Raw genomic sequence first — 45,831 nt, 5'->3', positions numbered from 1 at the left:
CAAGGGGCGGCATAAATTCCGCCCTACACAATACGTCCTCCCCCCTCCCCCCTCGTGGGGGAGGGGCTGGGGGTGGGGGTATCCCCCCGTATCCGTAGCCCTCCCCCCGTATCCTTCGCCGTAGCCCTCCCCCCTCGTGGGGGAGTAGCCCTCCCCCCTTGTGGGGGAGTAGCCCTCCCCCCTTGTGGGGGAGGGTAGGAGACCTACCAATAAGAGACACCGGCAACGCAAGAAAGCATCCCGCCTCTAGCGAGAAAGGAGAAGGGTGAGACACAAAACACACGGCTATGCGCCTCGATGGTATTTGCCGCTCAACTATGCCCATCAACGCGCCGTTGCCTGATCAAGCCATGGTACGATAGAGAAGTATGTTATTGAGCAAGGGAGCACATCTATGACCAACGTTACGTCTCATCGTTACCTTGGCAAAGGGCGTAAATCAGTTGATGGGATAGAGAAGGTGACCGGGCGTGCCCGCTACGCTGGCGACGTGCATCTGCCCGGTCTGTTGCACGGCAAACTGGCGTTAAGCATGTACGCCCATGCCCGCATTGTCAGCATTGATGCCAGCGCAGCCCGCGCTGTGCCGGGTGTGGTGGCGGTGCTGACCGCGGCGGACTTGCCCACTCGTGGCCGCCAGCCTTCGTCACGCCAGACGACAACGCTGGCCGATGGCGTGGTGCGTTACCGTGGCGAGCCGGTGGCGCTGGTGTTGGCGACGAGTCTAGCTGCTGCCGAAGACGGTGTGGCCGCGTTACAGATCGACTACGAACCACTGCCCGGCCCGGTCACACCGACAGCGGCGCTCGATCCGGCGGCGCCGGTGATCTGGCCGCAGGGCGCGCCGAAGGGTGAGGCCGACCTGACTGCCGCTCACGCTGCGGTGGCTCGCGGTGACGATCAGGCTGAGCACAAGGCGTCAAACCTTCACGAGCACAAACAGTTTAGCCGGGGTGACGCACTGGCGGCCTTGGCCACCGCCGACGTAGTGGTGGAGGGAACCTACCGCACGTCAATCGTGCATCAAGGCTACCTCGAACCGCACGCAGTCGTGGCCGACATTGATCCGGTGCGCAAGCAACTTACGCTCTACACCAGCACGCAAGGCCAGTTTGGCGTGCGCGATGAAGTAGCGCGACTGCTAGGCCTCCGCGCAAGCCAAGTAACGGTTGTCCCAATGACAGTCGGCGGCGGGTTTGGAGCAAAGTACGGTATTCTCGAACCGCTGGCAGCAGCGGCGGCGCTCGCCGTGGGTCGGCCCGTGCGGATCACCCTTGACCGCACAGAAGACTTTCTTACTACCACCCCCTCGCCGGCCAGCACGATCACGCTCAAGCTCGGCGCGACCCGCGATGGCACGCTGACCGCGCTCGTAGCCGAGATCGTGAATGATAATGGCGTCTACCCATTTACGCTCGGCGGGATTATGAGCACGCTGCTCGGCGGCTACTACCGCTGTCCTAACGTGCAGATCGATGTGATCGAAGTGCTGACCCACAAGCCGCAAGCCGGCGCCTACCGCGCTCCCGGTGCACCACAGGTAACCTTCGCCATCGAGTCGGCGATGGATGAATTAGCCCACAAGCTGGGCCTCGACCCGCTGGAGCTACGGTTGCGCAATGCGGCCACTACTGGCGATCCAATGGGCAATAACGATCCGTGGCCGTCGATAGGCTTGACCAAGGTGCTCGAAGTCGCCGCTCACCACCCGCTCTGGCGCGAACGCCAACCGGGTAGCGGGATTGGACTGGCAATCGGCGGCTGGCCGTGCGGCATGTCGCCGGCTGCGGCGATTTGCCGCGTCGATACCGACGGGGTTGTCCGCGTGCATGTCGGATCGGTTGATATTTCCGGCGTCAACAGCAGCTTTGTGCTGGTTGCCGCAGAGATTCTGGGGGTGCCGCCAGAGCAGGTTGAGATTGTGGCTGGTGATACGCGCAGCGGGCCGTTTGCCGGGCCGAGCGGCGGTAGCCAGATTACCTACAGCGTGGCCAGCGCAGTGGCCGCCGCCGCACGTGAGGCGCGCCGGCAGTTGTTGGAAATAGCCGCTGATATGCTCGAAGCGCGGGTTGATGACCTCGATATTCGCGAAGGAATGGTGCAGATTCGCGGCGTTCCCGGACGCGAGTTGCCGATCGGTGAGGTGGCAAAGCGAGCCGAGGAGCAGGCTGGTGGGCCGGGGCCGATTGTGGGTGATGGAAAAGCCGCCCCCGCCGAGAATGCGCCCGGCTTTGTCGCTCATATCGTGCAGGTTGAGGTCGATCGCGAGACAGGCAGAGTGAAACCGCTGCGTTACGTTGCAATCCAAGATGTCGGCTTCCCGCTCAACCCGCTGATGGTCGAGGGCCAAATCCACGGCGGCGCGGCGCAAGGGGTGGGTTGGGGTCTCTACGAGGCGCTGCGCTACGATGAGCGCGGCGAGTTGCTGACCGCTAGCTTGATGGACTACACCCTGCCCCGCGCTGCCGACCTCCCCTCGTTCGAGGCGGTGCTGGTAGAGAACCCGGCTCCCAATGGCCCCTTCGGCGCACGCGGCGTTGGCGAACCGCCGATCACCGCTGGGGCGGCGGCGATTGCTAATGCCATCCGCGATGCGACCGGCGTCCGTATCTATGAGCTGCCGATGCGTGATGAGGTGGTATGGCGGGCGTTGCAGCAGGGTTGATCACGAGTCGCAGATGGCATCGAGCAACCGAGAGGAAATTAGGATTAGGGCGGGTTTGTAACCCGCCCCTCACGTCTCGTGCCCTGTCTTACCGGCTCAGCCTCGGCGCATTTTATCCCAACCTGTCCTCACCCCCGCGCAGCGCGGGCTTGACGGACAATCTCTTCGATCTGGCCGAGGTGATCGTAGGCGTGGGCAAGGCCGAGCGCATAGCGACCACGGGCATCAACCGGCGGCGCACCGGGCCATGGTTCGACCAGATAATCGAGGTGGGGCTGATCTGGCCACATCTGCAACGATGCGTGCAGCATACGCCGACTCTCGGCTAGGCGCTGACGTACCTGCGCCATCGTTGTCACCGTCTCCCACGGCACTTCGTAGCGCGAGCGGCCATGAAAGTGGACACCGCGCGCCATTTCGGCAGCTAGAAAGGCCGACTCTTCACATGACGCGGTGAGATGAACGATCACATGGCCGAGTGTCCATGCTTGGTTGACGGCGCTCGGATCGCTGGCGAAGGGATCGTTGGCGTTGGGATCAACCGGCTGGAAGGTAACGTCGGCATCAACGCAATCGGCGATTAGCCGTTCGATGGTATCGTACATCTCGTCGGTTTCGGCATGCAAATCGGTGACAGTCATATCGCCGACAATTTCTTGCATGGTGCGTTCGCGACGGTAGAGCGCGGCATAGTCGAGCATAGCAACACCTCTGAGTGTAAGCAGATATAACGACGAACGATAGAGCGTTCAGCCTCCCAACCGTTCGAGCAATTTACAGTAGGCGATCTGGCCCTTGCGGAAGCTGCTGAGACGGAAGAATTCATCAGGTGAATGCACCCGCTCGTCGTCAAGACCAAAAGCAAAGCTGCTCGTATAAGCGCCGAGCTGACGCTGGAAGAGCGTACAGACTGGAATCGAGCCGCCACTGCGCACATAGTACGGTTCACGCCCGTACATCTCGACCAGCACCTCGCGCACAGCTACATTACCCGGATCGTCTTCGGGAATGAGGTAGGGATAGGCTTGGAAAGCGAGCGGTGTTACCGTCACCGTGACGCCGGGAGGAGTGTGGCGCTTAATGTGGGCTTGGAGCAGATCAAGAATGACCTGCGGGTCTTGATCGGGCACAAGGCGACAGGTAATCTTGGCGTGGGCTTCGGCGGGCAGCACTGTCTTAATCCCCTCTTGCTGAAAACCACCCCAGATACCGTTCACCTCCAGCGTCGGGCGCACCCATTCCCGCTCGCGGGGAGTGAAGCCGGCCTCACCAAACAATGCCGGTACGCCAAGCGTCTCTTTCAATTTCTCTTCGTCGAAGGGAATGGCAGCGATCCGTTCGCGGTCAGCAGGGGTGAGTGGCCGCACCTGATCGTAGAAGCCGGGGATCGTGATCATGCCATCTGCTGAACGCATCGAGGCGAGTATCTGCACCAGCGCGTGGATCGGATTCTGTACCACGCCGCCGTACATCCCCGAATGCAAATCCATCTTAGCCGCGCGGACATCAATCTGAACGCCGCAACCGCCGCGCAACCCGACTAAAATCAGTGGCTGCTCTTCACTCCACTGACCACCGTCAGCGCTGAGCACCATATCGCAGGCAAAGCGCTCGCGTTCGTGTTGGAGGAAAGCGGGAATCTGGGGGCTGCCGATCTCCTCTTGGCCCTCAAAGAAGAACTTGACGTTCACCGGCAGCGCACCACTGCTTTGCAAGAGCGCCTCAACCGCCAAGATCGGGATCAGCATATTGCCTTTGTCATCGCTCGCACCACGAGCATAGATGCGGTCATGCTCGATATGCGGCTCGAAGGGCGGGTGCGTCCACAAGTGGAGCGGGTCAACCGGCTGTACGTCGAAGTGGCCATAGATCAAGACGGTCGGCTTGCCGGGGGCATGCAGCCAATCGGCGTAAACTACCGGGTGACCGCCCGTGGGCAGGATGGCAACGTGCTCCATCCCGGCTGCGCTCAGCCGGTTGGCAACCCACTCGGCAGCGCGTAAGACATCGTCGGCATGGGCCGAGATGGCAGAAACACTGGGAATTCGCAGAAAATCGATCAACTCGTTGAGAAAACGGTCTTGCTGCTCGGTGAGATAGCCTTTCCAGTCTAGCATAATGGTCAACTCTCCTCTACAATAGAGATAGGCGGACGCACAGCTTTCGCCCCGATACCGACATTATACCGGAGAATACTATGGCGACATTGCTTGCGCGTCCAATATTTCAATTGCAACAGATCGGCGTTATCGTAGCCTTAGCGGCGACAGTAGCGATCAATGCGCTGGCCAATACTTTGCCGCTCAACGGACAGACCACAGCCGCTATCTCGGATCAGTACCCGCTCTTGATCACGCCGCCGGGGTATGTGTTTGCCATCTGGGGGCTGATTTACACCGGCTTGATCGGCTACGCCATCTATCAGGCGCTGCCGGGGCAGGCGAGCAATCCCCGTCTGCGTGCGGCTGCACCGTGGTTTTGGCTAAGTTGCGCCGGTAACATTATCTGGCTTTTGGTGTGGCACTACAACTTACCACTGTTCTCGTTACCGGCAATGGTGAGCGTACTGATCGGCCTCATTGGGGTCTACCTCGCGTTACGCAGCCACGGAACGCCTACCGCTGGCGAACGCTGGCTGGTGCGACCAACGTTCAGTATCTATCTAGGGTGGATCTGCGTGGCCACGCTGGTCAATGGCAGCGTCTTTTTGTACGAACTGGGCTGGCGCGATACTGGAACCGGCGGCATTGCCAGCACCATCGTCTTGCTAGCGCTGGCTGCTGGTTTGAGCTGGTGGTTTGCCCGTCGCTGGGGTGATGGTGTGTTGCCATTGGTTATCGCATGGGCCGCCAGCGGGATTGCGCTGAAACAATCTGCGATCGCGCCGCTGGCAGTGGTCGCGTGGGGAGTGGCGGCAATAGCATTGGTTGCAGCGACGGCAGCGTATGTTTCGCAGAACGTACAGACGCAAGGGGTGCAAAGACACCGAGACGGGTAACACAAAGGCGCGAAGGGCGCAGCGGGCACAGGGAGGGGAGATAGACACCGCCCCAGCCCTACCCTAGCAGCAGCGCACCGCCCGCGACGCGGGCTATTGGCCCTCGCCCTCGCCCCCGCTGGGTGAGAGATTAGGGATAGGGATCATAGCTCCAACCCAATCTCGTCAGCTTCCCGTAATCTATCGGTTGGCAAGCAACTAGCGCAATCATCGTTCGTAAGCGTGGAAACGTTGATTTTTCGTCAAAACGGAGGCGCTTATGCCGATGATCAACCGCTCGTTGCTCACTCCCTTCACCCTTGTCTTTGCCGGCGCGCTGGCGCTGATCATTGGAATCTGGAGCTGGCCAGCCGGCGCACAAACAGCGACCCTCACCGTCTCACCCACCGTTGCTCACCAAAACAGCATTGTCACCCTTAGCGGCAGCGGCTTTTTACCCGACGAAACGGTCAGTATCTGGATTACCTATCCAGATTACACCGTCTACGGCGTTACTACTGTGACTATTGACAAACAAGGACGCTTCAACCATCCTTACGTACCCGATTTTCTCGGTGCCACCTTCACTCCCACCGGTCGTTACACCTACACAGCGCACGGTTGGCAGAGCGGGCGAGAAGCGTATGCGAGCCTTGAGGTCGAGATTGCGCCGGCCCCCGGCGTAACGGCTGGCGTACAGTTAACAGTTGATAAGCCAGCGCAAGCGCAGGGGGCAACCTTTACCTTCAGCGGCAGCGGCTATCGAGCAGGAGAGCAAGTTGCCCTCTGGCTGCGCTACCCGAACAATGGTGTTGCCGATCTCGGCACTCAGACCGCCGATCAACAAGGACGGATCGGACTCACAATCGCTAGCAATGGCATCCCGGTAGGGCGCTACGCGTTGACCGCACGCGGCTTGCAGAGCGGCGGCAACGGCATTGCCGATTTCGAGGTTTTGGTTGGCGATACACTCCGCCCGCGCGGCAACGCCACGCTCACGGTCGGGCCGGGCAGCAGCCAGCAACGTAGCGCGGTGAGCTTGAAAGGCAGCGGTTTTCTGCCCGGTGAAGTGGTCACTATCTGGGCCACCTTGCCCGATTACTCGACCGAATGGCTCGGTGATGTGACAGCGACTGGTGATGGTAGTTTCGCTGCTGAACTGTATCTGAGCGAGCAAGACCCGACTGGCCGGTACGCGATCAGCGCCTACGGTAATCGTAGCGAACGACGCGCGGTAGCAGAGTATACGTTGCTACCGGGACGGTAGAGCCGTTGTAGTGCAGAGCGTAGAGCCGGTGCAGGGCACCGGCTCTACCGTTTAACTGCTCTTCATCTGTGCTTGACCTCGTCATCACAACGGCTTCATCAAGGTAGACTACACTCACCACGGGAACTACACAATGGGGAAGGAGTATAACCCGTGACATCGCTCTACAACGCTGCTGATCTGCATATCCATACTACGGCTAGCGACGGCGCCGCCTCACCAGAGGCGGTGTTGTCGTATGTAGCGGAGGAAACTGACTTACGTGTGATCGCAATTACCGACCATAACACGCTCGAAGGCGCATTCGCGGCGCGCCGGTTAGCGCTGCGGTATGGAATAGACGTGATCGTAGGATGTGAAATCTCGACCGCGATCGGGCACGTGTTGGCACTGTTCATCGAGCAACCGATCCCTGCCGGGCTCGATCTGGCTACAACGGTCAGGTTCGTGCATGAACAGGGCGGGCTGGCGTTTGCCGCCCACCCCTTCGGCGCGCTGGTCGCATCGGTGGGGCGGCAACACCTGCTCGGCCCCGAACGCACCGATCTTAACTGGCACCTCCTCGATGGTGTCGAGGTATTCAATGCTAGTCTGTGGAACCCGGCCAACAACCGGCGCGCAGCACAGAAAGCGCAAGCGCTGGGATTAACCGCCATTGGCGGCAGCGACGCTCACGATCTGGCGATGATCGGCTACGGGCGCACCCTGTTTGCTGGGACGAGCGCCGCCGATCTGCGGCGGGCATTGCAGCGTGGCGAGACGCAGGTGATCGGGCATTATTGGGGATGGCGAGGGGTGGCCGGCGTGGTGCGGGAACGGGCGCTACGATCGCGCCCATTCGCCGAGAGCTGGGCCGGTTTCAAAAAAGATGGTCGGCAACAGGTCTAACCGTCGGCTGAGCCATGGCAGGGCGGTTTGCAATAGTCGCCGGCGCAACCGGGTGGGAAACAGGAAGCTGAGCACAGCCCGCGCGCGGGTCGAGCGCGGCGGTTGACGGCGGGCTAACGCCACCAGCCGGGCCGCCAGCCGGGCCCGCTGCCAGACTACACCCGGTGAGCGTTCCCAGCGCGCCAAGAATGAGGCTAACTCATCAAGCTCAAGCGGCGGGAAATCGGTGCGGCCAGCCCAGCGCATACGATGTTGTTGCATCGCCGCGCGCAGCATCGTTGCTGCCTCACCGAGATCGCAACGCTGATGACCGCGCGCCTGCGCCGCCAGCGGCAGCAAGAGCGCGCGCACCCGCCACGCAATGGTCAATGCATCAACCAAATAGTCGAGACTCGTGACGAGTTGTTGCACTAGCGGATCACCCTCTGGCGCCGCCGCTGCCACAGCAGCGCGCAGTTGCTGCGCACGCTGCACCGCCCACTCTGCCTGCGCAATCACCGGCTCAACGTCACCCACCAATTCGGCCAAATAGACCCAGACCGGCAAGGCAGCGGTGGGGCGCATCCACCAGACCCACAACAACGAAGGCACGACCATCCCGCCAATCCGTTGCATCCCCGGCGCGTGGCCCAGATACCATCCCTGCTCGATCAACCGCTCTGACTCCACATAGGCAGCCGTCACGGCGCGCACGAAAGCGGAATCGTAGCCGGCTAACCGTTGCTGAAACCACTCGCTCACAAACTGCTCGGCGTCACGTTCGGGATGTATCGCGAGGGCCGCCGTCAACGCACTGCTAGCCTCTGTCCACAGGTTCCAGCCATTTGGCCCCACCGATGCACCGCCGCCGCCCCAACCGCCGGTGCTGTTCCAAGCCCACACCCCCACACACTGCGGATCGCGAGCCGCGCGCCGGATAGCGGCGCTGTGCAAGCCAACCAACCCCGCCGGAACCAAGCCAAATAGCTCATACTCACGCCGGTTTTGCAGCTCGACGATCTGGCGCGGGCCGGGCAGGCCCAAGGTCGGATTGGGCGGTAACAGCCGGAAGAAATCGGCCGGCGTATGCTTGATCGAGACCAACAGATGCGGATCGCGCTGATCGGAAAAAACGGCGGCGTAGCGTTCCGGCGAACAGATCAGATCACCCGCCTCACCGATACCGAGCGTCCATGTGCGCATGATCAAGTGACGGTCAAACTGAGTACACACCGGCAACAAGGTTGCGATCAGATGACGAATCGCGGCCACCTCGTGGTAGATCAGATGGCCGGTATAGCCAGCCACATCGTGCGCACCGCCCGTCTCGCCGATCCGCACAATCACACCGTTCACCATCGGCAACGCGGTAAACAGATCGATCAACGCTGCCCGGTTGAGCGCCGCTACCTGCGGGTTATCAGTCGCGATTGGCCCAACAACACGGCGCAAATCATTGGTCATCCATTGCATATCGCAGGTTACGTAGACCTGCATCCCGCGCGCAGCGGCATCGTGCAGCAGTGGCAACAAGGCTTGCCGGTAGGCAAGTGCGCGCAAGCGAAAAGGACTATTGGGCGCATAGTATTGCTGGGGTGCCTGATCAAATGTGACCAAGTGGGCCAGATTATCGATGACGATGCCGGTATACCCCTGTGCCTGCACCGCCGCTAGATAGGTACGCGCCCGCTGGACGCCACGCTGCAAGCGCACTTGATCAACATACGGCAGTACTGGCAGATCGATCTGGCAAAAGGGAAACGACGACCAATTCCGCACCGGGGCCGATTGATCGATAAACGGGCCATTGATATCGACGAGACGAAGTGAGAGCGTCATGGTTGAAACCTGTTTATACAGACAGCGCAGCACCTAGCTTGCAAGGGCAGCAAGGGCAGAGCGTGGCTCTGCCCGTACTAGCTGGCATCAAGATTTTGTTAAGTAATGATTATATCTGGTTGAAGAGAAAGCTCAAGGGGAAAACAGGCAACGGCGGGGAGAGGAATTATCTAGTGATCGGCGCGAGCGAACCTTACCCGCTGTCGCACCAACATAGCGCGCGGCAGTTTACCTGCCGCACGTCATACCAACGTATCGTTCGCGGCCATCCGAATACTGGCGCATCAATCGATAGGCGCGCGGCAGTTTACCTGCCGCACGTCATACCAACGCATCTTCCCACGCTACGACACATCAAACTGACGCGAACGCGGCGCGGGGATATACTCAACCGAAGGGCGGCGCTGGGCAGTTTGCGGATACAGCGCCATAATCTGGTAAATCTCATCGGGCATCTCGGTGCTGATCGGCAAACCCAATTCACGCGCCTCATCAACCGTAATCGGATAATCGTGCGTCCACACGCCGCTGGCCAGCGTATGGGCCACTTCTTCCGCCTGCTCAACCGTCATCTTATCACGCAGCAGCTCGCAAACCGTGCGCTTCACCTGCCGGATCGCCTTCTCGGCGATGTCAGCCATCATCAGCGTCTCATCATCAACTTCGCTGAGCGGCTTGCGTTCAAGCACGCGCAAGATCGATGCCGCCGGATGCTGGCCCAATTGGGGGTCAACCGGCCCCAACACCGCGTTCTCGTCCATCACAATCTCATCGGCGGCGAGTGCAATCAGGGTACCACCCGACATTGCGTAATGCGGTACAAACACCGTCACCTTAGCCGGATGCTTCTGGAGCGCGCGAGCGATCTGCTCGGAAGCCAGCACCAAGCCGCCGGGGGTATGCAGGATCAGATCAATCGGAATATCGCGATCAGTCATCTTGATCGCCCGCAGCACCGCCTCTGAGTCTTCGATGCTAATGTAGCGCACCAGCGGAAAACCGAGCAGGCTCATCGTCTCTTGGCGATGGATCAGTGCAATCACCCGACTCTTGCGCTTCCGCTCCAACTGTTCAAGCAAACGCTGGCGGGCGGCATCGAGCATGCGCTGCTTAATCACCGGCTGTAAGGATGTGATAATGAAAAAGAGCCACAACAGCGAAAAAAAGTCCATAGCTCACCTCTGCACAAGCCATCACCATGGATAATACTGGTCACGATAGTAACGCCGCACGTAACGCCGTTGCCGGAAGAGCGGAGCCAGCGCCAAACCGGCGACAAAGCCACCGATGTGTGCCCACCACGCCACGCCACCCATCGCCTGCACGTCGATCAGGATGGAAAAGACGCCATTCGCCAGTTGGGAAATAAACCACAAACCGAGATACACTACCGCCGGAATCTCGATCAACCATGGTAAGAAAAAGATGGGCACCAGCGTGATCACGCGGGCCGAGGGGTAGAAGAGCAAGTAAGCAGCCAACACGCCACTCAGTGCGCCGCTAGCACCAACTGTTGGAATTGGTGAAGCTGGGTTGAAAAAGACGTGGGTCAACGCCGCTGCCACCCCACAGAGCAGATAGAAGATCAGATAACGCTGGCTACCCATGCTGTCTTCAACGTTATCGCCAAAAATGTAGAGCGCCAGCATATTGCTGAACAGGTGAAACCAGCCACCATGCATAAACATCGAGGTAAAGACGGTGATCAGCTCAGTCGGGTCGAGCGGGTTAGCCAAAAAGCGGGCCGGCACCAACGCCAACGCAGCAATCCAAGCCTCAGCAAGGCGAGCATCGCGCGCCATGAAGAAAAAGACCACAACATTCGCGACCAGCAAGGCCCAATTGACTGCCGGAAACGAGCGTGAGGGAATCGTGTCTTTCAATGGCAACATAGTGGCTCCGTTGATTGCGCAGCGATAGCGCTTCGAGGGCGGTATTGCATCATCCAATTGGTGGGCAAACCCTCTGTCTGCAGGATTTCACTCCGGCCTCAGCTAGGAGTGAATGCTTCATCAGAGTAACACATCTTGCGGGTGGTATGTACAACACCTTAGACCCGGATTGGCACAGGTGGGAACGGATTGACACGGTTAGACAAGCTTAGCGAATCCGTGTCAATCCGTCGTATCTGTGCGTATCCGTGTTCCATTCACACTACCCCCGCTCACACACAACCTTCAACCGCTGCATCTGCGCTTTAGCGTCAAGTTGCATCAGCGGCGCGATGGTCAGCGGCCAGATCAGATCGAGACCGGGCACCTTGAGGCGATATTCGATCCGGTTTTGGATGAGGGTCTGATCAGTGCGGCCCTGCCATGGCAGCCAATGCCATGCATCGAACCCCTCCCAGAAGCCATCGAAGGCCCACAACACTAGACCGGGCCGCCGTTCGGCCACCACATAGCCGGCTTCGAGCAACGGGCCAACCCCGGTGAGGCGTAACCGCCACGGCGCACCAACATCAAATCGCCAACCATCGAGTGGCGTAAACTGCACCGCCGGCGACATCCAACGCTCCATAAGGGTTTGGTCGGTCATCACCTGCTCGACCCGATCCATTGGCGTATTGACCATCACAAATTCCTCGAGGAGGTAGGGAAAGGGAGAGGACATAGCGTTCGTTCCTTGTCTTGTGGAGACGCACGGTTGTGCGTCTTTACGTCTAAACGTCTGGTAATGACCAGATGCCGAAATTATCGAAATGCACCTCGACTCCGCCCTCTTCACGGTAGCACGTTGTCGAGACGCCAATCCGGCCAGAGGCGAAGGTGGCGTCACGGAGATCACCAACTAAGACGCCGTTGATGAACAAGCGGATGCGATCGCCTTGCTTGATCACGCGCAAGCGGTTGACACCGCCAATCGTTGTAAACAGACGAGGATCGCCCTCGGCCAGCGTTACCAGTTCGCCTTCAGCCGGCACGGTAAAGAGCCGATAATAATCGATAAAGAATTCAAACTTGTACATGCCAACGTCACGGCGTTGACTAAAGACCAGACTGCAACTCCCGTCACCACCGCCACGCGCGATATGACAATCGACTTCGGCAATGAAGTTGGTGAACGCGCTAAGTTCATACAACTCATACGAGGTGCCGCGTCCCGTCCAAAGCACCTTAAAGACACCATCTTCGATCAGGTCGAGTTCGATCTCTTGGAAAACGCCGGTAAACCATGCGTTTCGATTGTCAACAAATTCATCGTAAAACACCCGCCGCGAATTAGCAAACAACGCACTCACTTCAGCCTCGATTGCCTGCGCGGTCTGGGTAGGGGCCAGTAACACCTGCGCTTGTGCAGTCTGGGTAGGGGCCAACAGCGCTTGCGCCTGCACGGTCTGGGCTTGGGAAGTACGAGCCAGTACCGCTGCGCCGAGCGGAGTGGGCTGGCCAGCGACGCCAGCTACCGGTGTAGCGGTTGGCAACGGGGTAGCAGTAGCCGCTTGGCGAGGGGTAGCAGTGACGGTGGCGGTTGTGGCAGTGGTGGTTGGTCGATTCATCAAGACCAACCAAATCCCCCCACCCACAACCAGCAATCCGATTAGACCAATGACAACGAAGAGCACGATCTTGCCCATTGCGCGCGATGACGCAGCGAGCGGCGGGGATGGTACGGGTGTGAAAGGGGGTGGTGGAGCCGGTACTACCGGCGACGACTGTTCCGACATTCGCGCGCCGCAATTGGCGCAAAACCGTTCGCCTGCCGGCACCGGTAATCCGCATTGCGGGCAATAGCGTGATTGAGACATGGAGGTTACTCCGTAAGTAGGGTTTGCGGCCACTTTTTGGGTCTATCCTACAGCGTATGCGTTTGGCAATTGTCGTTACACGCTCAGAATAGCATAAAGGGACACTCAACCTCACAGGAAGCTGAAGGGCTGGGATCACCCGTACCCCTCGCTCCTCCTCCGCTGAGAAAGAGGACTGGGGGATTAACGCAAAGGGTGCAAAGCTAGGGTAGTGATTATCCTCCGCCTCCTTTGCACTCTCTGTGGTAAAAATGCCCTCGTTCCTACCACGGGAGCGAGAGAGGGTCGCTGCTTGCTTGCGCTCAAGCAGTGCCACACTCCCCCTCACACCCGCGCCACCCGCACCACTACACCGACTCGTTCCTGATACGCTGCGGCAACGCGCCGCACCTCAGCTTCGGCGTCGCTGGGGCCAAAGACGAGTACCGTGGCGTGGGTGGTCGCAACCGGCTGGCGGGCGCCGAAGATGGCCGGCGTGGTGAGCTGTTCGATAATGGTATCGGCGTGCGGATCGGTCAAGCCGAGCGCCGCCTGTTCCCAGTGGCTTTGGGTGAGGAGTTCGCCCACCAGCCGTAGATCGTCGTCGCGTTGGGCACGGCTGGCAGCAGCGCGCAGCAACGCTAGCGCGAGGCGGGCCCGTTGTTGCTCGGCGAGAGCGAAGGCGGCCAACGCTGCTGGCGGCGAATGATGGGGATACGTACTGGGGGGAGGAGTCGTCGGCAAGCGGGACCGTTGATGGCGAATGAAGTCGCTTATTGAAAGGCTGGCCAACGCTGGTTCACCATCGCGCGCGCCGAGCAGACGCTCGATGTGCGTGAGGGCCGCGCGCACCCGCGCCAGATGCTGGCGCGGCTCATCACCCACTTGCATAGCCCAAAACGCACAACCGGCGGGGAGATGGGCACTTCCACTGATATGCGCCATCAGTGGATTGACGATGACCAGCTCATTGACCGGCGCACAGATAGTCGTGAGCGTACCGATCAGCTCAGCACCGGTACTACGCCGATCGAGGCGGGCCAGCCCCTCGGCGCAGGTAATGGCCAATTCGCGTGGGGCAAGGTGAATGCTGTACGCCTGCACCAACGCCTTGGCGACAGCGGCGATCACACTGGCAGCCGGCATAAACGCATCCACCGGTTGCAGCATTACCCGCGCGCCGCCGCCAAAACGGGCGAATTCTTCGCGCATCAACGACACCCACGCCATCAGCGCCGGCCCCCACCATGGGCTGCGCGGCGGTTGGTGCAGGTCGATCTCAATGACAGCATCAGCGTATTCGCGTGGCCCGCTCGGCAGAAACAGCGCAGTGCAAGGGATTGAGTCGGTACGCTGGCCGCTGCGAAACCGGATGATCGGTTCGGGATCGGGCTGGAGCGCAACCATAACACTACTACTGCCCGGCCACAGCAACGACAAGATGCCCGCTTCGGCAACAACGCCGCTAAACAGATCCACCCACCCCGGCGCTTGCGTTACCGTAATCGAGCGGTCACGGTCGAAAAATCCGCCCCGCTCGGCATAGGCTTGGTGAGTGAAGCGGTCAAGATGATTGGACATGCCATGCTATCCGTACACTACAATGTAAAACCGCACGGCTGTGCAGCCACACGACCATGAAGCGCTATAACGCATGGCCGTGCGTCGCTACGATCTACCGTGCAGCCATAATCGTCGCCCCCAACGACGCAGCAAGGTCGGGAAAGTGTAATCCTCGCAAGGTGATGGCACAAATCCCTTCGCCGCGCCGGGTGAGACGATCGATCACGTGCGGATCACCCGAATCGGGCCCACGCAACACGATCTCACTCTCACCAAGCGGAATTCGCACTTCCGCAGGAGCAGCTTGGGGGTTCATACCGAGCAACGCAGCGTAACGACCGGCGCTAGCAACCAAATCGGTCACCGCGACAACCACCTCGGCAATCCCACGCGCACCGTTGCTGTGGCCCCAAAAATCGGCATCAGGCACACGATACGCCCGATCGGTGACATCACCACAGAGAAACGGTAAATCAGGACTAGGCGGCCACGCCGTCTCCCACGCGAGGCTGATGCCATCGGGCCGGATGCGCCCGCCGGGAACCGGGCCGTTCATCATCAGGCCGCGATCAGCAGCAGCAGCCACCGCAATCGTGGTGTTATTTGTCAAGAGAGCAAAATCGATCAACCCCGGCCCGGCTGCCACATGCCGCCACCAGCGATGTTCGGGGGCAGGGCGGCGAAAGGCGAGCAGTTCGAGATAGGTGCCATCGGGGAAGCTGATCAGCGCATTGTGGGTCGCGCCATCGGCATGTTCGCCGCCGGGAGCAACCACAAAACCGGCCGCAGTATATGCCGCCACAGCCGACGGCAACTGCTCTACCAAAATAACCACGTGATCGAGGGAATGGATCATAGCAACTCCGTAGCGATCGGCAGCGGCCCATTGTTGCAAAGGTATCTTGCTTCATTATAATCGACACTACAGCAAGCACGTACTACCAAAGCAAGGGGGCACACGATGAGCGACGAACGTTTTACTGCGCTGGTGGTAGAAGAAGGGGCCGATGGCCGGCGGGTCGAGTTTCGTGAATTGCCGTTGAGCGCACTCCCGCCCGGTGAGGTATTAGTCAGAGTAGCCTATTCAACCCTCAACTACAAAGATGGCTTGGCTATCACCGGCAAAGGTAAAATCTTGCGCAGCAGCCCATTAGCGCCGGGGATTGATTTTGCCGGCACCGTTGTGGAATCAGCCGATCCGCGCTACCAACCCGGCGACCAAGTGGTATTGACCGGCTGGGGGGTCGGTGAGCGGCATTGGGGTGGTTATAGCCAATATACGCGGGTGAAGGGTGAATGGCTGGTGCCGCTGCCCACCGGTATGAGCTTGCTGCATGCCATGACGCTGGGCACTGCTGGATTTACCGCTATGCTGTGCGTACTGGCCCTCGAACGGCACGGCTTTGTCGCCGGTCGTGAAGTACTCGTCACTGGTGCAGCCGGCGGTGTAGGGAGCGTAGCAGTGGCGTTGCTGGCCAAAGCTGGGCACACGGTGATCGCCGCCACCGGCAGACCCCACGAAGAATCGTACTTGCGCGAACTTGGCGCGAGCGGCATCCTTGACCGCAATACCCTCAGTGCGCCCGGTCGTCCGCTCGAAAGCGAACGCTGGGGCGGCGCAGTTGATACGGTTGGCGGCGCAGTGTTGTCTGGTGTGTTACGTTCGATGGCGATGCGCAGTGCGGTTGCAATTTGCGGCAATGCCGGTGGTGCCGAATTTACTACCTCTGTCTATCCCTTCATTCTGCGCGGCGTCACGATGATCGGTATCGAGTCGGTGATGGTGCCACGCGAGGAACGTCTCGCCGCATGGGAGCGTATGGCCCGCGATCTGTCGCCGGAACTGCTCGATCGAATGACCACCGTCATTCCATTTGCCGAGCTGCCGGCTTATGCTGAACAGATCACTAATGCCCAGACCCGCGGGCGAGTGGTGGTAGATGTCAATCGATGAAGCGCGCGCGGTGCGCTTGCACCTGCCTCAGACGAGGGCAAACGAAGGATAGGTTTGCCACTCTGCTATCCTTCACCCCTGCTCCACTGGCTGGAGCAGGGGTGAGACGTGTTACTGCTCAATTGCGATTAATGGGTCTACTAGCTTCCCGTTCACGCATCCGCTTGCCCAACTGCTGTACCGCTTTGATACAACCTTAGCCAAGAAATAATCTGTTTATAATACTTTCATAACCCTAGCCGTTTAGACTGCCTACAACGATGCAACAGCATCGCTAGTTCTCCCTACATAGGAGGATGTTTTGTATGCGGTCGCTCAAGCTTTTGTTCATCACGACGATTGCGGCATTGGTTTTAGTGGCTTGTGGTGCTAGTGGAAACACGGGTGGAAACACTACCTCGAATACAAACACACCAGTCACCATTGTATGGTTACCAAATGAATCGGGCGCTGAATTAAAAGATGCACGTGAGGCAATCGGTGCAGTCATCAGCGAAACACTTGGTCGCCCCGTCGAACATCGCACTACAACCGATTACTTGATTGCAGTTGAAGCCATCGCAAATAACACGGCTCACCTCGGCTTTTTCGGCGCTGAAGCCTACGTTCAGGCGCACGACAAGAATCCAAAAGTTATCCCATTGGTCATTCCTAGCGGTACTGATGGCCGGCTCGAAACTGCGGTCTACTATAGCTGGCTAGCAGTTGCTCGTGGTCAAGAGGGTAACTATCAAGAGAATGGCGTCTACAAAATCGACAATATTCAGGGCAAGCGCTTTGCCTTCGTCTCGAGCAGCTCAGCCTCCGGCTTCCGCGTACCAGCGGCGACGATTGTCAAATACTTCAGTCAGAAGGAAAAGTGGAAAAATCTGACCCCCGACGATCTCATCGAAGGTGGGCAGAATAAGTTCTTCAGCGACGTGCAGTTCGGCGGTTCGCATCAGGGTGCGGCAGTTGCCTTGCTGTCTGGCGCCGTCGAAGTAGCTTCGTTCTGTGACGTTTGTGTTCAGAACTACGTCGAGCTGGTATCGGGCGTAGAGAATCAACCCGGCGCCGTGTATCGCGTGCTCAATAATGCTAGTGAGCCGTTTGATAAGTTTCCCGGCGCTGAGTTTGTTATTATCGCTTCAGTGCCGGTAATCAGTGCGCCCTTTGTGGCCAATAGCAGCCTGCTAACCGCCGATGAGATTAAGCGTCTGCAAGACAAGCTGACCTCAGATGAGGTGACCAATAACCCCCGCATCTTTGCTACGAAGGCCGAGATTGATGCCGGCTTCCGCCCGCTCTTGCGCAAGACGAAGGACGAGCGCTTCTTGGTCGTTGATGACTCCTTCTTCAACCCAATTCGAGAGATGCGCTAAACAGCATTCGTCACTATACGCAACAATGATGTTGGAGCTGAACGACATGTTTCAGCTCCAACGTTATACTCAATACGCACGAAAAGGGGTTCTATGAGCTTGCTTGAAGTCGATGCCGTCACTAAGCGTTATGGGCCAGAGACATTAGCGCTCGATTCGGTCACTTTCTCAGTCCAACCCGGCGAATTTGTCGCGATTATTGGCCCTTCGGGGGCAGGGAAATCGACATTACTACGGTGTATCAACCGGCTGATCGATATTACCGCTGGTGATATTCGGTTCGCCGGCGTTAGTGTACCAACACTGCGCGGTTCGGCCCTCCGCCGCCATCGCATCCAGATTGGGATGATCTTTCAACACTATAACCTTGTTAATCGCCTCAGCGTGCTCGAGAATGTGTTGCACGGACGACTCGGCTACAAGAATACGCTGCAAGGCATCCTCGGACTGTACAGCGAGGAAGAGAAGCGTGAGGCAGTGCGCATTCTCGAAACACTCGGTTTGAGCGAGCAGATGTATAAACGTTGCGACCAGCTTAGCGGCGGTCAGAAGCAGCGGGTTGGCATTGCTCGCGCGTTAGTGCAGCAACCGAAAATGCTGCTCTGCGATGAGCCGATCGCTTCGCTTGACCCTAGTTCGGCGAAGGTGATCATGGATACCTTGCAAGAGATTAACCGCTCTACTGGGATTACGGTGCTGGTCAACTTACATCAAGTCGATGTCGCGTTGCACTATGCCAAACGGATCATCGGCATGAATCGAGGCCGCATTGTGTACGATGGCGCACCACACAATCTCAGTAGCGATCAGATCTACCACATCTACGGTTCAGAAGCTGGCGAGTTGATCCTTGATCTGAAGGAACGGTATGCAGCCTAACACCTTTCTGCGCCGCCGTCGTCTGCAATCAATCTTCTTCTTGGCTGTGATTGCCGCTATTACCTACGGCAGTATGGTACTGACCCAATTTGATCTCGTGCAAGGCTTAGGCGTGATTCCACGTGCTTTTGTATGGGCAATTACCAATTTCGTGCCCGACGAACGCGCTTGGTCGCGCTTGCCGCGCATTTTAGAGAAGTTGCAAGAGACAGTGTTGGTTGCGGTGGCTTCCTCAACCATTGCCTCAATCTTTGGCTTAGGGCTAGCTCTGCTCGGCGCCAATACCACCCGCCCGCATCCGTGGTTTAGCTTGCCGGCCCGCGCCATTGCCAGCATTTTCCGCAATATTGATGTGTCGGTATGGGCGCTGATCTTGCTCTTTTCGTTCGGCCAAAGCGGCTTTACCGGCTTTTTTGCCCTCTCTTTTGTCACCTTCGGCTTTATCACCCGCGTGATGATCGAGACGATTGATGAAGTGGGCATTGAACCGGTCGAAGCGTTACGCGCTACCGGGGCTAGCTATGCGGCAATCATTAGCCAGAGCGTCATTCCAGCTTGTTTGCCGCAGTTGATCAGTTGGGTGCTGTACATGATCGAAACGAACATCCGCAGTGCCACCCTAGTCGGTATCCTTACTGGCACCGGTATTGGTTTTCTCTTCGATCTCTACTTCAAGAGTTTTAGTTACGGCTCGGCTAGTCTCGTCGTGCTAGCAACCGTGGTGGCCGTGTTGCTGATTGAAGCGGTATCGAACTATATCCGAAGGACGATCCTCTGATGGAGACGACCTTGACCTCTGGTCGCATTCGCGTGCGACCGCGTACCCGCGCTAACATTGTGCTGCACGTAACGCTCATCGTGTTGGTGTTGCTGACCATCTACGGCTTGGCGACCCTCGATACGCGCAATATCAACATCTTTACTGCCTTTGGCGACATGCTCAATAATTTTCGGATCGTGCTGTTCGAGGCACGGTTGAAAAATTTGAGCTGGTTGGAGCTGTTCCGCGAATTGATGATCACCGTCGCGTTGGGGCTGATCACCACTGTTCTAGGCGCAATCATAGCCTTCTTTGTAGCACTGTTCGCCGCCCAAAATCTGGCTCCGCGCCGGGTCACCGATGCGGTTAAGGCAGTGATGGCCTTCATCCGCGCGGTGCCGACCGTGCTCTGGGTACTGTTTTTTGCAGTCACAGCCGGTCTGGGCAGTATAGCTGCCGTAGTCGGGATGACGTTTCACTCGATCAGCTATTTGGTGAAGGCCTACGCCGAGACCTTCGAGGAGCTAGATGAGGGGGTGCTAGAGGCGTTGCGCGCGAGTGGAGCCAATTGGTGGCAGACGATTTTTCAAGCGGTCGTGCCTTCGTCGGCATCGGCCCTGCTTTCGTGGACGTTCGTGCGGTTTGAGATTAACTTTTCGGTGGCGATTGCGATGGGTGCGACTGCCGGCGCTGGCGGGATCGGGTTCGATATGTTTATGGCTAGCGCCTTCTACCTCGATCTGCGCGAGTTGGGTATCTTTACGTATGCAGTGCTTATTTTCGCCATTCTGTTAGAATGGGGCGCAACCCGGTTGAAAGAGACAGTTGGCGTGAAGCGGCAGGCGTAACGTTTGCAAACCCGCGCAGCAGCCGCGGAAGGAGATTTCTATGCTCACCCCCTCGCATATTTTGAGTTGCAGCCCACCCCACCTCGTTTGCGCATTAGCCGAGCAGGTGCTAGAGCGGTATGACCGCAATGCAGTGACGTTCATTAGCGGCCCGCGCTGCGTGCTGGTGCAGTTGCGCATGATCGAGGGCGTTGGCGAGTCGGTCTTCAACGCGGGTGAGATCCTCGTCACCGAGACACGACTAGAGCTGGCTGGCCAGTTTGGGTTTGGCATGGTGATCGGGCGTGACCCCGATCACGCCACGGCGCTAGCCGTGCTCGACGCGGCGCTGCGCATGCCGGGTGATCCGCATGCCGATTTACGCCTGCGCATCGCCGAGCTGGAGCAGGCACTGAGAACCGCTTACGAACGCCGTTTCGCCGCTGCCGCGGCGACGCGGGTTGAGTTTGAGACGTTTTGATCGACGCAATTACTATTGCGCCGCGCTGATGAACGGGAGCCAAATAGCCACGCAAAGACATAAAAGGCACAAGTCGCTTGCTCCATCCTAGTCCCTCCCTCTGTGAGAGAGGCCGGGAGTGGGGGCCAGATCGGGTTTACTGTCGAGCGCGTAGAGGATGATGTTCAAATCTAACTCTTTGTGATCTTCGCGTACTGTTGCGCCTTTGCGTTAACAACTCTGCGTCTTTATTCGCGTTGTGGCTTTCGCATGGCCCTCATCCCCCGGCCCCCTCCCACCTGACGGCGGGAGAGGGGGAGTCGTGAGGCAGGTAAGTATGGCATTGCTGGCGCGGCATGCAGTAACACTCCCCGTTGGATGAGAAGTCGGGGGTGAGGGCCGGCCCCGGTTCAACCCGTAATTCAGATGATGTATAACCTACTGAGACCCGCCTATGACCATCGTTGCCACGCCGCCTACACCGCTCGAACGCTTCAACAGCCTCGCCTTCCGCGTGCTGCTCGATTGCTTAGCCCGCCCCGGCAAGGTTGGCCGCTTGCCGCCGCCGCCCTTCGCCGATCTGCCGCCGCTGCCGGACGGCACCCTGCCCAACACCGTCGCTGTTGCCGCATGGCTCAGCCTGCTCGACCAGACCGTGAGCTTTGCCCATGCCGTCGGTGCGGAATGGTTGCCGGTTGATTATCCACTAACACGTTGGCTTGCCCTGCGCACGAACGCGCGCCCGGCAGATCCTTCTGCCACCGATTTCGCCCTCTTGCATGATCCGTCTGGGACAACGCTGTTTGGTGACCTCAACATTGGATCACTACTCGAACCCGAACGCAGTTGCACCGTCTTTCTCAGCCTACCAGAGATTGTGCCCAATGGCGCGGCGCTGCGCCTACGCGGGCCGGGGATTGCTACCACCGCTACAGTCGGGTTGCGCGGCGTCGCCCCGACCGAGCTAGCCGCTATTGCGGCCCGGCCAAGCCAGTTTCCGTTGGGGATCGATCTCTTTCTGATTGATCAGCAGGGGCGATGCTTGGGGTTGCCGCGCACGACGCAGATTGAGGTCATCTAAGGAATGAGGGAGTTTTACCGCAGAGAATGCGACGGACGAGGATAAGGAGTAGGGGTGAGGGTGTCCGACCCGCCATACAACTGCTAAGGCGATAAAGGAGCTGGTATGGGATACGTTGCGGTGCGCGGGGGCAGTGAAGCCGTTGCCCGCGCCGAAGAGTTAGTCGCGTGTTTGCGCTTGCTTGGCGGCAGCACACCGCTGCAATTGCCGCAGATCCGCGACCAACTGCGCCACGCCGTCAGCCGGGCTATGCATGAGGGCGCGCTCTACGCGCCGTTGCTGGCAGCGCTGGCGGTTAAGCAGGCCGAAGGCGATAGCATCGAAGCGGCGTTTTTGTTGCGCGCTTACCGCACCACCTTGCCGCGGGCGATGGCTTCGTTGCCGGTATCGGGACGCGAGATGTTCTGTTTGCGCCGGATTTCGGCTTCGTTCAAAGACATTCCCGGCGGCCAGATGCTGGGGCCGGCCACCGATTACCTGATCCGTTTGTTGCAGCCGGCGCTAGCCCACGAAGATGTGCGGGCAGTGATTGCCGCCGCCGAACGCTACACAGCGCTGGTTGAGGCCGGCAGCCCCCAACCCGGCGCGTGGGGCCGCTTCCCCAAGGTGACCGAGTATATGCGGCAAGAGCAGATGATTGTCAATGTTCCTGCCGAACCTGTGCGTGAAGAGCCGTTTGACATCACCCGCGAACCACTCACCTTCCCCTGCCCGCGCAGCGCCCGTCTGCAAGCCATGACCCAAGCCGATACCGGCAGCCTCATGAGTCTGGCCTACAGCAGTACCCGTGGCTACGGCGATGCCCACCCGACACTGGTGGAACTGCGCTATGGCTACCTGCCGGTGCAAGTCGCGCACCCGCTCACCGGCGAACCGATCACTATTGGCGAGATTGAAGCGACCGAGGCCGAAATCGCCTCGAAGGCGCATAGCGTGACGAATCACGCCGAACCGCCGCGCTTCAACGTTGGCTATGGCTTCGCCTTCGGCCAGAGCGAGCTGAAGGTGATGAGCATGGCCATTCTCGATAGCGTGTTGACCCAAGCCCGTGCCGGCAGTCTCGCTGGCGAGTCGGGGCCGGCGGCCAACGAGGAGTTTGTCTTGCTGCATACCGATGGAATCGAAGCCAGCGGCTTCGTCACCCATTACAAGTTGCCGCATTACGTCACCTTTGCCGCCGACCTGAGCGTGCTAGATCGGGCGCGTGAGCATCACACCCAGCGCCAGAGCCGGCTCGGCCAGTTGGTTGATCAGGCGATCACAAGCGATTCGTTCTAATACGGGGGACACAGACACACACGGGCAGCAAACGTCCGTATCCCACGCCAACCAAGGACAACGCATACTATGAGCGAAGCTTCCGATCAGCTCTACAACTTCGCCCTGCTCGATGAAGACGCCAAACGCGAGATCCGGCGCAAGCTGTTGAAAGCAGTCGCCCTCCCCGGCCACCTCGTGCCGTTTGCCAGCCGTGATCTGCCGATTGCCCGCGGCTGGGGCACCGGCGGGTTGCAAATTACCCTGTCAATTGTCACCCCAGCGGACACGCTCAAGGTGATTGATCAAGGCGACGACGAGAGCGTCAATGCAGTCAATTTGCGCCGGCTGATCAATCGCACCACCGGCGTCACTACCACCACCGACACCGCTGCGGCCACCATCATCCAAACCCGCCACCGCATCCCCGAAGAGCCGATGCGGGCCGATCAAATTCTTGTCTTGCAGGTGCCGATGGCCGATCCGCTACGCTGGGTGGAACCAAACCTCGAACGGGCCACGATGATGCACAGCGAAGCCGATTACGGCAAGATGTGGGTTTATATGTACGAGAGTGTGGTGCGGGCCGGCGATCTGCGCATCGCCAGCCAGTATCCGGTAATCGTCAACCGGCGCTACCTGATGGACACCACACCCATCCCGCGCTGGGATGTGCCGAAGCTGCATATGGCCGACACCCTCTACCTGTTTGGGGCCGGACGCGAGAAGCGCATCTATGCGGTGCCGCCCTACACGATCGTCGAACCGCTCCAATTTGAGGATTACCCCTTCCGTACCGAATACCGGCCCGGCCAGCGCTGCGCTCGCTGTGGCGCTGAACACACCTTTCTCACTGAGCATTTTGTCAGCGATAGCAACGGCGGACGGTGGGAAACTACCTGTTCTGACGCAGCGTACTGTGCGAAGCGCGTGGCACAGATGGAGGCGACGGCATGACTGGCGATTGGATTCTGCGGGTTGAGCAGCTCTCGAAGCACTTTGGGCCAACGTGCCCCGACTGCCGCCGCCTGACCGGCCCCGATCTTGGCCGCTCACAGTGCCCGCGTTGTGGGACGGTCTGGGCCTGTGTTGAGGCGAACTTGCAATTGAGCGCAGGCGAAGTGTTGGGCATCGTCGGTGAGAGCGGCAGCGGCAAGAGCACCCTGTTACAGATGATCTATCTAGCCCTGCACCCCGACAGCGGTCACATCTGGTACCGCGACAATGGTGGACCGCCGCGCGACCTCACCACTCTCAACCGCTATGAAGCACGGTTATTCCGCAACACCAAACTCGGTATTGTCTACCAGCGTCCCGAACTGGGCTTAAACATGCGCTTCTCGGTCGGCGGCAACGTAGCCGAAAAGCTATTACTGGCAGAATGGCGGCACTTTGGCCGCATCCGCGCCCGCACCGCCGAATTGATGGTCAAAACCGAACTGCCACCAGAACGGATTGACGACGAACCACCTACCTTCAGCGGCGGCATGCTACAACGTGTGCAGATTGCTAAGGCGCTAGCCAGCCGCCCCAGCCTCTTGCTACTCGACGAAATCACCAGCGGGCTGGATGTTTCGGTGCAGGCCCGCGTGCTCGACCTGCTGCGCCGGATTCAGTGGGAAGACCGGATCACGATGCTGTTGGTGTCGCACGATCTCGGTGTCGTGCGCCAACTCGCCCGCCGCACGATTGTGATGAAGAATGGCCACATTGTCGAAGCGGGGTTGACCGACCACATCCTCGAAGACCCGCAGCACCCATACACCCAACTGCTGGTCTCGTCGGCGTTGTAACAAAGGCTGCGCGCTATGAGCCACCCACTGCTTGAAATCCGTAACCTATCCAAATCCTTTACCCTGCACCTGATCGACGGGCGCGAAATTACGCCGGTGCGCGACGTAAATCTGAGCGTCGCCGCCGGCGAACACCTGCTGATCCACGGTCGCAGCGGGATCGGCAAGACTAGCATCCTCAAGTGCATCTACCGCACCTACTTACCGACTTCCGGCCAGATCTGGTTTGACTCGCACCAATTTGGTCGGATCGACCTCAGCCGCGCCGCCGAGAGCGTCATCCTCAACCTGCGCGAGCACGAGATCGGCTTCTGCTCACAATTCTTGCGCGTGCTGCCACGCGTTTCGGCGCTCGACACGCTCTGCGAGCCGCTCTACCGGCAGGGGATGGATCGGGCGACGGCGCAAGCGATCGGACGCGAATGGCTGCAACGACTCGGTATCTCACCGGCGCTCTGGCAAGCCAGCCCGCTCACCTTCAGCGGCGGCGAACAACAACGGATCAACCTAGGCCGGGCCTTCATTGCCCGTCCGCGCCTCTTGTTGCTTGATGAGCCAACGGCCAGTCTTGATGAAGCAACAAAGCAAGTAGTAATTGAGATGATCCGGGTAGCGCAGAGTGAAGGCACCGCGATCATCAGCGTCTCGCACGACTTGGCCGGGCTAGGGGCGCATGCCAACCGGCAATGGACGTTCCAGTAAGGGCGTGGTATTGTCGTAAGAATAGGCAACTTAGTGCGCGCAAGAGGGGATATTCATTGCTCAAATCGAACCTTGAACAGGCATGACTCTCAAATGTGCGCTTTGGTTGAACGCAGGCCACTCCCGCCCATCCCATAGATCCAGACCGCTGACCTGCATATCAGCCCGCCCCAGACCAAACGAGACATCCTTAGCTTTACGCATGCATCAATCGAGGCAACTTATGCAATTTCTCTTCACCAACGCTACTGTTGTCTTACCCGATCGGGTCGTCGAAGAGGGTTGGGTGACGATCGAACGGGACCGGATCGGGGCGATTGGCCGCGGCGCACCCCCGTATGCGGCAACGATGCCACAGTTTGATCTCGACGGAGCGTACTTGTTGCCCGGCCTGATCGACTTGCACTGTGACGCGATTGAGAAACTGGTGCAACCGCGCCCCGGCGTTGAGATCGAAGCTGGGATCGCGCTCCACGCCGCCGACCGGCTCTTGCTGGGGTGTGGCGTCACCTGCCAATTCCACGCCCTATCACTCGATGACGCTGAATTCGGCGTGCGCAGCGATCGCTTCGTCAGAGACTTCCTCCACCGACTCACCGCCGAACGGCATTGCGGTGCGCGCCATCTCGTGCATGCCCGCGTCGAAGTTAGCAGCGAACGCGGCCTTGAGGCGCTGAAGACGATGTTTGGCCATCCCTTGTTGCGGCTAGTCTCGATTATGGATCACAGTCCGGGACAGGGGCAGTACACCACTGAAGCCGCGTTTCGCGATTATGTCGCTAAAACCACTGGGCGTAGCGATGCTGAAATTGACGAACTACTGACCCGCAAGCGGGCAGCGCAGAGCGATGTGCCTCACCGGATTCGGCAGGTGATTGCGTGGGCGACGAAGTATGGCTTGCCAGTCGCCAGCCATGACGACGACACTCCCGAACGGGTGGCGCAGTGGGTAGAGCTAGGGGTGAAGATTGCTGAATTCCCCACCACTTTAGCCGCCGCCCAAGCGGCCCATACCGCCGGGATGGCGGTGGGCATGGGCGCACCAAATGTGCTGCGCGGCAAGTCGAGCGGTGGCAACCTGAGCGCGCTAGCCGCGATCGAAGCCGGTGTGGTGGATTGGCTATGCGCCGACTACTACCCAGCCTCGTTGTTACCAGTGATCTTCCGCCTCGCCGACCGCGGCACCCTCAGCCTGCCTGATGCAGTAGCGCTGGTCAGCCACCACCCGGCCCGCGCCGTCGGCATCGACCATTTGATCGGCAGCATCCAACCGGGGCTAATCGCCGACCTGATCGTCGTCCGCCGGATGCCCGATCCGGTAGTGCAACAGGTCTTTGTCAGCGGGAAGCCGGTGTACACTCTGCTAGAGCAGAACGAACCGCTACCCTTCCCCGACCGCCACCGAACGGGCGAAGAAGTGCCGTCCCCACGCGAACATCGTTAGCAACGACCAGCGGATCAACCCTTCAGGGCCGATGGCAAAGAGCAGCGCCAGCGGCACGCCGCTCAGCCAGCGGCCCCATTCAGGGGGCGGTTGGCCATCAACGGCAAACATGCCGAAATAGCGGACACTGTAGCCGTTGAAAATCCCAATCGCTTCGAGCGCACCCACTGTTAGCCAAAAGATCAGCCCCGAAATGCCCAAACTCCGCGCTAATGCACCAGTCGGCCACAACAGCAGCTCGATCAGGCTAAACAACACATAGACGGTGCCCAACACAATAATGGTCACGTAACCGCTGCTCTGCAAGGTTGAAATCATCCAGATCACAAATCGTTGGAAGCCCTCGTTGTGACTGAGCAACCATTCAGTAATGAAGACGTTACTCTCAAACCACCACCAACCGGCAAGGGGGAGCAGAGCAAGGGCCAGAACCAATTTCAGATGGCGCATAGTATTTCATTCATAGAGAGTAAACAACACATCGGCCCACTTCTTATTATAGGGGCAGGTTGCAGATTACGCATATGCGAGGCTTTGGATGGCATGCAGCAACTTGGCCGCCGTATGCTAATGTTACACTAACCAACGTCAAGTTATCTATACTTATACTAGCATTGATCGAAGTCTAACCGGATGCTGTTATAATAAAATAAGTAGAGACGTTGCGATGTAACGTCTCTGTTTATTCTTGCATCATGAGGTGAGTGCTGCCTATGTCTGCTATCACCGAAACGCTCGATCGCGTATTCGACCGGCTACTCTGGTTGCCGCCGCAGCCGGCACTGCCGGCCCCGCTCGCAGAAACGGCTGAGGAAGAAGCACTTGACGACGCACCGCCAGCGACGCCGGGAGAGCGAGCCTTCAGCATCTCGCTCTTCATCTCGGCCACCCGTTGCACTCTGCAATACGTGCTCTTGCCGATTGGATTGCCACTCATCGGGTTGACCACTGACATTTCACTCCCACTCGTGATCCTGCTCGATCTGCTTGCGATCACGATGCTGGTACGCAGCCTGCGTTACTTCTGGCAAACCCGGCACCCGCGCCGGTTCGATATGCTGCCGCTCTCGTTGGTCATCCTCTTTATCATTTTTTTCTCGTTGGGCTTTGATATTTGGCAACTACTCACCTAATGGTCTCTCCTTCTGGCTGCACTGCCACCTGCCGGTAGCCTTTTACCGCAAAGGAATGCCGGCAGGAGTTTCTTTCATGGATGCAATGAAATGTAGTAAACGCGGTATACTAGCGGCAGCGGAATCCACAATACGGCATCCGAGCACGCAACACTTATGATTGACGACACCCCATCCGTACCTCCTCCTCTGTTGAACTGTGATATTGCCGCTGCGACCCTTTCTACCCTACTAGAATGCACCGCCGAGATAGTCATCATTCTCGCACCCGATCAGACTATCCGCTTTGCTAGCCCTACCCTGACCAACCTACTCGGCCATCCGCCATCTCTTGTAGTAAATCGCTCCATCTACGAATTCGTCCATCAAGATGACCATGACCCGCTGCAACAACATCTCGCCACTTTGATCGATTACCAATGCCAGCGCCAACCAATTCGGGTACGTTTACAGCATGTTGAAGGCGGCTGGCGGATTTTTGAGTTTCGGTGTTGCAACTACCGGCCCCAAGCCGCAGTAGAAGGGATCGTCATCAGCGGCTATGATGTTACGGCGTTGCTGGCCGCCGACTATGCGCTGCGCAACAACCAATTGCGCTATCACCAATTGCTCGAATTGGCCCCGATGCTCATTATGATCAGTAGCTTCCCGGAAGGGATTATTCGCTACTGCAACCCCACCGGCGCGCGCATCTTCGGGGTCGCTGATCCGGCAGAACTGATCAACCAACCATTCACAGCGTTCCTTTCTGGTGAAGAACACCATTTGATCCGTGAGCGTCGCAATATGCTTCGCAACGGTCAACTCCTCCAACCGGTTCGTTACCACATTTATGCCCGCGATCAGGTGGTGCGCGTGGTGGAAGTGCAAGGCGTGTTGATCGAAGGCACCGGCGAAACGCAGGTCTTAACGATCGGTCACGATGTCACCGACCGGGTCGAAGCGGAACGGCAATTAAACTTGCGAGCGCGGGTACTGTCGCAAATTCACGAGGCGGTGATCGTGACCGACCGCAGCGGCGTGATTGTCTACCTCAACGAGATGGCAGCGTACCTCTACGGCGTGCAACCGGAAGCGATGATCGACCAGCCGCTGAGCCGTCTGTTTACTGCCGAACCGTTGCCGTACCAGCCGATGCAACCGGCAGTGCAGAGTGTCAGTACAGGCTGGCGCGGCGAATTAATCCATCGCCTGCCAGACGGGCGGGCCATTATCGTTGATGTGAGCATTGATCCACTGTATCACGACGAGCTAGCCAACGGCGGTGCACTAATTGTGGTGCGCGACATTACTGCCCGCAAACAAGCCGAAGAACGATTGCGCCTGCTCGAGTCGGTGGTGGTGAATACCAACGACGCCGTCATCATCCTCGATGCTGAACCGCTGCATGCACCCGGCCCCTTTATTCGCTACGCCAACGCCGCTTGCAGCCGGCTGACCGGCTACGCCACTAACGAGTTGATCGGACGCAGCTTACGCATCTTGCACGGCCCGGCCACCGATCTGGCGACGCTTCATCACCTGTGGGTTGCTATGGAGCAGCAGCAACCAGTGCGCCTTGAACTCCTCTACTACACGCGCGCTGGCGAACCGATCTGGGTTGATCTCAGCTTGTCGCCAGTCACTGATGAATATGGCAAAGCAACCCACTTTATCGCATTACACCGCGACATCAGCGCGCACAAGCTAGCTACCTTCCTCGAACATGACCGTTCCGACATATTAGCCCTGCTGCTCCAGCATGCCCCAGTTACCGCCGTGCTTGACCGGCTGGTGAACCTCATTGAACGGCAACGACCCAACTGGCTGGTATGGGCTGAATTGGACGGTTACGCTGCTGCCGCCAGCAAACCATTGGCTGATGCAGCCGAGCTGATTGGGTCGCGCCTACGCCAGATCATGGCTCGGCATAACCCCAAAAAACCGATCACGTTCGATCTCCGCACCCACGGCGACCAACTCGGTCATCTGAGCGTTAGTGGAGGTTGGATCTGGCCATTACCAAAAGCAAACGGTATGCTCGCCATCTTCCATCAACAATCCGATTGGTCAAGCGAGAGTGATCAAACCCTGTTACGGGTCGCGACCGAACTCTTTAACTTGATCGCTGATCACGCCAACCTTAATGCGCAGCTCCACTATCAGGTGCGCTATGACGCTCTGACCGGCTTGCCCAACCGCAATCTGCTGCAAGAACGGATCGAGCTAGCCCTGCGCGATGCGCGCGAACGACGCCATATTGTAGCGCTGCTCTTCATCGACCTCGATGGGTTTAAGCAGGTGAACGATTCGCTGGGCCATCCAATCGGTGATCGGTTCCTCAAACACGTGAGCAATGCCTTCGCTGCCTGCGCCCGCCCGCAAGACACCCTTGGCCGGATGGGCGGCGATGAGTTTCTCTTGCTGATGCCTGATCTGCCTGATGCGCGATTAGCCGATATTGCAGCCCAACGCTTGCTTGATGCGTTGCAAACGCCGTTCCTTCACGATGGGCATGAATTGCGCTTGACCGCAAGCATCGGGATTAGCCTCTTTCCGCGCGATGGGGTCGATGTGGTGTCCCTGCTCAAGAACGCTGACAGCGCCATGCACCGCGCCAAAGAACTCAAGCGCAGCGGTTTTCTGCATTACCGGCCGGAACACAGCCGGCGCGCCCACACCCGGCTTGCCTTGGAAGCCCAACTGCGCCACGCAATTGAACGGGGCGAACTGGCAGTTTACTACCAACCGCAGTACGATCTGGTCAGCGAAGGCATCATCAGCGTCGAGGCGCTTGTGCGCTGGCACCATCCGCAACGCGGCCCTATTGCCCCCAGTGAGTTTGTGCCAATTGCCGAACAGAGTGATCTGATTATTGAGATCGGTTCATGGGTGCTGCGTGAAGCTTGCCGGCAAGCAATGGTATGGCAACAGGCTGGCTATCCGCTCCTGCGCATCAGCGTCAATGTCTCGGCTCGCCAACTGTTGCGGCCTGAGTTTGTGGCTGAAGTTGCAGCCGTCCTGCATACCACCGGTTTACCGGCCCAGTATCTTGAACTAGAGATCACCGAAGGTGTCATGCTCGACGATCCGATCTACGCTGCGCGCCAGATCGACCAGTTGCGCCACATGGGGGTGCGCATTGCGCTTGACGATTTCGGCACCGGGTATTCGTCACTCGCTTATCTGCGCCAACTCCGCCTTGATGCGCTCAAGATTGACCAAGCGTTTGTGCGCGCGATTGACGAACAGCATGGGATGGTCACGAATAGCCGCGCCTTATTGCGTGCGATTATCAATTTGGCGCATAGCCTTGGATTGGCTGTCGTCGCTGAAGGGGTCGAAACTGATGAGCAGCGGGCCGCCTTGCTCAGTATGGGATGCGATGTGCTGCAAGGCTACCTGATTGCACACCCCATCCCTGCCGATGAGGTGTGGCCCACAATTATGCGTCTGCAAGGGCGGCATCCGCCAACTGATTGAGCATGATCGGGGCGCAAAGTGAGCAAAAATGCAAAGTTTTCAACGCAACGGCGCTAAGCCCGCCAAGGATCGCAAGGTCATTTGGATGAGCAATACCGATGCTCCACTCTCACCCTCTCCCTCAAAGGGAGAAGTACCCTCCAACTCTAACGGGGAGGGGCCGGGGATGGGGAGGTTGGGAAGGGGACAACCCAACACCACAATAAACCCGGACACCTATCCGGCTCCGCGAAGAGGCAAAGAGCGCCGGACGCCTGTCCGCCTCTGCGGTAAATATTATCCCGATCAGGCGGAGGGAGGATCAACTTCCCTCTACCGGCACCGGGATTTGGGCAAGAATGCGTTCGAGGATCACTGTCGCAGTTTGCCCGCGCAGCCGCGCTTCAGCGGTGAGGATCAGGCGGTGGTTAAGGGCCGGTGCGACCATCGCCTTGACATCATCAGGCAACACAAAGCTGCGCCCAGCCATTGCCGCGCGCGCTTGGGCCAGATGGGCCAATGCTAGCGAACCGCGCGGGCTAGCGCCTAGCTCAATATCGGGATGATCGCGGGTGGCTCGGGCAATCGCTACCAAATACTGGCGCACTGCCGAGCTGAGCGCTACTCCACGCACTGCCGCTTGCAAAGCGCGCACTGTATCGGCAGTTACAACCGGCGACTGCACAACATCCGCTATCGGTGATAACGAACGCCGCACAATCTCTTCTTCTTCTTCCATACTCGGATAACCCATCGCCACTTTGATCAAGAATCGATCTAGTTGCGCTTCCGGTAATGGGAAGGTGCCTTCGAGTTCAATCGGGTTTTGGGTGGCGATGACCAGAAATGGGCGCGGCAGCAGGCGCGTCTCGCCATCAATCGAGACCGTCCGTTCTTGCATGGCTTCGAGCAGCGCGCTTTGGGTGCGCGGCGTCGCCCGGTTGATTTCATCGGTCAACACGATCTGAGCAAAGATCGGGCCGGGCCGAAACTGAAACTCGCCCAACTTCTGGTTATAAAATGAAAGACCAGTCACGTCAGAGGGTAACAGGTCGGGGGTGAACTGGATGCGCTGAAAGGTACAGCCGAGCGCACTTGCCAGTGCGCGGGCGAGAGTGGTTTTGCCGGTACCGGGCACATCTTCAAGCAAGACATGCCCTTCACAGAGCAATGCTGCCAGCAAGAGGTCAATAATCGCTTCCTTGCCAACGATGATCTGGCCGATGCGAGCGCGAATGGCCGTAGCGACCCGATGAATCTCGGCAATGGCGGTTTCGGAAACGGTGGACACGATACAACTCCATTAAGCTTGCCGGTCAAAGGCTCTCGCTGGTATGGTACCACGATACGATCATCACCGGTGCACCGGTTGGATGGAGTGCGGCAGTGAGACTGCCGCACTCCATAAATTACGAAGGTGCGGCGAACTGCCAACCAGCGACGTTCCCCCCTCTATCAAGGCCGCGCCATCAGCAGATAGTAACCCTCGCGCCCGCCATTGCTGACCGGAAACGCCGGATTTCCTACCGTCACCAATGCGCGCGTATGAGCAGTATTCGGCGTCAGATTGACCGCTAGCGCCAGCCGGTCGCCGGTTATCGCTGCCGCCACCGCTGGCGAACTGCCCGCCGTCGCCCCCGGTGCGGCGAGCGCCGTCCAGAGTTGTCTTCGACTAAAATCAGGACTAACAACGAGCACAAACGGCTCACCTCCCTCGTAATTGCCAAGGGTCTGGCCCCAGAGTTGCATCGTGCTGCGCCCTTGCAGACAGCAAGCGGTATCGCCCACAACCAGCAGCGTCCCATCATCCGCCGCCGCCAAGGCCCGGATCGTGATCGAATTGCCTTTGCCATCGCTCAGGCGAGTGAGCAGCCACTGCCCGCGCAGCAGCGCACCGGTCGCCGGATCGAACCGGCCGTACCACGCCAACGATTTTGCACCGCTGAGATTGAACGGATTGTTGTATTGGTCGAATGTGATCAACTCGCTATTGCTGAGGACACGGTGTAGATCGGCGGGATCGCGGCCAAAGATAGAATTACCGCCATCGGTATAGCCGGCGAAGTAGAGCAGACCGTCAGCCCCTAGCGCTACCCGCCGCCCTTCGCTATCAGCAGCCAGATTCACCCCTTTGACAGCCGCAGCGCTGAAACCATAGCGCTGCCATGCCACACTGCCATCAGTGAGACGGTAGGCGCGCAGAAAGGCCACCTTCAGATCGGAAGCCGCTTGGGTGTAGCCGGTGGCAACGACCAGCCCATTCGCCGCATCAAGCGCAATATCGGCGACAGCAGTGCCGGCCACGGTCATCGCCAACGGTGCGCCGCCGGTTGGTGGATAGACCAGTACCGTTCGATCGGCGGCTCGCAACACTGCTACCCGGCCATCAGCGGCAATCGCGCAACGCGCGACCGCGCCCGGCGTCGCCCGCCACCGCACCGTCGCCAGATCAGGTTCCAACACGATCACCCCGTCTAGCCCGCATGCAACGGCGCTACCATCACTGGCAAGCGCCGCATGGTTGAGCGTTGCAGCGACCCGCACTACCCCGCTGATCGTCCGGCCATCGGCGGCAATCCTAATCAACGCGCCAGACCCGCCCCCCGGCACGATCGTCTCGGGCGCGCCAGTCAGCGCCGGCACATTCCCAGCCAGCACCAGTTCACCGGTAGGCGTAAAGCCGGCCGCAACCAGCGTATCGTCCTGCCTACTGCCCAGATAACCAGCCACCGTAGGCGGCGGAGCTTGCACCCACGGCACCCACACTGTCACCGGGTTGGCTTGGGCTTGGACGGAAGCGAGCGCAACGACGAACAGTAGGTAGATAATGATCGGAAAGAGACGCATCACAAACACCGTATGTTCTGACGAGAGTACGGCAGGCGATCACGCTGCCGGATCCTACCCCAAGCAATGTGCCCAGTCTGGAGTGCGGCAGTGAGACTGCCGCATCCTCCATACGTTATCACACCGCGCTGACCAGTGACGCTCACCGCCCTGTCTGAAACTGCCACGTATAGCTAAACGGTTGCCCATCGTAGCTACCGGCTACCGTCACCTCAATCGTAGCCGATGCCGGTAACGGTTGGGCAGGCATAATCGCGATCCCCTTATGGCCAGCCGGCAAATCGGTCGAAACCGTATGCGGCAATGCCGTACCGCCCACAACTCGCAGATCGGTTGCAGTGACCGTTGGCGTACTGCCGAAATAACGCCAGTGCAGTGTAATTGGGTAGATGGCCGCTGGCACACCCTGTTGGTTCACCCCCGGATAATACACCGGCCAGCCGGTATAATTGATTCCTTCGTCGAAAGACGACAACACATCGAGCGCTGCCGCGCTCCGCCCACCATCGGCTACTGAGTAGAAACCAAAGCCGGTGCGCTGGAGGGTTGGATAGAGCATCCAGAGGCGATGACCGACCGATTCCATCCAGCTATCAATCGCAGCGGCCGGTTGCCACGAGAAGCCCCACCCTATCCACACATTCCCCTTCTGCGCGCAGATTTGCCCGGCCGGCGAGGCATACGGCAGCGCAGGGTTCTGATCATGGGTCAGATGATTATTTTCAGCCACATAGCGGGCGTGTTGCCAACAGTTATCGCTGAGCACTGCCTCTTCCTGCACCGGCGCCAAGCCGGCAAACGCCCGGTAGGCATTCAGCCGATCCAGCCAATAGGCAGGCAACGCCGGCGGAGGCGCAAAGGCCTCGCGGCCAAGCAAGCCCAACAACACCACATCTGGCCCAAGCTGCGAATGCAACTCAAACCGCGCCCGCTCGAACCACTGTGTAAGCACCGTATCACCCGACGCATTGGTCTCCATACGTGGTTCAGTCAACGGCAACCCAAAGAGCGCCAAGCTTTCCGCCTCGCTGAACCCGCGCCTACCGTCAAACTCAAGACCGTGCGCCTGCCAATAGTGCAAAAACGCATCACAAACGAGATGCTGGGTCTCGGCGAAATAACGACAACCGGCTTGTTGCGTCACCGGCGCTTTCGGTTCGCTTTGCCACGGCATCCCCCGCCGTTGCAACAAATCATCACCCAACCGGCCGAGTAGCACATCATAAGGCCGCGCTAATTCGGGATGCAGTTCAAAGCGATTGCGCTCGAAGAGTTGCACGAGCCGCGCACGCCCTTCGACCTCTTGCGTCAGGGCAGGCGAAATCGGGAAACCAAATACCGGTAACCCGCCATTTTGCTGCCAGTACTCAGCAAATCGGCCTGTAATGCAATCTGGCACTTCGGCGAAGCAGATGCGGTATTGGGCCTGCACAGGTTGCGCAGGCAACAATGAGCAGAGCATGATGACGCCAATCACTGTGAAGCCCAACCATCGCCACATATCGGTATGCTCCTATCATGCGCATTGCCGGCAGGTTATGTTGGCTATTGTACCAACCGTGTATTGGCATAACTAGCCTGACTTTGGTATGATGAAAGTACCGTGATGACGCCCTCACCTGCTGTCATCGCTGTAGCCAGCCGCACTGGGCGGTTTGGCTAGGATGGACTGATAAGGAGGGAACCAATGACTCAGACCACGGAATTTGCCACCCGGATCGATTTGCCGCTCGAGCGGCGGCGGTCGCTGATCACGATGCTCAACCAGCAACTGGCTGATACGTTTGATCTGATGAGCCAAGCCAAGCAGGCCCACTGGAATGTCAAAGGGCCGCATTTCATGGAGCTGCACGAGCTGTTTGATGAGTTGGCCGGGCGGCTGAACGGGTTCGTTGATGCATTGGCCGAACGGGTCACGGCCCTTGGCGGTATGGCAATGGGTACGGCGCGCCTCGCCGCTGCAGCGTCGCGCTTGCCCGAATACCCCACCGACATCACCGACGGCATGGCCCATGTTGCAGCTTTGGCCGATCGCTTTGCCGCCTACGGCAAGACGACGCGCCAAGCGATTGATTTCGCCGCCGAGATGGGTGATCAGGCAACCGCTGATCTGATGACCGAGATCGCCCGCATCATCGACAAGGATCTCTGGTTCCTCGAAGCCCATTTGCAGGGATAGTGCCGTGAGTCTTCGCATTGCCCGCGCCGCGGCGCTGATCGGCGTCGCGGCGTTGATCTGCGCCGCCTGCGCTGCACCGGTGCCTGCGCCAACCCCAGCGCCCACGGCGACCGCAGCGCCAACTGTGCCCCCAGCGCCCACGGCGACCGCAATGCCTACCGCAACGCCAATCCCCACGGCTACCCCGGCGGCGCGCCAATTGACGATCTGGGTCGCCGAGCCGGCTGACGCCCAAGCGGCGATTGCCGCCGAATTACAACCGGCAGCGCAAGCAAGTGATATTCAATTAACCATCATTCCTCGCGACCCCGACGGGCTGTTGCTCAGTCTCGCCACCGATCGCCTGCTCGGCCTGCCGCCGCCTGACCTGATCTGGGCCGATCAAGAGGCGTTGGTTGGCTTGTTGGCTGATAACGCGCTTGCGCCGCTTAGCATCGAGCTGCCGGCTGACCTCTTGCCCGGCCTGCGCACGATTGCTAGCAGCGATAATATGCTCTGGGGAGCGCCAGTCATGGCGCAAGATATGCTGCTACTCCTCTACCAGCTCGACCGTACTCCCCCGGCGACGGCAGTCGATCTCGTAGCAGCGTCACGAGCGGCGCGTACACCAGAGCGGGCCGGTCTAGTGCAGGGTTGGGGGGCGGCGCGCTGGCTAGCGCCGTGGTTCTACGCTGCTGGCGGCGCATTTACCACCCCCGACGGCGCTGAGCCAACGCTCGACACGCCGGCAATGACGGATGCGATCACGTTGTTGCGCGATCTGTACCAAGCGGCGCCGCGCAACGGCGACAGTTATGCCCGTGGCCAACGGCTGCTGGCGCAAGGGTTTGCGGCGTATGCGATCGATGGTGATTGGGCATGGCCCACCTACCGCGCTATCAGCGACACCTTCCAGATCGGGATCGCGCCGTTGCCGGCGTTCAACGGCAATCCAGCCCGACCGCTGATCGGCGGCAGCCTGTTCATGCGTCACCGCGACGGACAGGCCACGCAAGCGGATGTAGTGGCGATCGTTCATATACTCTACCGACCAGATGTGCAACTGCGGCTGAGTGCAGCACTGGGCCGGTTACCGGCCCGCCGCGAATTACTGGCCGATTCCAGCATCCAAACCGACCCCGCCCGCGCCGCCGCTGCGACGCAGGCCGCCACCGCTCCCGGCCTGCCGCCCACCCCGGCAGCGCGCTGTGCTATCTTTGGCGTCGAATCGTACCTGTACAGCGCCACTACCGGCGATCCGCCCCTTAAAGATGCGCCAGCACGTATGCAACGCGAGGCGTTGGCCTGCTTGCGCCAGTTTGCGCAACCCTAACCTGTGCAGCAGCGTCATAGTAAAGAGGGTGCGGCAGTTGCACTGCCCCACTCCCCACCAGAGACGGTCAGATTGTTCGATCCAATTCTAACGACGAAGCGCTATCTTCTTGCGCAAACGATCGTTTATTGCGTATTGGCTCAGAAAGGGGGCGCTATGCACTGCCCACACTGCAATACCACTCTACCCGATGACGCCCGCTTCTGCATCGAATGTGGCACAGCGGTGCGTGTGGCGACGGGTGAAACGGTGCAACTGCCGAGCAGCGATGCCACAACCATTACCTGCCCGCACTGCCACTTTGTCAATCCGCGCCACGCCCGTTTCTGCGTCTTCTGCGGCGAACCGATGCAGGGAAGTGGGCAAGCGCGCACCGTAGCGGCTCCTCAACCCAAGCCGGCGCGCGGCAAGCATGAACTAGGCATCACCTTATTGCTGATCGGGGCGGCTTTATTGATCCCGATCATCTTCCGGTTGCCGCCCATGATCTGGCCAAACATTCTGATGGTGCTAGGCATTACCCAACTCATCTTTCACTTCCAGCGCGGCTCCATCGCTGCTGGGATGCGCAACGCAATCTGGCTGTTTGGGTTGGGAGTGCTGTTCCTCATGCCACGCCTCTTTTTCCCCGGCTTGCTCTTGCTGGTGGGTTTGACCTTGCTGATGGAAAGTTGGCGGTGGAAAGGGAAGGCGCCGTGACGCTTTGGGCGTAGGACACGGATTGACTTCATCCGTGTCCTACACCGTATGATCCTCGCAACACCAGCGACATCCAGACCCGCAGCGGCAGACTCTCATCATCCCGCGCCTGAATGGTAGCGATAAGTTGCTGGATTGAATTGAGATTGCCGCACACCCACGGACGGTCGAATCAGTGATGCAGTTGGCTGCGCCCGTCGCCCAAGATATAGGCATAGACCAAGCAGTGTGACCAACCGGCAGTGGGCTGGATGAACGAATGCTCGCCCTCTTCGGCGTGGATGCCGGCCCGCGTTAGATACCACCAGCGTAAGCTATCGCCTGTTTCACGCGAAAGCGCACGCGCCGCCGAGTCGTTGGTCTGCTCGCGCACGTACCGACCGATCTCCGGCTGGTACTGTCGGTGTAGGGTGTGATCACGCAGCCTACTTGCAGGGCATTGACCGTCGTGCTTACCGCTTGGGTATCGGAAGTTGTAGACGATGTGGCGGGCAGGGTAAAGCAACCTGTACCACTGCTGCCTCGCAAAACACGGCGCCGGCCACTCTTAGCCGGCGCGCTAGCAAGAGATCGCAAGCGGAACGTTACGCCTTCAACTTTTCCAACTCGGCAACCTACAGCTCCAGATACCCACACGATGAGAAAGAGTACGACTTGATGTCAGAACTTTGAGTGACGTGCCCAGACCGATCCTCTCAGCCAGTATATCGCCCTTTTTGACCACCTTCAGCAACGGGCTGAGGATCCTAACGCTGCCTCAATCGTTCGGTATGGCATTTGGGGCATTGCGTAGTGGCCCTCCTCATCCCTATCGCAAGCTCGCCGGTGCAGCGTCCATGATAGCAAAGCGCCGCTCTGTCACTGCCCGGCAAGTGCCGCCGGATCTAGCGACGGCACAGGAACCGGCTTCCCATCATCGCCAATCGCGACCAAGACACATTCGGCTTGGCAAGCTAGCACTCGCTCCTCGTGATCCATCGGCTCCCACCACATCTCCACTGAAATGTGCATCGAGCTGCGCCCGGTGCGGACAAGACGCGCAATCAATTCGACGATCGATCCCTCACGCACCGGGTGGCGAAAGTTAACTTCGCTCAGGTGAACCGTCACCACTTTGCGCCGGCACCAGCGGGTGGCGCAGACAAAAGCGGCTTGATCTATCCACGCTACCGCTTGCCCGCCGAAGAGCGTGCCATAGTGATTGGTGTCGGCGGGGAAAATGGGAAAGACCATGCGTGTTTCGACGTGATGTGACTTAGGCATAACACTGCTCCGTCAATCGAGTTGGGGGTAAGAGCGTTGCCAGACGTTCGACCAGATCGACCATACGCGGCGTGGGGCGAATACTGAGCGGGCGGGCATCAAGCGCGTAAACCCGCCGATCACGGATAGCCGGGATCGCGCGCGCCTCGCACGGCAGTTTGGCGGTCTGCCAATACCGCTCGGTGGCTTGGGCCGTATGCCCGGCCAACAGTAACACGATCACATCGGGTTGCGCAGCTTGTATCTGTTTCCAGCTCACCGGAACCGAATGCCCATCCACCCGGCTCAACAACTCATTCCCGCCGGCCAACCGCACAATCTCCGCTGCCCACTGACCAGCGGTAAACGGCGGGTCGAGCCACTCCAGCGCCACCACTTTCGGACGCGGACGGCCAGCGCTGGCCATCTGCACCCGCGCTAACTGCATCTGCATCTGGTCGCACAACCGCCGGCCCCGTTCAGGATAACCTACCGCTTCCGCGATGACCATCACATCGTGAGAGAGGTCATCGAGATCAGGCATCGCCAACGAGACGATCTGGCTATCAGCCGGCAAACGCTGCCGCAGCGAGCATACCTCGTCAAACGAAGGCAAACCAAGATCGCACAGGTCTTGAGTGATGATCAGATCAGGCGCGAGCGTGATAAGCGCAGCTTCATCAAGTGAAAAGAGATTCTCACCCCGGCGTAGGCGCGTCGCCAACACCCAATCGAGTTCTGCCACCGAGAGGCTAGCAGGGATCGCCGAGCGGGTCACACGTGGTAATCCGGTGACAACCTCGGCAGGAAAATCGCACAGATGGGAAACGCCAACCAAGAGATCGGCCAAACCGAGACGGCAGATTATCTCGGTTGCCGGCGGCATCAATGACACAATGCGCATACTCTTCATTCCTCTCGCCATTGGTGAAGGCACATTATCAAGTTATTGAGGTCAGCTACGTCGAGTTGAATGGTTGCAAAGCCGACAATTCACAACTAAATCCGGCCCAGCGCACATAGCGCAACTTGCGGCGCGAAAACCGGTCGAAACCGATCTGGCGCATCCGCTCATCCATTGACGTCTTGGCCCAACGCTCGTAATCGGTGCTGAGACCGCGCGATAGCAAGGCGAGGTGCAAGATACGCGCCCGATCATGAGCGATGCGCTCGATATAGCTCAGTGCTAGACATGGCGACTGGTTCACCAGCTCGACAAAATCACGGCAGTAGCCGGCAAGCCGCTGCTCGATCGTATGCAATTCATCACAAATATCGCGCACATCACACTGCAACATTGGCCCGCTCCTTTCCTGCCTACGCCAACAGCAGGCACAGCGCTCACGACAAACAAACCAACAACCTCCCAGCACGAGCGATTAAGGGAGATAAGAGTCAGTGCAGCTTCGCGCTACAAGCAAAAACCCCGATCTCCTTCCAGAGATCGGGGCAACATGATCTGGGTCAACGCGAGAGCGCGTTCAAGGCGCGCGGGGCATGTCCGTCCTCCTTAGCTCGAGAAGGGCTGAACAGACACATCGCGGCAGGCGTCCTGGCTTCCGGCCAATCCTGACCGGTTACAGTTGCGGCACAGCGCTGGACTTGCACCAGCTTCCACCTTTACGCCCTAGCATCCGGGCTAACGGGTCACCGCGACGGTATTTGGTTGGCAACGTACACGATTATAGATACATAGTATAGCGCACTCGTTCTCAGTCTGCTCATCATCAGCGTGAACACCTGACCACACCGCGTAAAAAAGGATAACTAGGGGGATTATAACCTGCTCGCAACAATCCCCACCGACAGAGTGCGTCATGCAGAAACACAACTCTATTGCATAACGAACATCATTACGGAGTGCGGTAGTAAAACTACCACACTCTCTGAACATCACTATCTCTTATCCATACTGCGATCATACTCCCACATCGCCAAATCAACCTCTTGCACCAGCCACCCCAACTCAGCCGCCAGACGTTTAACCGCTCAGGTGGCGTTTGTAATCAGCCATCGAGAACGTTCGCTTCTCTTCACCAAAGATTTGCCGCCAGCCGCGAAAATCAATCACCGCAGATTGTTCTGAAAACACCAACGCTAATATCGTCGAATCCACGGGTATACCGACACCACCCAAGCTGCTCAAGATGCCTAACCATAACTCAACTTCATAGTCCTGAAGACTGATAACGCTGCGCCGGTTACTATCCCGATCACAGTGACAACGCTGCGCGAAGGCGATTCAATAGGAGGAACATCCTTGCCAAATTCCTCAATAGATGCCGGTATGACGCATCAGTTGGGCAAACTAGCCGCCTGCCGCTACGAACAGGCGCTGAATGGCGCTGTCGAGCAGCGCCCGCCAGTACAGGTCTTCACATCGTTCGTTGCTCGATCATACGTTCTGAGAGAGGAGGTTCGCTATGCGTCATCCAGTGGTATGCTCAGCTCTGCTGTTGATCACGCTCGTCCTCGCCGCGTTCGCCGTGCCATCTACATTGCCCATCCGCGTACCACGCGCGACAGCAGCGACATTCAACGAACCGCCGGCGCCGCAGGGGATCGAATTTACCCAAGTGGTTGCAGGCAATGATCATACCTGCGGGCTAGCGGATAGCGCTATGGTCATTGCCGGGGTTGGAACCACTACGGCCAACTTGGCGACGGCAAGACGGCCCCCTCCCACCAGTAAGGCCATCGCGGTGGATAGTGTGCATACTTGCACACTGCTGACTGACGGCACCGTCCGCTGCTAGGACTGCAACAACTCCGGCCAACTCGGCGACGGCGCTGCCGATTACCGTCCGTTCCCGATGCGAGTGGTGGAACCGGACGGGAGCAAGGCGCCGCAGCCGCAGATCTTCATTCCGATGATTGTGAAGCTTGGGTCGTAACTCACGAACGGCGTCCAGCAACACCATCACACTATGGCAAGTGGCTGAGCGATACTGATCCGTGTGCATCTGTTCCCAATTGTGAAAATATGTATCCCATTCAGCCAAATTAGGATACGAATTCGTATAGGTGCTACGGATTTTCACCGATCCGTACACATCCGTCCAACCCGTGGCAATCTATAGTCTATTCAAAACACCTGCCCACAGCCTACGGTTACGGGCGCAGCAGCTCGCCCCGCTCCCACGCTTGCAGGTACGCAAACGGCGGGATCTCGCCGCGCCGCACGGCCCAGTCGTCCGGCGTTGTCGGGCGTGAGATGCCAAAATGCAGGTGCGGCGGGGTGCCACGCGCATTGCCGCTGTTACCGGTGTATCCCAAGACCTGCCCCGCCTCGACCCGCACCCCCGGCTCGATCCCTTCAGCAACCGCCGACAAATGTGAGCCGTAGTAGCGCCAGCCGTCATCACCGATGATCGCGACTGCCAAGCCGCCGCGATGCTCAGGCTGGTTCGTGGCCGGATTCCAGCGATCGACTCGGTTGACAAAATCGACGATGCCGCTCGTTGGGGCTACAAATTCACTCCCAACCGGGCAAAAGATGTCGGTCGCCGGATAGTCGTGATGGTAAGGGCTATACTCAATCCGTTCGCCGCGCACCGGGAAGACGTATGTGAGCGTGACCGGCGTGGCAGTCGGTGGTACCGGCGTCGGCTCTAACGTGGATGTTAGGGTCGGCAGGGATGTCGGGCTAGGTCGCGGGGTGCGGGTTGGCGGGAACGGCGTCGGGCTAGACATCACTATCGCCACTGTCGCCACTGGAAGAGACTGCTGGCTTACCGAGACAGCAGTCTTGCCGCATCCAGCCAGCACGAGCGTACATGCCGCCAACACCCAGCACAGTATAGCATGCACGTTCACCGCACCACTCCTAACACTTCCACCTCGCTGATCGGCGTAAAATCGCGCCCATCGGCCAGCGCTGGAGGCAAACTCTCCAAAATCACGATCCGGATACCATCAGTCGCAATGTTGTTTACCGGGATCGCTGGCAATGTGGCTTGATCATCGATCAGCGCCTCGATCCAATCGCTAGTGCTAAACTCTAGCCACACCCGGCGCATCCGCCGGTTCTGCCAAAGCCGGTTCGGGCCATCGACCGGATCAATCTTGGCATAACCCAGCAAGATTCGCACTTCGTAGATCACGGCTCGACGCAGCGCCGCGCAGGCGGGGGGCAGACTGCCGCCTTATCAAACCGCTGATCTGCCTCTGCCTCAGCGCCGCGCAGGCGGGGGGCACGCACTGCCCTCACCACAGCCGTCCATCATTCGCACCGGCGACCTACGATATCGCTACCCCCGCTTGCATCGGTACCTCTTTAATCATCCGCAATTGCACTATTGGCGCCGACTCCTTGCGGTAGGTCAAGACATCGGGATAACGCATCGCATAGCGCATCAGCCCCTTCGTATCCCACGTGGTGCGCCCTCGGATATAGACTGCTTGTATACGACTGCCGCGCACCGATGCGCCATGCTGGAGAACTGCAGCGCGGATGTCCTGTTCCAAAGCCTTGATCTGCTCGTCTGCGGCTGCCAGCAACGGTACGTACTCGGCATCAAGCGCCGCCAATTCGTCCGCAATTTGGCGCATGATGTCCGCCTTCTTGGCATCGTGCGCCGCAGCTAACGCCGCGCGCGCATCGCGTGCATCGGCCAGTTCTTCAATGGTGCGCAAGATGTCGGGAGAAGCCATTGGTGCAAGTGTCCTTTCTGCATTGGAAGATAGTGGCGGACAAAAAAGAACAAATGTTCAATTATACAGAAGAATATAGCAGGTTAGCGAGTTGGTGTCAAGAGGGTTGATAGGCGGATTACACATAGAAGTAGGCCTCATTCTTACCCGCTTCAACTGCACTCAGCCTTACCACCTTGTTTGCCCACAACCGCGCTACCAAACCATGCTCGCAAAAAAAGGGGTATTCATCCTTCGAGGGGTAGATGCACCTTTGCGCGGCCCGCTCCGCCAGTTTGATTCAGAGAAGTATCGATCACCAAACATCTCTGCCAACACCGCGCATCCTTTTGCCGATTCGTGCGGTTTCTTATATGAATACCTTTTCATCTCATAGCCGAGAGGATAGACCCTATGCCGCTGCTGACCCGCCTGCTCAACGTCGCCCCGCCCGCCGTCCCGCCCGCGCCACCCAATCCGCCTGACCCCAAGCCGGTGCGCGAGGAACCCACCCCGCCGCCTGCGCCGTTTTGGTATCCGAGAGCCATCCGTCGCCCGCTTAAGGTCAAAAGTGCCTGAGGCGCGCCCACCTCGCCAAACCCTGCTCCGCAGGTGCGATCCGGTGTAAGCGCACGCGCCATCTGCCAGCGCAGGAGTGCCCTTCGTTCGCCGAGCGGGAGAAGGGGGGATGAGGGAGACCGTTGTAAAGCCTGCTCCGCAGCCTCAGCCTAGCGAGAGACGGATCACCAAACATCTCTGCCAACACCGCGAATCCTTTTGCTGATTCGTGCGGTTTCTTATATGAATACCTTTTCATCTCATAGCCGAGAGGATAGACCCTATGTCGCTGCTGACCCGCCTGCTCAACGTCGCCCCGCCCGCCGTCCCGCCCGCGCCACCCAATCCGCCTGACCCCAAGCCGG

At 59.0% G+C, this 45,831-nt stretch carries 42 protein-coding genes and 1 riboswitch; of the genes, 22 read left to right on the top strand and 20 right to left on the bottom strand.

The features are described 5' to 3' along the window. Nucleotides 1-394 precede the first annotated feature (394 nt). Nucleotides 395-2,665, top strand: coding sequence for a xanthine dehydrogenase family protein molybdopterin-binding subunit (locus tag Q1A00_RS09305; RefSeq protein WP_299756432.1), 2,271 nt, complete (start codon nt 395-397; stop codon nt 2,663-2,665). A 128-nt stretch (nt 2,666-2,793) separates the two neighbouring features. Here the strand turns inward: Q1A00_RS09305 and Q1A00_RS09300 are convergent, their stop codons facing one another. Both Q1A00_RS09300 and Q1A00_RS09295 read right to left on the bottom strand, forming a co-directional pair. After that, nucleotides 2,794-3,366 carry a DinB family protein gene (locus Q1A00_RS09300; RefSeq protein WP_298482814.1) on the bottom strand — a complete coding sequence of 191 codons (573 nt, stop codon included), beginning with the start codon at nt 3,364-3,366 and terminating at the stop codon, nt 2,794-2,796. 48 nt (nt 3,367-3,414) lie between these two features. Then, complete coding sequence (locus Q1A00_RS09295; protein WP_298482816.1) at nt 3,415-4,782, bottom strand: dipeptidase; 1,368 nt, start codon at nt 4,780-4,782, stop codon at nt 3,415-3,417. 80 nt (nt 4,783-4,862) lie between these two features. Here Q1A00_RS09295 and Q1A00_RS09290 point away from each other — a divergent pair, with 80 nt between their 5' ends. From Q1A00_RS09290 to Q1A00_RS09280, 3 genes are all read left to right on the top strand, one after another. Beyond that, nucleotides 4,863-5,663: a TspO/MBR family protein gene (locus Q1A00_RS09290; protein ID WP_298482818.1), complete on the top strand. Its 801-nt coding sequence runs from the start codon at nt 4,863-4,865 to the stop codon at nt 5,661-5,663. Nucleotides 5,664-5,922: 259 nt separating this feature from the next. After that, a complete protein-coding gene (locus tag Q1A00_RS09285; protein ID WP_298403385.1) occupies nt 5,923-6,909 on the top strand; it encodes a hypothetical protein in 987 nt (328 codons plus the stop codon). Nucleotides 6,910-7,062: 153 nt separating this feature from the next. Next, on the top strand, nt 7,063-7,797 hold the full coding sequence (locus Q1A00_RS09280) for a PHP domain-containing protein (RefSeq protein ID WP_298403388.1): 735 nt from the start codon (nt 7,063-7,065) through the stop codon (nt 7,795-7,797). On the opposite strand, the gene Q1A00_RS09275 is transcribed toward Q1A00_RS09280, so the two are convergent. From Q1A00_RS09275 to Q1A00_RS09245, 7 genes are all read right to left on the bottom strand, one after another. Beyond that, nucleotides 7,732-9,615 carry a hypothetical protein gene (locus Q1A00_RS09275; protein ID WP_299756427.1) on the bottom strand — a complete coding sequence of 628 codons (1,884 nt, stop codon included), beginning with the start codon at nt 9,613-9,615 and terminating at the stop codon, nt 7,732-7,734. The genes Q1A00_RS09280 and Q1A00_RS09275 overlap by 66 nt on opposite strands. Nucleotides 9,616-9,959: 344 nt before the next feature. After that, a complete protein-coding gene (locus Q1A00_RS09270) occupies nt 9,960-10,787 on the bottom strand; it encodes an ATP-dependent Clp protease proteolytic subunit (protein WP_298403392.1) in 828 nt (275 codons plus the stop codon). A 21-nt stretch (nt 10,788-10,808) separates the two neighbouring features. Next, nucleotides 10,809-11,507, bottom strand: coding sequence for a rhomboid family intramembrane serine protease (locus tag Q1A00_RS09265; protein WP_298403393.1), 699 nt, complete (start codon nt 11,505-11,507; stop codon nt 10,809-10,811). A 262-nt stretch (nt 11,508-11,769) separates the two neighbouring features. After that, entirely contained in the window at nt 11,770-12,228 is a 459-nt protein-coding gene (locus Q1A00_RS09260) for an SRPBCC family protein (RefSeq protein WP_298403395.1), read from the bottom strand. A 49-nt stretch (nt 12,229-12,277) separates the two neighbouring features. Continuing rightward, a complete protein-coding gene (locus Q1A00_RS09255; RefSeq protein ID WP_298403397.1) occupies nt 12,278-13,363 on the bottom strand; it encodes a zinc-ribbon domain-containing protein in 1,086 nt (361 codons plus the stop codon). Nucleotides 13,364-13,687: 324 nt separating this feature from the next. After that, on the bottom strand, nt 13,688-14,923 hold the full coding sequence (locus Q1A00_RS09250) for a hypothetical protein (protein WP_298403399.1): 1,236 nt from the start codon (nt 14,921-14,923) through the stop codon (nt 13,688-13,690). Nucleotides 14,924-15,017: 94 nt separating this feature from the next. Then, nucleotides 15,018-15,761, bottom strand: coding sequence for a VOC family protein (locus Q1A00_RS09245; protein WP_298403401.1), 744 nt, complete (start codon nt 15,759-15,761; stop codon nt 15,018-15,020). A gap of 105 nt (nt 15,762-15,866) precedes the next feature. Here Q1A00_RS09245 and Q1A00_RS09240 point away from each other — a divergent pair, with 105 nt between their 5' ends. From Q1A00_RS09240 to Q1A00_RS09185, 12 genes are all read left to right on the top strand, one after another. Continuing rightward, on the top strand, nt 15,867-16,859 hold the full coding sequence (locus Q1A00_RS09240; RefSeq protein ID WP_298403404.1) for an MDR family oxidoreductase: 993 nt from the start codon (nt 15,867-15,869) through the stop codon (nt 16,857-16,859). Nucleotides 16,860-17,164: 305 nt separating this feature from the next. Continuing rightward, the gene (locus Q1A00_RS09235) at nt 17,165-18,220 is read left to right on the top strand and encodes a phosphate/phosphite/phosphonate ABC transporter substrate-binding protein (protein WP_298403406.1); all 1,056 of its coding nucleotides are present in this window, start codon (nt 17,165-17,167) and stop codon (nt 18,218-18,220) included. Nucleotides 18,221-18,313: 93 nt separating this feature from the next. Beyond that, entirely contained in the window at nt 18,314-19,099 is a 786-nt protein-coding gene (gene phnC / locus Q1A00_RS09230; RefSeq protein WP_298403409.1) for a phosphonate ABC transporter ATP-binding protein, read from the top strand. After that, nucleotides 19,089-19,877 (top strand): phosphonate ABC transporter, permease protein PhnE, encoded by a 789-nt coding sequence (gene phnE, locus Q1A00_RS09225; RefSeq protein WP_299756418.1) that lies wholly within the window; start codon nt 19,089-19,091, stop codon nt 19,875-19,877. Before phnC ends, phnE begins: the two co-directional genes overlap by 11 nt. Next, nucleotides 19,877-20,707, top strand: a complete 831-nt coding sequence (locus tag Q1A00_RS09220; RefSeq protein ID WP_298403415.1) for an ABC transporter permease — start codon at nt 19,877-19,879, stop codon at nt 20,705-20,707. Before phnE ends, Q1A00_RS09220 begins: the two co-directional genes overlap by 1 nt. A gap of 40 nt (nt 20,708-20,747) precedes the next feature. Next, a complete protein-coding gene (gene phnG / locus Q1A00_RS09215) occupies nt 20,748-21,167 on the top strand; it encodes a phosphonate C-P lyase system protein PhnG (RefSeq protein ID WP_298403418.1) in 420 nt (139 codons plus the stop codon). A 433-nt stretch (nt 21,168-21,600) separates the two neighbouring features. Continuing rightward, nucleotides 21,601-22,227, top strand: coding sequence for a phosphonate C-P lyase system protein PhnH (phnH, locus tag Q1A00_RS09210; protein WP_299756414.1), 627 nt, complete (start codon nt 21,601-21,603; stop codon nt 22,225-22,227). A 105-nt stretch (nt 22,228-22,332) separates the two neighbouring features. Continuing rightward, on the top strand, nt 22,333-23,505 hold the full coding sequence (locus Q1A00_RS09205; RefSeq protein WP_298403422.1) for a carbon-phosphorus lyase complex subunit PhnI: 1,173 nt from the start codon (nt 22,333-22,335) through the stop codon (nt 23,503-23,505). Between the two features lie 69 nt (nt 23,506-23,574). Next, nucleotides 23,575-24,441 (top strand): alpha-D-ribose 1-methylphosphonate 5-phosphate C-P-lyase PhnJ, encoded by an 867-nt coding sequence (locus Q1A00_RS09200; protein WP_298403424.1) that lies wholly within the window; start codon nt 23,575-23,577, stop codon nt 24,439-24,441. Then, a complete protein-coding gene (locus Q1A00_RS09195; protein WP_298403426.1) occupies nt 24,438-25,277 on the top strand; it encodes an ATP-binding cassette domain-containing protein in 840 nt (279 codons plus the stop codon). Before Q1A00_RS09200 ends, Q1A00_RS09195 begins: the two co-directional genes overlap by 4 nt. Before the next feature lie 15 nt (nt 25,278-25,292). Then, nucleotides 25,293-25,979, top strand: a complete 687-nt coding sequence (locus tag Q1A00_RS09190; RefSeq protein WP_298403428.1) for a phosphonate C-P lyase system protein PhnL — start codon at nt 25,293-25,295, stop codon at nt 25,977-25,979. A gap of 223 nt (nt 25,980-26,202) precedes the next feature. Further along, nucleotides 26,203-27,423 (top strand): alpha-D-ribose 1-methylphosphonate 5-triphosphate diphosphatase, encoded by a 1,221-nt coding sequence (locus tag Q1A00_RS09185; RefSeq protein ID WP_298403430.1) that lies wholly within the window; start codon nt 26,203-26,205, stop codon nt 27,421-27,423. Here Q1A00_RS09185 and Q1A00_RS09180 read toward each other — a convergent pair. After that, complete coding sequence (locus Q1A00_RS09180; protein WP_298403432.1) at nt 27,361-27,873, bottom strand: hypothetical protein; 513 nt, start codon at nt 27,871-27,873, stop codon at nt 27,361-27,363. The two genes, Q1A00_RS09185 and Q1A00_RS09180, sit on opposite strands and share 63 nt — an antisense overlap. Nucleotides 27,874-28,136: 263 nt before the next feature. Here Q1A00_RS09180 and Q1A00_RS09175 point away from each other — a divergent pair, with 263 nt between their 5' ends. Beyond that, nucleotides 28,137-28,556 carry a hypothetical protein gene (locus Q1A00_RS09175; protein ID WP_298403434.1) on the top strand — a complete coding sequence of 140 codons (420 nt, stop codon included), beginning with the start codon at nt 28,137-28,139 and terminating at the stop codon, nt 28,554-28,556. A gap of 156 nt (nt 28,557-28,712) precedes the next feature. After that, nucleotides 28,713-32,018: an EAL domain-containing protein gene (locus Q1A00_RS09170; protein ID WP_299756407.1), complete on the top strand. Its 3,306-nt coding sequence runs from the start codon at nt 28,713-28,715 to the stop codon at nt 32,016-32,018. Nucleotides 32,019-32,319: 301 nt separating this feature from the next. On the opposite strand, the gene Q1A00_RS09165 is transcribed toward Q1A00_RS09170, so the two are convergent. The 3 genes from Q1A00_RS09165 to Q1A00_RS09155 form a co-directional block, all read right to left on the bottom strand. Next, nucleotides 32,320-33,288, bottom strand: a complete 969-nt coding sequence (locus Q1A00_RS09165) for a MoxR family ATPase (protein ID WP_298490387.1) — start codon at nt 33,286-33,288, stop codon at nt 32,320-32,322. A 164-nt stretch (nt 33,289-33,452) separates the two neighbouring features. After that, nucleotides 33,453-34,844 carry a hypothetical protein gene (locus Q1A00_RS09160; RefSeq protein WP_298403442.1) on the bottom strand — a complete coding sequence of 464 codons (1,392 nt, stop codon included), beginning with the start codon at nt 34,842-34,844 and terminating at the stop codon, nt 33,453-33,455. Nucleotides 34,845-34,986: 142 nt separating this feature from the next. Beyond that, entirely contained in the window at nt 34,987-36,345 is a 1,359-nt protein-coding gene (locus Q1A00_RS09155) for a CAP domain-containing protein (protein ID WP_299756403.1), read from the bottom strand. A gap of 186 nt (nt 36,346-36,531) precedes the next feature. Here Q1A00_RS09155 and dps point away from each other — a divergent pair, with 186 nt between their 5' ends. From dps to Q1A00_RS09140, 3 genes are all read left to right on the top strand, one after another. After that, nucleotides 36,532-37,023, top strand: a complete 492-nt coding sequence (dps, locus tag Q1A00_RS09150; RefSeq protein ID WP_298403448.1) for a DNA starvation/stationary phase protection protein Dps — start codon at nt 36,532-36,534, stop codon at nt 37,021-37,023. Nucleotides 37,024-37,027: 4 nt separating this feature from the next. Then, nucleotides 37,028-38,335, top strand: coding sequence for an extracellular solute-binding protein (locus tag Q1A00_RS09145; RefSeq protein WP_298403451.1), 1,308 nt, complete (start codon nt 37,028-37,030; stop codon nt 38,333-38,335). A 156-nt stretch (nt 38,336-38,491) separates the two neighbouring features. Continuing rightward, nucleotides 38,492-39,034, top strand: a complete 543-nt coding sequence (locus Q1A00_RS09140; RefSeq protein WP_298403454.1) for a zinc ribbon domain-containing protein — start codon at nt 38,492-38,494, stop codon at nt 39,032-39,034. A 172-nt stretch (nt 39,035-39,206) separates the two neighbouring features. On the opposite strand, the gene Q1A00_RS09135 is transcribed toward Q1A00_RS09140, so the two are convergent. From Q1A00_RS09135 to Q1A00_RS09120, 4 genes are all read right to left on the bottom strand, one after another. Then, a complete protein-coding gene (locus Q1A00_RS09135; RefSeq protein WP_298403456.1) occupies nt 39,207-39,407 on the bottom strand; it encodes a hypothetical protein in 201 nt (66 codons plus the stop codon). A 485-nt stretch (nt 39,408-39,892) separates the two neighbouring features. Then, complete coding sequence (locus Q1A00_RS09130) at nt 39,893-40,297, bottom strand: acyl-CoA thioesterase (protein ID WP_299645165.1); 405 nt, start codon at nt 40,295-40,297, stop codon at nt 39,893-39,895. Then, a complete protein-coding gene (locus Q1A00_RS09125) occupies nt 40,290-41,180 on the bottom strand; it encodes an ABC transporter substrate-binding protein (protein WP_298403461.1) in 891 nt (296 codons plus the stop codon). The genes Q1A00_RS09130 and Q1A00_RS09125 overlap by 8 nt, the downstream gene beginning before the upstream one ends. 55 nt (nt 41,181-41,235) lie before the next feature. Beyond that, the gene (locus Q1A00_RS09120) at nt 41,236-41,574 is read right to left on the bottom strand and encodes a hypothetical protein (RefSeq protein WP_299645164.1); all 339 of its coding nucleotides are present in this window, start codon (nt 41,572-41,574) and stop codon (nt 41,236-41,238) included. Between the two features lie 226 nt (nt 41,575-41,800). Then, nucleotides 41,801-41,946: riboswitch (cobalamin riboswitch) on the bottom strand. 753 nt (nt 41,947-42,699) lie between these two features. Here Q1A00_RS09120 and Q1A00_RS09115 point away from each other — a divergent pair. Next, nucleotides 42,700-43,032 carry a hypothetical protein gene (locus Q1A00_RS09115; RefSeq protein WP_298403466.1) on the top strand — a complete coding sequence of 111 codons (333 nt, stop codon included), beginning with the start codon at nt 42,700-42,702 and terminating at the stop codon, nt 43,030-43,032. Between the two features lie 355 nt (nt 43,033-43,387). Here the strand turns inward: Q1A00_RS09115 and Q1A00_RS09110 are convergent, their stop codons facing one another. The 3 genes from Q1A00_RS09110 to Q1A00_RS09100 all read right to left on the bottom strand — a co-directional run bounded on the left by Q1A00_RS09110 (nt 43,388) and on the right by Q1A00_RS09100 (nt 44,929). Further along, nucleotides 43,388-44,092, bottom strand: coding sequence for a M23 family metallopeptidase (locus tag Q1A00_RS09110; RefSeq protein ID WP_298403468.1), 705 nt, complete (start codon nt 44,090-44,092; stop codon nt 43,388-43,390). Beyond that, the gene (locus Q1A00_RS09105; protein ID WP_299756394.1) at nt 44,089-44,379 is read right to left on the bottom strand and encodes a hypothetical protein; all 291 of its coding nucleotides are present in this window, start codon (nt 44,377-44,379) and stop codon (nt 44,089-44,091) included. Before Q1A00_RS09105 ends, Q1A00_RS09110 begins: the two co-directional genes overlap by 4 nt. Nucleotides 44,380-44,515: 136 nt before the next feature. After that, a complete protein-coding gene (locus tag Q1A00_RS09100) occupies nt 44,516-44,929 on the bottom strand; it encodes a hypothetical protein (RefSeq protein ID WP_298403473.1) in 414 nt (137 codons plus the stop codon). Nucleotides 44,930-45,831: the final 902 nt, after the last annotated feature.

Source organism: uncultured Chloroflexus sp. (genome assembly GCF_938091255.1).
In the GTDB taxonomy this organism is placed as follows: domain Bacteria; phylum Chloroflexota; class Chloroflexia; order Chloroflexales; family Chloroflexaceae; genus Chloroflexus.
The sequence above is the reverse complement of the archived record's forward strand: the minus strand, read 5'-3'. Positions and strand labels throughout refer to the sequence as shown.

Coding starts and splice junctions, on each gene's coding strand:
- Q1A00_RS09100 (WP_298403473.1), bottom strand. CDS start 44,929: ATGGCTTCTCCCGACATCTTGCGCACCATTGAAGAACTGGCCGATGCA.
- Q1A00_RS09200 (WP_298403424.1), top strand. CDS start 23,575: ATGAGCGAAGCTTCCGATCAGCTCTACAACTTCGCCCTGCTCGATGAA.
- Q1A00_RS09190 (WP_298403428.1), top strand. CDS start 25,293: ATGAGCCACCCACTGCTTGAAATCCGTAACCTATCCAAATCCTTTACC.
- Q1A00_RS09305 (WP_299756432.1), top strand. CDS start 395: ATGACCAACGTTACGTCTCATCGTTACCTTGGCAAAGGGCGTAAATCA.
- Q1A00_RS09170 (WP_299756407.1), top strand. CDS start 28,713: ATGATTGACGACACCCCATCCGTACCTCCTCCTCTGTTGAACTGTGAT.
- Q1A00_RS09220 (WP_298403415.1), top strand. CDS start 19,877: ATGGAGACGACCTTGACCTCTGGTCGCATTCGCGTGCGACCGCGTACC.
- Q1A00_RS09140 (WP_298403454.1), top strand. CDS start 38,492: ATGCACTGCCCACACTGCAATACCACTCTACCCGATGACGCCCGCTTC.
- Q1A00_RS09260 (WP_298403395.1), bottom strand. CDS start 12,228: ATGTCCTCTCCCTTTCCCTACCTCCTCGAGGAATTTGTGATGGTCAAT.
- Q1A00_RS09205 (WP_298403422.1), top strand. CDS start 22,333: ATGGGATACGTTGCGGTGCGCGGGGGCAGTGAAGCCGTTGCCCGCGCC.
- Q1A00_RS09300 (WP_298482814.1), bottom strand. CDS start 3,366: ATGCTCGACTATGCCGCGCTCTACCGTCGCGAACGCACCATGCAAGAA.
- Q1A00_RS09115 (WP_298403466.1), top strand. CDS start 42,700: ATGCGTCATCCAGTGGTATGCTCAGCTCTGCTGTTGATCACGCTCGTC.
- dps (WP_298403448.1), top strand. CDS start 36,532: ATGACTCAGACCACGGAATTTGCCACCCGGATCGATTTGCCGCTCGAG.
- Q1A00_RS09245 (WP_298403401.1), bottom strand. CDS start 15,761: ATGATCCATTCCCTCGATCACGTGGTTATTTTGGTAGAGCAGTTGCCG.
- Q1A00_RS09180 (WP_298403432.1), bottom strand. CDS start 27,873: ATGCGCCATCTGAAATTGGTTCTGGCCCTTGCTCTGCTCCCCCTTGCC.
- Q1A00_RS09175 (WP_298403434.1), top strand. CDS start 28,137: ATGTCTGCTATCACCGAAACGCTCGATCGCGTATTCGACCGGCTACTC.
- Q1A00_RS09235 (WP_298403406.1), top strand. CDS start 17,165: ATGCGGTCGCTCAAGCTTTTGTTCATCACGACGATTGCGGCATTGGTT.
- Q1A00_RS09125 (WP_298403461.1), bottom strand. CDS start 41,180: ATGCGCATTGTGTCATTGATGCCGCCGGCAACCGAGATAATCTGCCGT.
- Q1A00_RS09160 (WP_298403442.1), bottom strand. CDS start 34,844: ATGCGTCTCTTTCCGATCATTATCTACCTACTGTTCGTCGTTGCGCTC.
- Q1A00_RS09120 (WP_299645164.1), bottom strand. CDS start 41,574: ATGTTGCAGTGTGATGTGCGCGATATTTGTGATGAATTGCATACGATC.
- phnH (WP_299756414.1), top strand. CDS start 21,601: ATGACCATCGTTGCCACGCCGCCTACACCGCTCGAACGCTTCAACAGC.
- Q1A00_RS09275 (WP_299756427.1), bottom strand. CDS start 9,615: ATGACGCTCTCACTTCGTCTCGTCGATATCAATGGCCCGTTTATCGAT.
- Q1A00_RS09265 (WP_298403393.1), bottom strand. CDS start 11,507: ATGTTGCCATTGAAAGACACGATTCCCTCACGCTCGTTTCCGGCAGTC.
- phnC (WP_298403409.1), top strand. CDS start 18,314: ATGAGCTTGCTTGAAGTCGATGCCGTCACTAAGCGTTATGGGCCAGAG.
- phnG (WP_298403418.1), top strand. CDS start 20,748: ATGCTCACCCCCTCGCATATTTTGAGTTGCAGCCCACCCCACCTCGTT.
- phnE (WP_299756418.1), top strand. CDS start 19,089: ATGCAGCCTAACACCTTTCTGCGCCGCCGTCGTCTGCAATCAATCTTC.
- Q1A00_RS09290 (WP_298482818.1), top strand. CDS start 4,863: ATGGCGACATTGCTTGCGCGTCCAATATTTCAATTGCAACAGATCGGC.
- Q1A00_RS09270 (WP_298403392.1), bottom strand. CDS start 10,787: ATGGACTTTTTTTCGCTGTTGTGGCTCTTTTTCATTATCACATCCTTA.
- Q1A00_RS09240 (WP_298403404.1), top strand. CDS start 15,867: ATGAGCGACGAACGTTTTACTGCGCTGGTGGTAGAAGAAGGGGCCGAT.
- Q1A00_RS09285 (WP_298403385.1), top strand. CDS start 5,923: ATGCCGATGATCAACCGCTCGTTGCTCACTCCCTTCACCCTTGTCTTT.
- Q1A00_RS09250 (WP_298403399.1), bottom strand. CDS start 14,923: ATGTCCAATCATCTTGACCGCTTCACTCACCAAGCCTATGCCGAGCGG.
- Q1A00_RS09195 (WP_298403426.1), top strand. CDS start 24,438: ATGACTGGCGATTGGATTCTGCGGGTTGAGCAGCTCTCGAAGCACTTT.
- Q1A00_RS09155 (WP_299756403.1), bottom strand. CDS start 36,345: ATGTGGCGATGGTTGGGCTTCACAGTGATTGGCGTCATCATGCTCTGC.
- Q1A00_RS09255 (WP_298403397.1), bottom strand. CDS start 13,363: ATGTCTCAATCACGCTATTGCCCGCAATGCGGATTACCGGTGCCGGCA.
- Q1A00_RS09295 (WP_298482816.1), bottom strand. CDS start 4,782: ATGCTAGACTGGAAAGGCTATCTCACCGAGCAGCAAGACCGTTTTCTC.
- Q1A00_RS09185 (WP_298403430.1), top strand. CDS start 26,203: ATGCAATTTCTCTTCACCAACGCTACTGTTGTCTTACCCGATCGGGTC.
- Q1A00_RS09130 (WP_299645165.1), bottom strand. CDS start 40,297: ATGCCTAAGTCACATCACGTCGAAACACGCATGGTCTTTCCCATTTTC.